This window comes from Nostoc sp. NMS8 (genome assembly GCF_017115045.1).
Classification (GTDB): domain Bacteria; phylum Cyanobacteriota; class Cyanobacteriia; order Cyanobacteriales; family Nostocaceae; genus Nostoc.
The window spans coordinates 1-44,113 of sequence record NZ_JABXKK010000018.1 but is presented as its reverse complement, the minus strand read 5'-3'; the positions used below and the strand labels follow the sequence as shown (position 1 = coordinate 44,113).

The 44,113-nt window shown below is 43.4% G+C and carries 29 protein-coding genes and 3 pseudogenes; 17 read left to right on the top strand and 15 right to left on the bottom strand.

The genetic code is table 11. The annotated features are described in order from the left end of the window. Positions 1-226: 226 nt before the first annotated feature. Positions 227-2,182 carry a DNA primase gene (dnaG, locus tag HWQ39_RS02140; protein ID WP_292840898.1) on the bottom strand — a complete coding sequence of 652 codons (1,956 nt, stop codon included), beginning with the start codon at positions 2,180-2,182 and terminating at the stop codon, positions 227-229. A gap of 165 nt (positions 2,183-2,347) precedes the next feature. On the opposite strand from dnaG, the gene HWQ39_RS02135 reads away from it, so the two are divergent. After that, the gene (locus HWQ39_RS02135) at positions 2,348-3,700 is read left to right on the top strand and encodes an N-acetylmuramoyl-L-alanine amidase (RefSeq protein WP_292840895.1); all 1,353 of its coding nucleotides are present in this window, start codon (positions 2,348-2,350) and stop codon (positions 3,698-3,700) included. A 284-nt stretch (positions 3,701-3,984) separates the two neighbouring features. Here the strand turns inward: HWQ39_RS02135 and HWQ39_RS02130 are convergent, their stop codons facing one another. From HWQ39_RS02130 to HWQ39_RS02120, 3 genes are all read right to left on the bottom strand, one after another. After that, positions 3,985-5,829 carry a tetratricopeptide repeat protein gene (locus HWQ39_RS02130; protein WP_292840892.1) on the bottom strand — a complete coding sequence of 615 codons (1,845 nt, stop codon included), beginning with the start codon at positions 5,827-5,829 and terminating at the stop codon, positions 3,985-3,987. Positions 5,830-6,419: 590 nt separating this feature from the next. Beyond that, positions 6,420-7,697 (bottom strand): APC family permease, encoded by a 1,278-nt coding sequence (locus tag HWQ39_RS02125; protein WP_292840889.1) that lies wholly within the window; start codon positions 7,695-7,697, stop codon positions 6,420-6,422. A gap of 124 nt (positions 7,698-7,821) precedes the next feature. After that, entirely contained in the window at positions 7,822-8,061 is a 240-nt protein-coding gene (locus tag HWQ39_RS02120; protein WP_292840886.1) for a hypothetical protein, read from the bottom strand. A gap of 208 nt (positions 8,062-8,269) precedes the next feature. On the opposite strand from HWQ39_RS02120, the gene HWQ39_RS02115 reads away from it, so the two are divergent. The 4 genes and pseudogenes from HWQ39_RS02115 to HWQ39_RS02100 all read left to right on the top strand — a co-directional run. Beyond that, positions 8,270-8,479, top strand: a complete 210-nt coding sequence (locus HWQ39_RS02115) for a hypothetical protein (protein ID WP_292840883.1) — start codon at positions 8,270-8,272, stop codon at positions 8,477-8,479. Positions 8,480-8,543: 64 nt separating this feature from the next. Beyond that, positions 8,544-10,208, top strand: a complete 1,665-nt coding sequence (locus tag HWQ39_RS02110; RefSeq protein ID WP_292840880.1) for an FAD-dependent oxidoreductase — start codon at positions 8,544-8,546, stop codon at positions 10,206-10,208. Positions 10,209-10,341: 133 nt separating this feature from the next. Then, the gene (locus tag HWQ39_RS02105) at positions 10,342-11,736 is read left to right on the top strand and encodes an ATP-binding protein (protein ID WP_292840877.1); all 1,395 of its coding nucleotides are present in this window, start codon (positions 10,342-10,344) and stop codon (positions 11,734-11,736) included. Positions 11,737-11,795: 59 nt separating this feature from the next. Continuing rightward, positions 11,796-12,023 (top strand): annotated as a pseudogene (locus HWQ39_RS02100) (ATP-binding cassette domain-containing protein); the annotation flags it as partial. 210 nt (positions 12,024-12,233) lie between these two features. Here the strand turns inward: HWQ39_RS02100 and HWQ39_RS02095 are convergent. Then, the gene (locus HWQ39_RS02095) at positions 12,234-12,770 is read right to left on the bottom strand and encodes a GNAT family protein (RefSeq protein WP_292840874.1); all 537 of its coding nucleotides are present in this window, start codon (positions 12,768-12,770) and stop codon (positions 12,234-12,236) included. Between the two features lie 28 nt (positions 12,771-12,798). On the opposite strand from HWQ39_RS02095, the gene HWQ39_RS02090 reads away from it, so the two are divergent. After that, the gene (locus tag HWQ39_RS02090; protein WP_292840871.1) at positions 12,799-13,011 is read left to right on the top strand and encodes a hypothetical protein; all 213 of its coding nucleotides are present in this window, start codon (positions 12,799-12,801) and stop codon (positions 13,009-13,011) included. An 89-nt stretch (positions 13,012-13,100) separates the two neighbouring features. Here HWQ39_RS02090 and HWQ39_RS02085 read toward each other — a convergent pair. Both HWQ39_RS02085 and HWQ39_RS02080 read right to left on the bottom strand, forming a co-directional pair. Further along, positions 13,101-13,957 (bottom strand): annotated as a pseudogene (locus HWQ39_RS02085) (transposase). A 330-nt stretch (positions 13,958-14,287) separates the two neighbouring features. After that, a complete protein-coding gene (locus HWQ39_RS02080) occupies positions 14,288-15,433 on the bottom strand; it encodes a BMP family ABC transporter substrate-binding protein (protein WP_292840868.1) in 1,146 nt (381 codons plus the stop codon). Between the two features lie 251 nt (positions 15,434-15,684). Between HWQ39_RS02080 and HWQ39_RS02075 the strand changes: the two genes are divergently transcribed. The 3 genes and pseudogenes from HWQ39_RS02075 to HWQ39_RS02065 all read left to right on the top strand — a co-directional run bounded on the left by HWQ39_RS02075 (position 15,685) and on the right by HWQ39_RS02065 (position 17,862). Then, positions 15,685-17,187, top strand: coding sequence for an acyl--CoA ligase (locus tag HWQ39_RS02075; RefSeq protein WP_292840866.1), 1,503 nt, complete (start codon positions 15,685-15,687; stop codon positions 17,185-17,187). Between the two features lie 181 nt (positions 17,188-17,368). Continuing rightward, positions 17,369-17,608 carry a hypothetical protein gene (locus tag HWQ39_RS02070; RefSeq protein WP_292840863.1) on the top strand — a complete coding sequence of 80 codons (240 nt, stop codon included), beginning with the start codon at positions 17,369-17,371 and terminating at the stop codon, positions 17,606-17,608. Further along, positions 17,605-17,862: pseudogene (locus HWQ39_RS02065) on the top strand (type II toxin-antitoxin system RelE/ParE family toxin). Before HWQ39_RS02070 ends, HWQ39_RS02065 begins: the two are co-directional and overlap by 4 nt. Before the next feature lie 73 nt (positions 17,863-17,935). On the opposite strand, the gene HWQ39_RS02060 reads toward HWQ39_RS02065, so the two are convergent. Then, positions 17,936-22,570, bottom strand: a complete 4,635-nt coding sequence (locus HWQ39_RS02060) for a GAF domain-containing protein (protein WP_292840860.1) — start codon at positions 22,568-22,570, stop codon at positions 17,936-17,938. Positions 22,571-22,873: 303 nt separating this feature from the next. Between HWQ39_RS02060 and HWQ39_RS02055 the strand changes: the two genes are divergently transcribed. From HWQ39_RS02055 to HWQ39_RS02040, 4 genes are all read left to right on the top strand, one after another. Continuing rightward, positions 22,874-23,128 carry a YnfA family protein gene (locus tag HWQ39_RS02055; RefSeq protein WP_292840856.1) on the top strand — a complete coding sequence of 85 codons (255 nt, stop codon included), beginning with the start codon at positions 22,874-22,876 and terminating at the stop codon, positions 23,126-23,128. Between the two features lie 499 nt (positions 23,129-23,627). Then, entirely contained in the window at positions 23,628-25,046 is a 1,419-nt protein-coding gene (locus tag HWQ39_RS02050; protein ID WP_292840853.1) for an ammonium transporter, read from the top strand. Positions 25,047-25,198: 152 nt separating this feature from the next. After that, positions 25,199-26,032, top strand: a complete 834-nt coding sequence (locus tag HWQ39_RS02045; protein WP_292840850.1) for an SGNH/GDSL hydrolase family protein — start codon at positions 25,199-25,201, stop codon at positions 26,030-26,032. Between the two features lie 296 nt (positions 26,033-26,328). Further along, a complete protein-coding gene (locus HWQ39_RS02040; RefSeq protein WP_292840847.1) occupies positions 26,329-27,555 on the top strand; it encodes a 4-hydroxy-3-methylbut-2-enyl diphosphate reductase in 1,227 nt (408 codons plus the stop codon). A 396-nt stretch (positions 27,556-27,951) separates the two neighbouring features. Here the strand turns inward: HWQ39_RS02040 and HWQ39_RS02035 are convergent, their stop codons facing one another. Together HWQ39_RS02035 and HWQ39_RS02030 are read right to left on the bottom strand one after the other, a co-directional pair. Then, positions 27,952-31,575 (bottom strand): DUF4912 domain-containing protein, encoded by a 3,624-nt coding sequence (locus tag HWQ39_RS02035; protein ID WP_292840845.1) that lies wholly within the window; start codon positions 31,573-31,575, stop codon positions 27,952-27,954. Positions 31,576-31,938: 363 nt separating this feature from the next. Then, entirely contained in the window at positions 31,939-33,045 is a 1,107-nt protein-coding gene (locus HWQ39_RS02030; protein ID WP_292840842.1) for a precorrin-8X methylmutase, read from the bottom strand. A gap of 198 nt (positions 33,046-33,243) precedes the next feature. Between HWQ39_RS02030 and HWQ39_RS02025 the strand changes: the two genes are divergently transcribed. Continuing rightward, positions 33,244-35,151, top strand: coding sequence for a heavy metal translocating P-type ATPase (locus HWQ39_RS02025; RefSeq protein WP_292840839.1), 1,908 nt, complete (start codon positions 33,244-33,246; stop codon positions 35,149-35,151). 62 nt (positions 35,152-35,213) lie between these two features. On the opposite strand, the gene HWQ39_RS02020 is transcribed toward HWQ39_RS02025, so the two are convergent. Next, positions 35,214-35,777: a PadR family transcriptional regulator gene (locus tag HWQ39_RS02020; protein WP_292840836.1), complete on the bottom strand. Its 564-nt coding sequence runs from the start codon at positions 35,775-35,777 to the stop codon at positions 35,214-35,216. 350 nt (positions 35,778-36,127) lie between these two features. Here HWQ39_RS02020 and HWQ39_RS02015 point away from each other — a divergent pair, with 350 nt between their 5' ends. The 3 genes from HWQ39_RS02015 (at position 36,128) to HWQ39_RS02005 (ending at position 39,000) form a co-directional block, all read left to right on the top strand. Next, a complete protein-coding gene (locus tag HWQ39_RS02015; RefSeq protein WP_292840904.1) occupies positions 36,128-36,451 on the top strand; it encodes a hypothetical protein in 324 nt (107 codons plus the stop codon). A gap of 172 nt (positions 36,452-36,623) precedes the next feature. Beyond that, on the top strand, positions 36,624-37,598 hold the full coding sequence (locus HWQ39_RS02010) for a DNA polymerase III subunit delta' (RefSeq protein WP_292840833.1): 975 nt from the start codon (positions 36,624-36,626) through the stop codon (positions 37,596-37,598). A 208-nt stretch (positions 37,599-37,806) separates the two neighbouring features. Next, a complete protein-coding gene (locus HWQ39_RS02005; RefSeq protein WP_292840830.1) occupies positions 37,807-39,000 on the top strand; it encodes a Coenzyme F420 hydrogenase/dehydrogenase, beta subunit C-terminal domain in 1,194 nt (397 codons plus the stop codon). Between the two features lie 52 nt (positions 39,001-39,052). On the opposite strand, the gene HWQ39_RS02000 is transcribed toward HWQ39_RS02005, so the two are convergent. The 4 genes from HWQ39_RS02000 to ldpA all read right to left on the bottom strand — a co-directional run bounded on the left by HWQ39_RS02000 (position 39,053) and on the right by ldpA (position 43,943). Then, entirely contained in the window at positions 39,053-40,033 is a 981-nt protein-coding gene (locus tag HWQ39_RS02000) for an ATP-binding cassette domain-containing protein (RefSeq protein ID WP_292840827.1), read from the bottom strand. A 113-nt stretch (positions 40,034-40,146) separates the two neighbouring features. After that, positions 40,147-40,467, bottom strand: coding sequence for a hypothetical protein (locus HWQ39_RS01995; protein WP_292840824.1), 321 nt, complete (start codon positions 40,465-40,467; stop codon positions 40,147-40,149). 498 nt (positions 40,468-40,965) lie between these two features. After that, complete coding sequence (locus tag HWQ39_RS01990; RefSeq protein WP_292840901.1) at positions 40,966-42,699, bottom strand: R3H domain-containing nucleic acid-binding protein; 1,734 nt, start codon at positions 42,697-42,699, stop codon at positions 40,966-40,968. A gap of 83 nt (positions 42,700-42,782) precedes the next feature. Continuing rightward, positions 42,783-43,943, bottom strand: a complete 1,161-nt coding sequence (gene ldpA, locus HWQ39_RS01985) for a circadian clock protein LdpA (RefSeq protein WP_292840821.1) — start codon at positions 43,941-43,943, stop codon at positions 42,783-42,785. Between the last annotated feature and the right edge of the window lie 170 nt (positions 43,944-44,113).

Here is a 44,113-nt window from a genome sequence, read left to right as displayed (position 1 = left end):
AAGCTGGCTCTCAAAGCTTTGCACAGACTGGCTTATAAATTTTCGGACAGGTCTAATTCATAACTCATCTCTGCAACGCCAAATTTTGCATCAAAACCAATCCTCAGATAGAAAATAGGCATCTCCAGAAATTAAATATGCGTTACCCATAACACTTGTAGAGACGGCAATTTATCGCGTCTCGAAAACCCAAGCGTATTGATTTATAGGCGATCGCTATCTTACGTCAAATTAACTCTGTAATGGAAAATAACCGTTGTCGGTCTATTTTTTGAAGCTTGATTTTTTCAGCGTAGAAAGCCTGATAATACGATTGATATCGCTCTGGTTCCGCTTCTGGATCGGTTTGTTGCCATAGTTCCAAAAAGTGACGATAACGTTTTTCAAGCATAACCAAATCCATGCAAGCGATCGCAGCTTGAACTACTTGCGGAGTCCGAAGTATTTCTTTCTGGTTTTTTTCATTAACATGAAATAAATGGGAAATTAACCCGATCTCACTGTCAAATTCTAAGAACTGATCTTGCAGGCGGGAAATTAAATTTGGTAGAGACGCAAAGTTTTTTGTCTCTCCATCACCGAATGAAATTTCTAAAATCTGTTGCCATAAAAATCGGTGATGGGAAAGGCTAAATTGCAAATCTCGCTCCTCTAGTTCGTCAATAATCGCTTGACGCTGTTCAGGACAATGCAAATAAATTCGCAATAATAGCGCCTCTGCGTGTTCTAAAAGGCTGCGTTCTGTGGGGAGTGGGGAGTTGGAAATGGGAAGTGGAGATTGGCTACCTCCCCATGCTTTCTTTGCTGATACGGGCTTAGAGTATATAGCCGCAGCCGGAGCAATTTGAGTTAGCAGATTTTCGACTCGTAGGGGTATAAGTCTGGTATCTCCCAAACTGAGTATTTCTGCACAATAAGAAACATAATAATTTCGTGTATCGCTGTTAGCTATATTTTTTAGTAATTTGACTAATTGCTGAGTTACTTGCTGAAAATCAGTAGCTTGTTTTAAGTCGCGATCTTTAATAATTTGCTGAATCTGCCAATCTAGCCAAAGTGGGGCATTTTTTAGCAGTTCTCCATAATCTTCTTGGGTATGGCTGTGCAAATATTCATCAGCATCTTTCCCATCGGGTAAATTGAGAATTTTTAGCTGAACTTCGCCTTTGTATGCTAATTCGGCAATTTCACCAATCGCCCGTTCGGTGGCATTAGTTCCGGCTTTATCAGCATCAAAGTTGAGTACTAATTGTTTCGATTCGGTGTAGCGTAATATTAACCGGACTTGTTCTAAACTTAAGGCTGTACCGAGTGAGGCGACAGCATTATTAATACCAGCAGCGTGGAGAGCGATCGCATCAAAATATCCCTCTACTACCACCGCTTGATCGAGTTGGGAAATTCCACCTTTGGCTTGATCCAGGGCAAATAATGTTTTACCTTTACTAAAAAGTTCGGTTTCTGGTGAATTTAGATATTTAGGCTGCTCATCAGTCAGAGTTCTACCACCAAAGGCAATGACGCGCCCTTGAACATCGCGGATGGGAATCATGAGGCGATCGCGAAATACATCATAATAACCGCCTCCTTCCTTGCGTGGCTTAATCAATCCCGCTTTTTCCAGTATTTGCACTGGGTAATGTTTATCTTCCACCAAGTACCGATAGAGAGTTTCCCAACCTGCGGGGGCAAAACCTAAACCAAATTGCTGTATAGTTTCTTCTTTAAATTTGCGGTTAGATTGTAAATATTGAAGTGCCTTTTGCCCTTGAGATTGTCTCAGGGCGTGTTGATAAAACTGTGCTGAGGAAGCGAGAACTTCATATAACTGCTCCCGCAAAGATAGTTGACGCTGTAATTCTTGGCGTTGTTCGGGTTCTAGGGTTTGTACAGGTACTTGGTAACGCCGTGCTAAATCCAGCACCACGTCAGCAAAAGAGCGTTTCCCCAATTCCATGACAAACTTAATGGCATTTCCCCCAGCTTGACAGCCGAAGCAATAGTACATTTGCTTGGTTTGACTGACAGTGAAACTGGGAGATTTCTCGTCATGGAAGGGGCACAAACCGACAAAATCCTTTCCACGTTTGCGTAAAACTACGTGTTCCGAGACGACATCGACAATATCAGCCCGTAATTTAACTTCCTCAATTGTGTCTGGGTGCAAGCGGGGGATTTGCATATCTTAGTCATTAGTCATTGGTCATGAGTCATTAGTCATTAACTTTGGAGAAATAACAAAGGATAAATGACTTTTGGCTTCTGATGGCTATTATATTCTTGTTGCTAGACCAAGAATGATGTATAGAATTGCTTAGACTTAATTTTATCAGAGGAAATACTGAAAATGGGGCGTATTTTTATATCAGCGGCTCATGGAGGCAAAGAAGCGGGAGGAATAGATCAAGGTGCGATCGCGGGTGGTACAAGTGAAGCAAAAGAAATGATTATGCTGCGGGATTTGATTGTCACGGAACTGAGGGCGCGGAGTTTGGAAATTTTAGCGGTTCCTGATGACTTGAGTGCCGCCCAAACTATCACCTGGATCAATTCTCGCGGCCGTCGGGGTGATGTCGCCTTAGAAATTGCAGCTAATGCGGCTAGTAGCCCTTCTGTACGGGGGGCTAGCGTCTTTTTCATTGCTAATAATAGCGATCGCAAGAGTAATGCTGAACAGTTGCTAGTGGGGTTATTGCGCCGCGTACCTCAATTACCAAATCGGGGAGTCAAGCCAGATACAGATAGTGGATTAGGTCGTTTAGCATTCTGTCGTCAGACAACGCTTGCAGCTTTGGTGATACAAGTAGGGTTTCTCAGCAATCCAGAAGATCGGGCTTTGCTGCAAACTCGCCGCCGTGATTTTGCTTTGGGAATTGCCGATGGACTAGTAACTTGGAGTCGCGTGATTGACCCCACTCCTGGAACTCCAACCGAAGCAAATTATCCACCTATTAATATTAATATTAATGGACAAAGTTACACAGAACAAGGAGTTTTAGTTAATGGCAATGCTTACATCCCCATTGATTTAGTAGACCTGCTACGAATTGACCTTTCCAAAGCAGCTAATGTCAATAAAATTACCTATCACAAAATAGTTTATGTCAAAGCGATCGAACTACGAGATTTTAATGTTGCAGTCAGTTGGGATGCGGCGACGCGTACTGTTAGCTTGCGATCGAATTTGGTAGTTTGCCCAGGTCAATTTTCGCGGGTGATGTCAAACGGTACTACTTCCGAAATACAGTTACAACTATTCTTGAGAAATAATAATCAAAATGCTTTAGCCAAGTTTCCTGATATCCCAAAACTTTATCGTGAAGAAGCAGCTATAGAAGGAGTAAACTATGATATTGCCTTTTGCCAAATGTGTGTAGAAACTGGATTTTTACAGTTTGGTGGTGATGTTAAACCTGAGCAAAATAACTTTGCCGGTTTGGGTGCGCTCGGTGGTGGTTCCGAGGCTGCATCTTTTCCAAGTGCCAGAATTGGAGTGAGGGCACACATCCAACATTTGAAAGCTTACGCCAGTTTAGAACCTTTAGTACAAGAAGTAGTAGATCCAAGATTTCGCTTTGTTACACGAGGGATTGCGCCATTAATTGATCAGCTAGCAGGGCGATGGTCAGCAGATTTAGATTATGGTACAAAGATTTCAGCAATGCTCAAACGATTATATGAATCAGCAGGACTTCTTTGAGTACTGTTAGCGGATAGCTAAGGTTTAGCCCGTGCTGAGTAACCCCGCATATAAATCTAGGGGATTGAAGTAAGGATACATTAAAATTGAAAGAAGTGCGACCGCATTTCTTGCTTCTCTCTTCAAATTCTGTGCATATTCATACAAAATTGGTATTAACTAAACCGTATTAGCCTATAAATGAGGTTCATTGGGCTGCTGCTAGTCAAGAAGCGGTAGCCTAAATGAGGAGCATTCCCAGTCTCCGACTGGGAACGAGGTTGGAAATGAATCAAATTACTTTCTTAGATATCTTGCTTATATTCTTCTAACAATTGTGGAATGTGATCGTACCCATCTACACCGATAACTGCAATCATTTTCGGGCGATGTTGTTGTAATAACTTTTGGAAAGCTTCTACCCCTATTTGTCCTTGTAAAATTGTCAGTAATCCTGCTGGTTGACGCCACTCACGAGAAGCAATTTGCTGTAAAAGATACATTCCCAAGCAGCCTGTGTAAACAGTTTTTTCGGAATTTTGTAAATGATAATAAGCTTCTGCTAAATAAGCTAAGTTCCGCCCTTGCAAATACAAATCACCGGAAACCTGTGCCGTTTTAAAGCCATCTTCAAGATATTTAATTGCCGTTTGATGTTCTCCGATTACTAAATAGGCAATTCCTAAGCTGCTCACACATAAGGCTTTACTTTGAATATCGCCTAATTTTTCTGATAATTTTAAACCTTGTTCCAAATAGTTAATTGCGGCTTCATAAGTTTCAGGTTCTAAATTTTCTAGTTCCTGAGCCTGCATAACTTCGCTGTAACCTAAATTTACGAGTGCGTTTGCTTCTCCTGTGCGATCGCCTGCTTGCCGACTCAGTATTAATGCTCGTTGACTACAGTTAATTGCCTCAGCATAATTTTGCTGTTGCACGTAGGTACGGCTGAGGTGGTTGAGATTGGCAATTTCACAGGTGCGATCGCCTGCATTCCTGGCGATCTCTAGTGCCTGCTGATGAAAATCAATTGAGCGCTGGTATTGTCCCAAAGCACGTTGAGAATAGCCTAAAAGTGTCAAAATACGTGCCTTTTCTTGGGTTCCCTCGCCTCGTCGCAGTGGTTCATCCAAATAATCTAGGGCATCTCGTAAATAAGTGCCAGTAAAAGAGGCAAAAATCCCGCCGTAAAAAGGAAAATATGGACGCTGGGCAAAGGTTCGCAATATCTGGAGCATGATTTGAGAACAGGCATCGCTATATACTGTCCCGATACTGCTAAAACCACTTGCTAACTGACTCCAAATCACTGCAAAGGTCAAAAAAGTGGAAATGGACAACTTTGGCCCGGCTTTCACATCGTAAGCTTGTTGGTCAAACCAGTTAATTAGTCCCCGTTGCAAGAACTGTAAAATCAATGCCATTTCCACCCAATCTCTCAGGGTGATACCCCGTTGTCGCTGGGCAAACTCAATTGCTGATTCTTCTCTAGCTAAGGTGCGAAGCAGTGTTTGGGGTAACTCACTACTGAGTTGTTTTGCCCAACTTGCCCAAGGGCCACGTTCTCCTGGTACGCCGCCAAATCCCAGAGATTCTTTTTGTTCGTACATCCAACTGAGCAAGTTGTCTTGCAATCGCTGCCAAGAAGCTAAACCACGGGTAATTCCTTCGGAAAATTGTTGTAAATCAGAATCAGCTTGAGCAAATTGCTGCAATGCTTTTGACAACTGCTGTAGCTGTTGCAAATTTAGTGGATACTTCTGATTGGGGTCAGTAACCCGAATAAATGTCGCCAGACGCTCGTTAGCCGTAGCTGTGGTAATTTCTGTAACTGCGGAGGCGATCGCAACTGTTGCTTTATTTTGCTCTTGCCAGCGTTGCCATTGGCTTTGAATCGTCTTAATGGCTCTCAAACTGCGAGTCGCCTTGGCTTTCTTGAGTTCGTCTTTTTCGCTATCGACTTGGCTTTGGAGGGCATTCAGGCGATCGCTCAAAGCTAGCTCAAAGACTTCCCCTGTCCCGGAAGTGATACCTTTTAACAGCATTTGATACACCTGTTCCACAGAGCTAATTTTGCCCTTGAGGGTGGTTTCGACAATTTCATCGATTAAGGCAAGATAGCGATCGCTTAATGGCAGAGAGTCTGGCACTTTGGCTACTAGGAGAATATCACATCAATTCTAATTCTAGTCTTGACAGCAAAAATGGGAAAAATAATTAGCGGCAAAAAATTTTTCGGTTATTGCAAATATCTACCCTAGTTCTCCCCCATTACTCTCTAAATTCAAATCGCTACAAAACTGATCTTTCATTGCATTGTGCGATCGCCGCGCAATCGCACCCTATTTAGGAACAAGCCAAGATTTATCTCGTTCCCAGTCTCCGACTGGGAATGTCTGTCGTTGAGGCTCCGCCTCTCGAACTCGCGGCAGAGCCGCTTTGAGTTGCATTTCCAGCCTCCGGCTGGAAACGAGGTTTTAAAGGAGTTTTAGCTTAAGTTGATACCAATGAGCAATGCTGTGCCCCGACAAATGGTCTGTATTCTATGCAATTAAGAACCGCTATAGAGTCAGTTTCATTTATTGCTAACTATTAAAAATAGCCCTTTAGGATCAGCTAAAGGGCTATTTTTAATATATGCTGTCATGAGTTTTTATCTATTGATTAGGAAACAACTGTTGTCCGAGCTTGCTTGCGATCTTCAGGCTTTCTTTTGTCCTAGAGTTGAGCTTTTTCTTGTTCAAAGATGTAGCGGTCGTTTGGTTGACAGATAGTAGATTACTTCGATACCGATGGCTACTCCCACCATGAATATTAAAACCCAGACAGTTTGTGGATCTGTTTGCAAAGCAAACCAAATTAACATTCCTAGTGCCACCAAACATATTCCAGCACCTAGAAGTGAAATCCACTGCTTGCTTTTCGTATAACCATGCATACGAGCATTAGCTAAATTAACCGCAGCAAATATCAAGAGAAACCCAGCACTACCCATCGTTGAGATCCGATTTATATCACAGAAGTTGGCGATAATCAGAGTAATACTACTAGTAATAAATAAGCCTATTGAAGATTGGTCATAGCCATTTATTTGGCTACCAGGGTCAAACCCTCTAGATTGAGCAATAACAGTGCTAAAACGAGATGAGCCGTACAGTGTTGCGTTACTAGCCGAGAGAGTTGATAGCAGAGCGGCAATAGTAATCAAAACAGATCCCAATTGCCCCATAATTGGTTTGGCAACTTCAGCCAAAGTATAGTCTTTTGCTGCCAAAATCTGTTCTATTGGTTCTGCTCCTAATGTCACCAGTGCGATTAAAACGTAAAGCAAAATAACGAACCCGATTACAGAGTAATAAACTCGTGGCAAAGTGTATTTGGGATTGACAAGATCCTCTGCTGTATTGGCGATTAGCTCAAAGCCTTCATAAGACAAGAAAATCACCATTGCTCCAGCAAAAATTGACTGTAGCGACGATACTGAAGCTGGTTCTAGATGGGAAATGTTGATGTGACTGCTCCCCATAATAATGAACAGTATTAAAATTCCCAGTTTGAAGCTGACAATCCAGATTTGAGATTTCCCAATATAATTGGCAGTTAGTAGATTTAGTCCAGTTGTCCCTAAAATTGCCAAGCTAATCAGTAAGTGCTTCCAAATAGGTTGAGTAGATGTTGCGAACAGGCTAACTCCATAACTACCAAAAGCTTGCAAGTAAAAGGAAAGCATAACTACATAGCTAAACCATAGTAGAAGATTCAGTGTCCCACTAAACAGCCCTAAACCAAAAGCCTGGTTTAAGAAGGTTACTGTCCCGCCTCGACATGGATGAGCTACCGAAAGTTGGGCATAAGCATAAGTAGTTATCAAAGCTATTGTCCCTGCGATCACAAATGCTAGTGGTGCGCCTACATCAGCTATTTGGATTGCAACTCCAATCGCTGGAAAAAGCCCACCAACAATGCCTCCTACACCCAATGCCCACACAGACCAAAAACCTATTTTTTTGTTTGACACCTGTAACCTCTTTAAGAATAGATAGTCTTATAGTCGTTGACTAGCACGCAGATAATCAAGCTGAACAATGTTATTAGGCATTGAGCCAAGATAGAGGTATTTATTAATTGATAACTCTTCGTAATCACTCTTGAGTAGCGTGACTATCAACGGAATTATAGGCATCGTGGCGTAGTAAACTGTCCATAGTATATCGCTTACACCGGACACTACTAGCGAGAATAAATGAGGCTCCCACTCCCAACTCGTCTACCGTAGCAAGCATTACAGGTCTAAAGAATACGTTACACCAAGTGAGGTGCGATCGCTCCTCAATGCCGCACCAGATCGCAAAGCTCGTCCATACGGCTCTCGTGTCGCCCACCCCACAAGAGTTAATTGAATATTTGTTTATTTTGAAGTCCCTAATTCAATTCACATTAACGCGACTGACCAAAATAGTTTTATGATTCTCTACGAAAGCATATTGTGAAATTACCAAAAAATTCTCAAGCTCATTCGGAAAGATGGTGAATGGTCAATCACCTAAACCTGATTCCAAGGTCAAATAAAGTGCAGGGAGATGAACAAGTATGGCTGAACATGTATTTCATGACCAACTGAGTCTAGAGGAACAAACTGAAAAACTTGGAAAGCAAGCATTAAGCTTGGGTTTGATTCCCAGCTTTGTGGTGCATTACTTTCCCGATACCTGGGTATTTTATATCCCTAATGAAAGTCAATCCGAACCGCTGACACCAGAAGAAGCATACTTTCGTTTAAAGCAACTGGTTAAACAGTAGATATTTTGACAACAGATTTTTGAAAATAACGGCTAGGCACTGCAATTATTGAGTCACAGTAATTATGGCGAAACCAGCAATTTTAACCGTCGATGATGATCCAGAGGTGCTGCAAGCAGTGTCACGAGACTTACGGCATCAGTATGGCGATCGCTTCCGTATTGTCCGGGCAGATTCCGGTATTACTGCTTTGGATGTGCTGCAACAACTCAAATTACGGAATGAAGCTGTTGCCCTATTCTTGGTAGATCAACGTATGCCTCAGATGGGAGGTGTGGAGTTCCTAGAACAGGCAAAAAGCATTTTTCCCGATGCGAAACGTGCCTTGTTGACAGCCTATGCAGATACGGATGCTGCTATTAAATCAATTAATAGTGCCAGACTTGATTATTACTTACTCAAGCCCTGGAATCCACCAGAAGAGAAGCTATATCCGGTTTTAGATGATTTGCTAGATGACTGGCTAGCTGGATTCCGCCCACCATTTGAAGGGATTCGAGTCATTGGTAATCGCTGGTCGCCTTTTTCACATCAGGCGAAAGATTTCCTAGCACGTAACCAGATTCCATTTAAGTGGTTAGATATTGAACTAGAACCAGAGGCGGCAAAACTGGTGGAATACGCCCAAGCTGATTGTAGACAACAATTGCCCTTGGTGCTGTTTCCCGATGGTTCCCGGTTAATTCAACCATCTAATTTAGAGATTGCTGCCAAAATTGGACTGCAAACTCAAGCAGAGCGTCCCTTTTATGATTTGGCGATCGTGGGTGCTGGCCCTGCCGGACTGGCTGCCGCCGTCTATGGCGCTTCTGAGGGATTGAGTACTGTCTTAATTGAGCGGGAAGCGCCAGGAGGACAAGCTGGCACGAGTTCGCGGATTGAGAACTATTTGGGGTTTCCTATTGGCTTGAGTGGCAATGATTTGGCAAGGCGGGGAGTCACCCAAGCGCGGCGATTTGGCGTAGAGATTCTCACACCTCAAGTAGTAACTGGAGTGAGGCTGGAAGATCCTTATCGGATTCTGCAATTGGCAGATGGTAGCGAGATTAGTTGCCATGCGCTTTTAGTCGCAACTGGGGTTTCCTATCGCTGGCTAAATGTACCAGGAGCCGAAAAGCTTACAGGGGCAGGAATTTACTACGGTGCTGCCATGACTGAAGCGATCGCCTGTAGCAATGAAGAGGTTTATCTGGTAGGCGGGGCAAACTCTGCTGGACAAGCAGCAATGCACTTTTGTAAGTATGCCAGCAAAGTGATTATGCTGGTGCGGGGTGAGTCACTAGCATCAACTATGTCCCAATACTTAATTGACCAAATTGCCGCGACTGAAAATATCCAAGTTTGCACAAGTTGTAGCGTTGTGGAAGTGAAGGGAGAGGAACATTTAGAAGCAATTGTGATTACCCACGCCAAGACAGGACAAACTGAAACCGTGTCAGCGCGATCGCTGTTTATTTTCATCGGTGCTAGCCCTAAAACAGATTGGCTCGATGGCATTATTCAACGCGATGCTCACGGGTTTGTCATCACAGGGCCAGACTTAATACATAATGGCAAATCTGCCCCAGGTTGGAATTTGGAACGCTCTCCTTTTTTGCTAGAAACCAACATTCCAGGCATCTTCGCAGCTGGAGATGTCCGTTATGGATCAGTTAAGCGCGTGGCATCCGGTGTGGGAGAAGGTTCGATCGCCATTCAATTCGTTCACCGCTATCTGGGTAATGTTTAGCTAGAGCGAGAAAAACCATATACTTGCAAACCTCTCCCCTGCCTCCCCTGCTCCCCTGCCCCCCTGCTCCCCTGCCCCCTGCCCCCTGCTCCCCTGCTCCCCCGCCCCCCTGCCCCCTCAAGGAGGTTCATTGATGTTATGTGTTGAAGAATTAATCAACTTAGACCCATTTCAACAGCTTCCTAAAGAGCGGTTGGAGTGGGTTTGCGATCGCGCTCAAACAGTTGAACTTTCGGCCGGAGCAGTGTTGTCCTATGAGGGAGACCCTGTATGTCGCTTATTTATCTTAGTCAAAGGTAAAATCAACATCACCCGTCGCAGTGAAGGAGTTGAAATTCCCATCGGGCAACACGAAGCCCCATCTTTTTTTGGTGAAATTCCCGTACTCACTGATGAACCCGCACCTGTGACAATGCGGGCATTGACAAATTGTCACATTTATGAGGTAAAGGGAGAAGACTTCCGTAAACTGCTGCATGAATGTCGTGATTTTGAGCGGATGGTTTTCCGAATTATGCAGCGTCGTGTCCGGGGGCTAGAGTCTTTTATTCGTGGGCGGGAAAAGATGGCAGCTTTAGGGACACTTGCCGCCGGTTTAGCTCATGAACTCAATAACCCAGCTGCCGCCCTGGTTCGGACTTTAGGAGAAATGCCAGCCGCCATCTTAGAGTTACAACGAATGAACTTAGTTTATGGGCAACGCAATGTTGACGAAGCCCATACTCAACACTGGTTGAGAGTACGCGATCAAGGCCATGATGCAATTTTCAATAATCGTGTAGATCCGGTGACATTAAGCGATCGCGAAACCATATTACTGGAATGGTTAGAAGACTATGGTGTAAAACAAGCCTGGAAAATAGCAGAACCTTTAGCGGAAGGTGGTGTTGAGATTGAAACCTTAGAGCAACTCATGGAACGTTGGCGCAACGACAACACGGAATTGCGAGAAATGGGATTGCACTGGCTAGCGCTTTCCTTTGAAGTCATGTCAATGATTAAACATGGTTTGCGAGGATCTGAGAGGATTTCTGAACTTGTGCAAGCAATGAAGTCTTATTCTTACCTCGATCAAGGCATTCAGCAAGAAGTAGATATACATCAAGGCTTGGAAGATACCTTGCGATTGTTTGCCCATAAACTCAAAAGCGGTGTGCAAGTGCAACGCAATTACGATCGAGGTCTGCCGAAAATTCTTGCCTACGGTAGTGAATTAAATCAAGTGTGGACGAACTTAATTGACAACGCCATTGATGCAATGGATGGTAAAGGATTGCTGGAAATTAAAACTTGGCATTGCGATCGCTATGCTCATATTGACATTATCGACTCTGGCAGTGGAATTCCACTGGAAATTAAAACGCGCATTTTTGAACCCTTCTTCACCACCAAATCAGTAGGACATGGATCGGGATTAGGTTTAGAAACTACTCGCCGGATTGTAGAAAATCGCCATCACGGTACACTCTCATTTGAATCGCAGCCGGGTAGAACTTGTTTTACCATCTGCTTACCTTTGACATCTTGAAGGAGGCAGGGAGCAGGGGAGGTAGGGGAGGAAATTACTTTCTCGTCTCTCTGGCAATTCTCTGGCAATTACTGGGCAATGTTGAGTTACGGAATGTTACGTTTGGGTACAGTCGTGTGGAAGCTCCGTTGATTGAGAATTTGAGCTTGATTGTCAAGCCTGGGCAAAGAATAGCGCTTGTGGAGGGAAGTGGTTCTGGTAAATCTACAGTTGCTAAATTAATTCGCGGGCTTTATCTACCTTGGCAGGGGGAAATCTGCTTTGATGGTGTAGAGCGATCACAAATCAAGCATAATATCAAGTTTGAGAACAAATCACAGTCAAATACTTTTCAAACATCCTCTTATAGCTCAATACGCTTGGGTTAAGGGTTATTGGTGTGGATAATTGGTCTTTCAAGACGCGATAAATCGCGTCTCTACATCAGGGTTTTGTTGCTAATTCTGAACTGTATTGTCTTAATTCTGACTCCTGAATTCTGACTCCTGAATTCTTCTTCAATGAAAGTATTGATTCTCAAGTATAGACATAATTACTAACGAATAATACTTATCTTTTTGCCTCAAAGCTTCTCGCAAAACTCCTTCATTCTGAAAGCCGACCGATTGATAAACATGTCTAGCACGTTGATTGTGTTCAAAGACATCTAACCAAAAACGATGAGCATTATACTCTTCAAAAACCTTTTTCAGGATAATTCTTAACGCACGCTTGCCGTATCCTCGTCCTGGTGCAGCAATGATAATTCGAGTTAATTCAATACTCTTGTTTGGTGATTGTAGCCCAGACAAAATAGCATAGCCTTGTGTCTCTCCTGAACTATTTTCAATCATTAAATAATGTTTGTCAGCAAAGTGCAAGTTTCTGCTGTGTTCTTCTCGGCTCCAGCAGATGATCAGGTCTTTGAATTCATCTCTATTTTCTTGAGTGAGGATAAAGTCTATATCGTTTAGGTTAGCAGAACGTAATTTTATCATCAAAAAAATTCTGTTATATTCAGCCGGGATACAATAGTTTTTTATATCTTTTTCCACTCGTCAAACTCACATCGATTTACCTTCAGTGAATCCTCTTCCCCAACCATACTCACTTCAAGCAAATGAACCATTACTGTTGGATAACTCACAAACTGTCTGGATAGTGCAGTCTGGAACATTGGCGGTGTTTGCCACTGGAGTTAAAAACAGTTTACCAAAGGAACATCGCCGCTATTTGTTTCATGTCAATACTGGTGAAGCCTTATTACCGTTAGCGGCCAAATGTTCTCAACGGTAGGTTTAGCCAGTTTACAGACTCATTTTTTTCACTACTTAGGGGTTGCTGAAAAAGTCATAAAAAAGCAATCTTAAGGGTTGAGTAATTATTTAAGCAAGGTTAAAGATAAGTTTTTGTTGCCTATAGCTTGCAAAATCATAACGCTCAATTATACCCATCTCTAAAAAAGGTCTATTTTTGAAAAATAGACATAAAAAGGCACAAAAAACCCCTGACAGGTGAGTAGAAAGATTCATTACTAAAAAAGTAATAGCAATTGCTGTTTGAGAAGTATGAGACAGTTTCGCCATCACTCTACCCAGGCTAAATCTTCTTTTAGCTTGTCCAAACTTTCCCTCAATAGAATTACGAATCCTTTCATCTGATAATGCTTGCTTCTTTTTTTCTTTACTCACATTGGCTGGAGGTCTACCTAAAGGGGAACCACTAATTCTAATACCTCGTTCTTTGCACCAAGCTCGGTTCTCTCTGGCGCTCGCACAGCGTTAGCGAGTCCGTAAGCGTCTTCGGTTTTTTTTTCAGACTCTTGAGAAGATGTTGCTTCTAGCATTTTCTTCACCATTTTTCGATTCACTTTGTTAACTAGGTCAGCACTAATTCTTTCCCGAAAATGTACTAACATTGATGAGTCAAATGGATTTTCATTACTATAAGAATACATCCCTATAAAATACTGGAGATCAGGGTTCTCCTTAATTTGTTCTACTGTTTCTCTATCGCTTATACCTAACTTTTCTTTAATTATTAATGCCCCTAATGCCATCCGAAATAGCTTTGGTGGCGCTCCCATCTCTATAGAGAATTCGTCAGAATATCCGTCTTCAAATTTTGCCCAGGGTATTAACGATGCCAGAAGTACCCAACGATTATCTGATGATAACTTGCCTGAAAACGGAAATTCAAAGTTCTCTGGTGAGATTGGATTTTGCCCCTGTTTTCGGTACATGGTTACAAACAGCACACTTCTGTACTGCTGGTCGCGGTTATGCAAGGATTTTGGGCTATTGTATCCTCAAGTCTTGCACCTGAATATACTTCTTTGGTCAGATAATCTATATACTGTGAGCTTCTCTTTCTTTTTCAGCAAGCCCTACTTAAATTTGCTGGCAAATAAATAAGTAGAAGCATAATTTCGGCAGTTTCAAGAACGCGAACAATTTAATCAGCAAGTCATAGAGACAGCACTTTCTGACTTAGCAACAGTCTTGCAGCCGCAACAAGAGACGGTTTTCTTTCAATATTGGGTTTCGTTCCTCAACCATATTATGTAGCAACGCTACGATTTCCCTTTCGGAATTGACCCTTCAATTCCCTCAACATACCAATCCATCGCTAGTTGTCTCCGATCATCCAACACCTTACCCTTTGGCACTCGCATTACCCCTTTTTGGTCTTTCACCGGGCCATTAAAAGGGTGTGCAGTACCCTGAATAAACTCATCGCGCTTCGCATACACTAGTTGTTGCACATCAGCCGGAATCGCCTCATTCATCGGGGAAATATCCACCATTCCTTGACCAATGCCATCCCAAACCTCTTGAGACTTCCAAGTATTACTCATTACAGCTAAAGCTTTATCTGTATAGAATTTGCCCCATTTATTAACAGCTGATGTCAGGTGGGCTTTTTGGCCAAACTTACTCATATCAGTGTTGTAGCCAAAAGCATAAATACCTTTTTCCTCAGCCAACTGGATAACAGCACTAGAGTCGGTATGTTGTGTTAATATATCTGCACCTAAATTGACCAAAGCTTGAGCCGCATCTCTTTCTTTAGCTGGATCGTACCAACTTTGCACCCAAAGTACCTTAACTTTTGCTTGGGGATTTGTTAGCCGTACACCTTGAGTAAATGCACTGATTCCTCGGATTACTTCTGGAATTGGGTATGCGCCAATAAAACCGACTACATTTGATTTTGTCATCTTGCCAGCAATCATGCCGGTTAAGTAACGCGGTTCTTCAAAGCGTCCCAGATAAGTGCCAACATTGGTAGCACGTTTGTATCCTGTACAGTGTTCAAAGACAACATCACTAAAGTCTTTGGCAACTTTAATTGTTGGGTTCATGTACCCAAAGGAAGTTGTAAAAATCAACTTGTTACCATCTAATGCTAATTGGCGAATCACCCTTTCAGCGTCAGCACCTTCTTTGACATTTTCAACAAAGGTAGTTTTTACCTTACCTTGAAGATTGGCTTCCATGTCTCTGCGACCTAAATCATGGGCATAAGTCCAGCCAAAATCACCCACAGAGTCCACATAAACAAATCCCACCTTGAGAGGTTCATTGACTGCCACTGACGACGCTAAGGAAGACGCCTCACCCTGCGATTTGGTGGAGTTTCTGCCTTGAATACAACTAGTTAAGGCAAAGCTAGATCCTGCTAAAGTGAGATACTTTAGAAAATTCCGACGATCCATATTTTATCTATGGGGTTTAGTTGGTGAAAAAGATTTTTCTGATTTCTAGTCATGACAGCCACACTCCACACTATTGACTTAATTTTAGCTCTTGTTTTTTGCCTTAAACTTACTAAACAATGGTTGAATTGGGCATTGGACATGGGACATGAGAAATGTGGACAAGTGAGACAATGAGGATAAGGAGGATAAAGAAAACAAGAAAAGAGTTTCTTTTCCAATTCCCAATTTTCTTAATCTGGAGGTTTTGAATGAATTTATTTGAGCTTTTAGTGGGGGAAGACAATCATCCAGCCCTAGTTACGGCTGAGGGGCGATCGCTAACTTATAAGCAATTGCGCGACAATGTTGTTGGACTAGTAACCCAACTCAACAGCTTTGGATTGAAACGGGGAGAACGTATTGCCATTGCAATGAGTAACGGTTCACCAATGGCGATTACCTTCTTGGCGGCTGCTTTATGTGGCACTGCTGCACCCTTAAATCCCAAATACAAGCAAGAAGAATTTGCCTTTTATTACCAGGATATCCAAGCAAAAGCACTGATTACGTTATCTGAGGGGCCAGAAACAGCCATTGCTGCTGTCACACCCGATATGATACTGATTAATGCCAAGGTAAACACTGACGGTACATTAAGCTTTGAATTAGTCAAAGAGAGACTTCCCCCCTGCTCCCCGCCCCCTGGTCCCTTGCCTCAGTCTGATGATATAGCGATGATTCTCCATACTAGCGGCACTACGAGTCGTCCCAAGCGTGTGCCAATTCGTCATCGCAACTTAATCGCTTCAGCCAACAACTTCATTGGTGCTTACTCACTCACAGCCGCAGATACGACACTTTGTCTAATGCCCCTGTTCCATATTCACGGGTTGGTGGGCTGTTTGCTGGCAACTCTGGCATCGGGCGGTACACTAGTTTGTCCCAATGGTTTCAATGCCCTAGAGTTTTGGAAACTGGTAGATACCTACAAACCCACCTGGTACTCCGCAGCGCCAACTATGCACCAGACAATTTTGGCACGCGCTAGCCGCAACACAGAAATTGTTAAAGCTAATCGCTTTCGTTTTATTCGCTCTAGTAGCGCTACTTTGCCCCCGATTATCATTGAACAGCTAGAGGCAACTCTGAATGCTCCGGTGGTAGAAGCTTATAGCATGACTGAAGCATCTCACTTAATGACCACTAATCCCCTACCGCCAAAAGTCAGGAAACCGGGTACTGTAGGTTATGGCTTCGGTGTCGAAGTAGGGATTATGGACTCTGAAGGCAACCTATTATCTCAGGGAAGCTTGGGTGAAGTAGTGGTAAAAGCACCCAATGTTATAGATGGCTACGAAAATAATCCAGAAGCTAACGCCACCGCTTTTGTAAACGGTTGGTTCCGCACAGGAGATCAGGGTACTGTGGACGAAGACGGCTATCTCCGCCTGACTGGACGCATTAAAGAATTGATTAACCGAGGTGGGGAAAAAATTTCTCCTTTAGAAGTGGATGATGTCTTGTTGCGTCATCCCGCAGTCGCCGAAGCCTTAGCTTTTGCTGTCCCCCACAAATCTTTAGGAGAAGATATCCACGCCGCTGTAGTTCTGAAAGCAGAAGTTAGCGAAAAAGAACTTTTAATTCACTGTTCAACCATGCTGGCAGACTTCAAAGTTCCTAAACAAGTTCATATTTTAGATCAACTACCTCGTGGTGCTACTGGGAAACTACAACGGTTGGCGATGGCGAAATTGTTGAATATCGGGGTGTAGGGAGTGGCGAGAAAGATGGCGCTGTTCAAAAATCTCGCAAGCTGAGATGTTCATAATGAATCATAAAAATTCAAGCTTTAAGAACTATTCTTAAAACTAATTCTGAGCTAGCGTCATTGTTGCTACCACTACTAGATGAAGAAATAAGTAAACTGTTGGAAAATTTGGAAGAAGTATAAAAATGAAAACCAAATACGAACGGGAACAGTTAATTAATACAATCAACGTACTGTTAAATCAAGCTTATGACAGTACCCTAGATGAGATTTACGCATCACTTATAAAAATCGAAAAGGAAGAGGAAGAAGAAGATTTAAGAGCCTATTATGCTGCCAAAAGTGATGTAGAAAATAATAGTCTTATTGCATGGGGCGACATTAAAAAGGAAATCGCTAACGAAGGAAAAAAGGACGTAGCGTGATTTACACAGTTAAATTTACCAAAGGTGCTAGAAAAATGTTTAGACAACTATCTCAAGAATTACAAGACCGCATACAACCCAAAATAGATGAATTGGCTATAGAACCACGCCCCAATGGAGTTAAAAAGTTATAAGGTGAAGAAAATTCATATCGAATTAGAGTAGGCGATTATCGAGTTATATACGAGATTTTCGATGATGTTTTATTGGTAAAAATTGTAGATGTTGGACATCGTAGCAAGGTTTATAAATGACCAACCCCCTACCGCGCCAATCTGCTCACCATCAAAGCAACCATTAATCAACGCCTAAAACAACACCTTTATTCTATTTTGTTAAAAAGTCTTGAATTCGGTTGACAAATTCTTCTAGTTCTGAGATTAAGTTGGTAGTACCTCTCAGGTCTTGATCGTTAGCTAGTTGTTCTAATTTGTCAGCAGCTAGATACATAGCTGTGGCTGCAATGTTGGCACTAGCGCCTTTAAGGTGATGAGCTTCTCGTGCTATTTGCTCAAAGTCATTATGTGCGATCGCTATTTTAATGATCTCTAAACGTGGTTTAATATCTTCAATGCTTAATTGCAATAGATTTCGTTCAAATTCTTCATCATTTCCCGATATCTGATGCAAGTGTTCCCAATCAATTGCTAGGTCAACTATATTGTTGGTGGTGGAAACTGTCTGTTCATAAACAACTGCCTCTTGTTGGGAAGAAATCACGCCTGTCCAATGCTCTAAGGTGGCAGCCAATTTTTCTTTAAAGACTGGCTTACTCAGATAGTCGTCCATTCCGGCATTGAGACACGTTTGTTCGTCTTCTTTCATCACATTCGCCGTCATCGCAATCACCACAGGACGATGACCCAGGGCAAAAGCGTCCTCTTGCCAACGATGAATTTCTTTTGTGGTTTCCAAACCATCGAGAATTGGCATTTGGCAATCCATAAGAATCAAATCGTAAGGAATTTTTTCTAATAGCTGCAAAACCTCCTTGCCATTGGCAACGACATCAGCTTTATAGCCCAAACTCTGGAGTTGCTTCAAGGCTACTTTCTGATTCACCAAATTATCTTCTGCTAGGAGAATTCTTAACTTGGATTTCGTAGAAGGGTTAGGGAAAGAGGAAGTAAGAATGTCTAAAGTTTCTGTACTCTGGATTTCTTTAGTAGCCTCTTGTTCTGATTCCGACTGCACTCCTAAAATAGTGATGATGGTATCGAGAAGTCGTGATGACCTAATGGGTTTGACTAAATAAGCTGCAAATCCGATTTTGAGTGCCTGCTGCACTTCATCCCGTTGATTAGTAGAGGCAAGCATAATCAAAGGGATCTCAGCAAGTGCAGAATTAGCTTGAATTTGTTCTTTGATTGTCATGCCATAAGTTTGGGTTTTTTGCATATCAATCAAGGCGATATGATATGGTTTCCCTTGCCCATCAGCTTGCTGAATAACTTTCAGGGCCGCAGCAATATTGTCAACACGATCTACTTCCATTCCCCAATGAGTAGCTTGATGGGAGATAACTTTGCAATTAGTAGCGTTGTTATCTACTATTAACAAGCGGCGATTGTGTAAAAGTGGGCGATCGCATTTTGGCAAAACAGGCTCAACAAGCTTTGTAAAAAGTACCTCAAACCAAAAATTAGATCCTTTCCCTACCTGACTTTCTACCCCAATCATTCCTCCCATCAAGGTTACAAGTTGTTTACAGATGGCTAATCCCAAACCAGTACCACCATATTTACGAGTGGTAGAAGCATCCACTTGAGTAAATGGCATAAAGAGTTTGCGTTGGTCTTCAGGGCTAATGCCAAGACCTGTATCTGTGATGTCAAAATGGATGGTGGCTGTAGTCGCGGAAACGGAACGCAATTCGGCTTGCACTAATACTTCGCCAGCGCTGGTAAATTTGATCGCATTGCTGATTAAGTTCATCAGAATTTGCCGCAGCCTACCCGTATCTCCTTTGAGGTGGGTGGGGACGTTATGCTCAATCAGTGCGGCAATTTCTAATCCCTTGTTATGGGCTGAGGGAGCCAATAATTCCACCACTTCTTCTACACAAGTGGATAGGTCAAAATCTAGAGTTTCGAGAGCCATCTCTCCAGCCTCAAGTTTGGAAAGATCCAAAATTTCGTTGATTAAACTTAAAAGGGCATCTCCACTACTGCGAATTGTTTCAATAAAATCTCGCTGTTCTGCGTCTAAGGGAGTATCTAATACCAAGCTGGTCATCCCCAATACAGCGTTCATCGGAGTCCGAATTTCATGACTGATATTTGCCAAAAAAGCACTTTTCATCTGAGAAGCTAATTCCGCTTGGCGACGGGCAATTTCCAGTTCTTTTCGCTGACGAGTTTCTGCTGCTAATAGTTGGGCTTGGACTAAGGCAATACCTACTTGGTCGGCTATTTGCCGCAAGAGATGAGTTTCAAAGCTAGACCAGTGGTGGGAATCGTCACACTGATGAACTATGAGCAAACCGCGCAGTTCTTCTTTGACAAGAATGGGCACAACTAAATTAACTTTGACCCCAAACTGTTGTATCAATTCCAGATGGCTTTGTTCAACTTCTGGTAGATCCAAGTTATTTAGCTCTAAAGTCTGTCCTTGACGGTACTGCTGTAGATAATACTGTTGTAGATATTCCGCTTGTAAATAAAGGGGAGTAATGTTTTGCTCTTTGATTGTTGGTAAGCCAGAAACTACTGCTTCAGTAACGGTGGTTGCAGACTCATCTGGCAAAAACTGATAGATCAAAACTCGGTCAGTCTGAAGAATCTTTTGTACCTCCTCGACAGTGATTTGGAGAATTTCTTCGATTTCCAAAGACTGACGAATTTTGAGGGTAATTTCGGTAAATAGTTGCGATCGCAAATTTTGGCGTTGTATTTCTTCTTCAGCCTGTTTACGCTGGATAAATTGCCCGACTTGTTCACCGATATAATTCATCGTTTTGACCAAATCTTGGTCAGGCGGATGGATTTCACGGTTGAAGCAGGTAATGACGCCGAGGATTTTATGGTCGCTGCGGATTGGAAAACCAAAAGCGGCGTGTAGTCCCACCTGAGCAGCAATTTTGAAGTTAGGGAAATTAATATCTTTAGCGATATCAGCAATCCAAACAGGTTCAGAACTAGCCCAAACCCGTCCAGGTAGCCCAATTCCTGGCGCAAAGGTGGTTTGTTGCTTTACTGATTCAAACTCTTGCATTTCCAGGGATGGTTTATGCCAGATATCGAGAAAACGCAGCACGTTTGCTTGCTCATCGACCATCCAAATTTCACCCAAATCCCATGCCAAACTCTCACAGATTCCTTGCAAGATTTGGCGAGTAGCTTCGCTGATTGTGGCGGACTCTGCTAAGACGCGGGTTGTAGCATATTGGGCAGTTAGATGCTGTTGTGCGCGTTTGTGATTGGTAATGTCAATGCCAGTACTAACGATGTATTCTACTGATCCTTCATAGTCTTTTAAGAAGGTATTCGACCAGACAATTAGTCGCCGACTGCCATCCTTCATTACCCAATGGTTTTCGTACTCCAAGAAGCCTTTACCAGTTAGCAATTGCTCAAAAACTGCTTTGACTGGCTCCAATTCTTCAGGAAGTAGGAATAAGTTCCAGAAATACCTACCCCTCACCTCATCGAATGAGTAACCTGTTATTTGCTCACAAGCTTGATTGAAACGAACGATTTTTCCTTGAGTGTCGAGAACTATTACCAACATGCCGACTGTATCAAGGATTGCTGAGATAAAATTGCGTTCTTGATTTAAGGTTTCTTCTGCCTTTTTCCGCTCTGTAACCTCACGATATATGAAGTAGTAGACTACAGCAAGAACAATAAAACTTAGGCAGATTGCGATCGCAATTATCAAAATTGTGTTGCGAATTCGAGCCTTTGCTGTTTGTAATTGCTGCTGAAGTTGTCCCCTTTGCTCATCCACCATCTCATCGATCGCCTTGCGGATATCGTCCAGGAGATTTTGCTGATTATTTTTCTGTAGTACTAGCAACGCCGTCTCTAATCCCTGACTCTGGCGCAAGTCGATAGTCTGTTTTAGTTCAGCAAGTTTAGCCGTGATGAGAAATTCAAGGGTTGCAATCTGCTTTTGTTGGTTCAGTTGATCTGCTGTTAAATCCTTCAGGTTGGCAATTTCTTGATCGACGTTAGCGAGTGCTGTTTGATAAGGTTTTAGATAAATTTGTTCTCCAGTGAAGAGGTAACTACTTTGTCCCGTCTCGGCCTCTCTTATTTGGGACAGTAGTTTTTCTAAGCTGTTGATTTTTTTATAAGTCTTTTTTATTACACTGCGATTATTAGTAGATACTCTTGTATTTTGATAAGAAACCACGCCAATCATAACTACCATTGCCGAGGCCAAAGCCAAACCTGCTGCAATCTTTTTGAAAAATGCCTTGCCTACCCTCTGCGCCTGTTTGCCTTTCTTGGTAACAAGTTCCAAACTTGCTAAATTTCGGCGCAGTTCCAGTTGCTTAATGACATGACGACCTAAAGTTCGTAATGCCTCCAGTTGTTCTGGATTAAGTTCTCGTGGTACGTAGTCAATTACACACAGGGTTCCTAGCGCGTATCCCTCAGGGTTAGTCAAAGGTACACCAGCATAAAACCGAATATTTGGGTCAGATATTACCAGTGGGTTTGTAGCGAATCGTTCGTCATCTGTTGCATCAGGCACAACCAAAATGTCAGGCTGGAGTATAGCATGGGCACAAAATGCCAATTCTCGGTGTGTTTCTAGGGCTTCCATTCCGACTTTTGATTTGAACCACTGGCGATTTGTATCAATTAAGCTAATTAAGGCAATAGGAGTCTGACAAATATACGAAGCTAAACGGGTAAGGTCGTCAAAGGCGGCTTCAGATGGCGTATCCAGAATCTTATATTGTAAAAGCGTCTCAATTCTCTGTGCTTCGTTATCAGGTAATGGTGCTTTCATCCGTGAGCCTTATCTACATTCTGGGGAGTGGGGACTAGGGATTGGGGACTGGGGATTGGGGACTAGGGAAATTATTAAAAAAGAACCCTTATCTTGTTTCTTCCAATCTTTAGTACCCAGTACCTAGTACCCAATCCCCATTTGGTCAACAAACTTACTTTAATTAATGACAATAGTTTGGTTAAAAGCGTTAGCGTAATTTTACTGAGTTCGACTTATTAAATAATCGGTCAAATGATTAAGTCACTACTGTATTTTTTGTGGGCTGGTTTCTTTGAAATTGGGGGTGGCTACCTGATCTAGTTGTGGTTGCGCGAGGGGAAGCCTTTCTGGTGGGGTCTATTGGGAGGAATTGCTTTAGCTTTCTACGGGGTTCTTGCAACTCTCCAACCAGCAAATTTTGGCAGAGTGTATGCAGCTTATGGCGGCGTGTTTATTGCAATGGCAACGCTTTGGGGCTGGAAGGTAGACGGGGTAACTCCAGACCGTTACTACTTAATCGGAGTATGTTTAGCTTTAGCGAGTGTATTAATTATCATGTTTGCTCCGAGAAGTTAAGTAAATTTTCTATATTATTTTTGACCAATAGCTTTTATATTATTCCCTTTAAAACAGATGATCGTCTCACGCAAAATTGCAAAAGTTTTTTTAGCAACTAAGCGATGAGAATCAGGCAAGTAGATATCTACGCGTTTATACGGGAGATAGGAAGAGAACTTATGAGATATTTTTTGGGCAAATTTTCGGAGAATACTGGCGATAATTTACAATATTTGTCAATTCTCAGAATTATTTTGGTTTGTAACAGTAAGTAACTGTAAGTAACTAAAAATTTGGAATTTTGTAGCGCTTGAATAAAGTGCTATTCTTCAAAAAAAGATGCAATCATTGCATCAATACACCCTTATTTTGATCTTGGCAACTACAATCAGGATTATATTTTTGTTAACATTTCCAGAAAATTCAGGTTAAGTAACTTTAAAGACAAAAATGTCTAACTAAAAGTAATCAAATGTAGTTAAGTATACAAATCATTGGTGCTTAGGAAGAGAAAGAAGTGTTGAAGAAATTTGTGATGATTGGGGCTATGACCCTACTGTTTTTGGCAGGGCCGTTGATGGGCGATGCTTTCGCCCAAGCCCCTGCTGCTGCTGCTCCACCTACTGCTGATACTGGAGATACGGCATTTATACTGATTTCAGCAGCGCTCGTACTACTAATGACACCAGGATTGGCATTTTTCTATGGTGGATTTGTGCGATCGCGCAACGTCTTAAACACATTGATGATGAGCTTTGTGTTAATGGCAATTGTGGGAGTTACCTGGATTCTCTGGGGCTATAGTCTTTCTTTTGCGCCAGGTTTACCGTTTATCGGTGGATTACAGTGGTTTGGGTTGAATGGCGTCGGGTTAGAAGTCACCGATTATCTTAAAGGGTCAAATCCGCCGGAAGTCGTCTCTTATGCCGGAACGATACCCCACCAGGCATTCATGATCTATCAAGCCATGTTTGCGATTATCACCCCAGCCTTAATTTCTGGAGCGATCGCAGAACGGATGAGTTTCCGCGCTTATTCACTGTTTGTCCTACTGTGGTCAACCTTTGTTTACGCCCCTCTAGCTCACATGGTATGGGCGAAAGGTGGATTTTTAGGTTTGTATGGTGGATTGGGTGCCCTCGACTTTGCAGGTGGCACAGTAGTTCATATTAGTTCCGGTGTTTCAGCCCTAGTAGCAGCGATCGTCCTTGGCCCCCGGAAAACCCATCCCGATCGCCTTAGCCCACCACACAACGTTCCATTTATTTTGTTAGGTGCTGGCTTACTGTGGTTTGGTTGGTTCGGCTTCAACGCTGGTAGTGCCCTATCAGTTGCTAGTGGAACTTCTGGCACTGTAGTCACAAATTTGGCAACCACAGCCTTTGTCGCCACAAATGCAGCGGCGGCGGCGGCGGCTTTAATGTGGTTAATTTTGGAAGCAGCTTTGCGGGGTAAACCAACCGCCGTGGGAGCAGCGACAGGAGCCGTTGCTGGTTTGGTAGGCATTACTCCCGCCGCCGGATTTGTCACACCGCTATCAGCGATTTTAATTGGTTTCATCACCGCCTTTGTTTGCTTCTATGCCATTAGTTTCAAGCACAAGCTACAAATTGACGATGCTTTAGATACCTATCCCGTGCATGGGGTTGGTGGTACAGTAGGGGCAATTTTAACCGCAATCTTTGCCACGACTCAAGTTAACGGTGGAGGTAAAGATGGAGTGCTGCGTGGTAATCTTGGTGAATTGGGAGTTGAACTAGTAGCAATTGCCGTTGCTTATGTGATCGCAGGTGTTGGTACGTGGATTATTCTCAAGGTTATCGATGCTACAGTCGGGCTGCGAGTTAAAGAGGAAGCAGAACTGCAAGGTTTAGATATCAACGAACACGGCGAAGAAGGTTACAACTCCGAGTTTGGCGATCGTCCGACTCAGTAGGGAGCAGGGGGAGCAGGGGAAGCAGAGGGGAAATAACTAATGCTCTATGCCCAATCCCCAATCCCCAGTCCCCAATCCCCAATTTAAAGTTGTGCCATTTGCGATCGCTGGCGCTAAAATTTGATTCAAATAATTGGTAAATTTCGCTAGTCGTGTCTACTTCTTTTAAAAGCTTTCCTCTCTGGGCATTTTTCTCGCTGTTAACCAACGGCATCCTGATGTTGGCGGTCATTCTGCTAATTTGGCAACAGCAGAGATTGGCCGCTTTTTTTGGGATAGTAACATCCCCACAGGCAATCAACCTAAATAGCGATCGCCCAATTGCTACACCTGATTTAGGTCGCCGTCACCAACTCACTTACCAGGAGTGGGTAGATATTCTCAAGCAAGAAGCCAAGGTTGCTGCTGAACAACGTCCTCCGCATTTAAGCATCCTGGCGGGAGATTCTCTGAGTTTGTGGTTTCCTCCTGAGTTATTACCTGAGGGTAAAAGTTGGCTCAATCAAGGAATTTCTGGTGAAACCAGCAATGGTCTCTTGAAAAGATTAACAATATTTAACCGCACCCAGCCAGAGGTGATTTTTGTGATGATTGGCATTAATGACCTCATTCGGGGGATGAGTGATGGAGAAATTTTAGATAATCAACGGCAAATTATTAGTTACCTACGAAAGACGCATCCCACAGCACAAATTGTTGTTCAGTCGATTTTGCCACATGGGGCAGAGGACGCAACCTGGAAAGGACGAGGAAACCTGTTGGCTGTTGCCAATAGTCGCATTCGTGATTTGAATCAGCAACTACAAAGCATCTCTACCAAAAAAGGTGTCAAATATCTCGATTTACATCCCTTGTTTACCAACAAACAAGGAAATCTCCGCCGCGAATTTACTACTGATGGCTTGCACTTAAGTCCTGAAGGTTATATAGTTTGGCGTTCTGCATTGCAGATTTATAGCGAGATCGAATTAAAACCCCAGCAATAAAAAGAGGGTAAAAGGTTAAATAATTCGTAATTCGTAATGACGCTCGTTCGCCCTTGGCGTCTCCCCTTGGGAAAAGACTCGCTACCGCTACGCTAACGTAATTCGTAATTAAGTTTTGTGACGAGGATTTAGACCCCGACCCAAAACTTGCCGATTATTGAAACGGGGGATTTAAACCCTTAGCCCCTTGCCATTATGCCTTTCCCGCTCTTTGATAATATCTTTGAATACAACTGTGTATAAATCGCGTCTGGGCACGAGAAAATAAGAAATAGTGGTTTAAGTAAACAAATCTCATGGATACAAAAGCTTTTAAGCGCAGCCTCCAACATTCAGAAAATTATAATCGCAAGGGCTTTGGTCATCAAGCAGAAGTTGCTACTCAGTTGCAGTCAGAGTATCAGAGTAACTTGATTCAAGAAATTCGCGATCGCAATTACACTCTACAACGGGGCAATGTGACAATCCGACTAGCAAAAGCCTTTGGTTTTTGCTGGGGTGTAGAACGGGCTGTAGCAATGGCTTACGAAACCCGTCAGCACTTCCTTACAGAAAAAATTTGGATTACTAACGAGATTATCCACAACCCTTCTGTAAATCAGCGAATGCAGGAAATGGAAGTAGAATTCATCCCCGTTGAAGGAAAGAATAAAGACTTTTCTGTTGTTGGAAGGGGTGATGTCGTCATATTACCCGCCTTTGGGGCTAGCGTTCAAGAAATGCAGATACTTCATGATAAAGGCTGCAAAATTGTTGATACTACTTGCCCTTGGGTATCTAAAGTTTGGAATACAGTAGAAAAGCACAAAAAAATTGATTATACTTCCATTATTCACGGTAAATATAAACATGAAGAAACAGTTGCAACTAGTTCCTTTGCTGGCAAGTATTTAATAGTGTTAAATTTGCCAGAAGCAGAATATGTTGCTAGCTATATTATCAATGGCGGGAACCGTGAAGAATTTTTGACCAAATTTGCCAAAGCTTGTTCCGCAGGATTTGACCCCGATCGAGATTTAGCAAGAGTTGGCATTGCCAACCAAACTACCATGCTTAAAGGTGAAACTGAGGAAATAGGTAAGCTTTTTGAGCGGACTATGTTGCATAAATATGGGCCTATTGAGTTAAATCAGCATTTCCAAAGCTTCAACACCATTTGTGACGCTACCCAAGAACGTCAAGATGCCATGTTGGAGTTAGTAGAAGATAATTTAGATTTAATGGTAGTAATTGGTGGGTTTAATTCATCGAATACTACTCAGTTGCAACAAATTGCTTTTGAGCGGAAAATTCCTTCTTATCACATTGATACTGTTGAACGCTTGAAATCAGGAAATTCCATTGAACATCGACAATTAAATGGGCAGTTAATAACTACAGAAAACTGGTTGCCAAAGGGAGAAATTTCTGTGGGAGTTACTTCTGGTGCTTCCACGCCAGATAAGGTGGTAGAAGATGTGATTGAGAAGATTTTTGCAGTCAAAAAATATTTGCAGGAGGCAGGAGTTCCCGTCAGTTCTTAGCAAGAACTACCCTCCTCAATAAAATTCCCTCTCTCTATTTGCTCTTAAAATGACGTTATGGCGGTTTGCAATTGTGTGGAATACAGACATTGCGAGTAGAGGCGCACATCTGTCATTGCTGCCAACTTAACGTGAAACGGGCGGTTAGAAACCGCGTCTATACAAACAAAACCCACCTCCGTGGGTTTCAAACCCTTAGATATTAAGCTAAAACACATCTAATTTGCATATTAAAATTTTCTCAATATCTTGTGGGGTGGGCATCTTGCCCGCCCTAATTATGCAACTTAAATGCTGATTAGCTTATCTCGTTTCCAGCCTCCGGCTGGAAACGAGGTTTTAAAAGGGTTTGGGCTTAAGTTGACACCAATGCACAGATATGTAAACCACGAATTTTTAGCTTTCGGAAGTTTCTTGAGAGAACTTCTTATGAATAGTTCTTGTGGATTCTCCATCAGCAGCTACTGTGATGAGATAGTCTATTAAACCATCTGAAAAGGGGAGACGTAAGTGGAAAGTACCATCGGGTTTGATTTTGATGGTATGACCACCAATGTTTACGGTTGTATTTGGTTGGGTTGCTCCGTGAATAATCAACTCAGCATCGGCCACAAACCAGAAATCTCCGTGGGGACGACTGAAGACCCGAACGTTAGCTGAACGGGCGATGAGTAACCAACTATCGCTATCAGCAATATAGCCAATTTCAACCATATAATCGCGATCGCTCACGGGAATAGCGACAAAGCGATCGTGTGCTACCTCTTCAGATTCATACTGCTGTATCAACTGGGGACTTTGATAACTCAAATCAATGCCAGTTACATCATAGAGTCGCACTACCAGTTGTGAAGCACCCTGTTGTTGCAGCGCTTCGGACTGAGTTTTGGAAATGTACCAAGATACATAAGCCCATTTGGGAGTGCGGGGTGTGAGGACAATACTGCTCTCTTCTTCAGGGATTTCTGCTTCTACATTTGCCCAGTCAATAGCTGTTTCACTTGTTAAGGCGACATTTTCAACTGGAGAAACTGGAGAATCTGTTGTGGGATCTGGATGGACAGGATTGAAAACACGAACGATCGCAGAACGAGCAATGAATAACCAGCAATCGCCATCAGCGACATAGCCAATTTCAGCTATGTAATCGCGATCGCTGATGGGAATTTCCACAAAGCGATCCTGTGCTGTCTCTTCACATTCATACTGCTGGACAAACTGAGGATTTTGATAACTCAGGTCTATTCCAGTTACATCATAAAGCCGCACTACCAATTGAGAGCCGCCCTGTTGTTGCAGTGCTGCTTTTTTGGTTTCGGATATTTCCCAAGAGACATCAGCCCATTGGTGAGTGCGGGGTGTGAGGACAATACTGCTCTCTTCATCTATGTCTACATCTACCAAGCCAATATCTGTTTCATCAGCAATCGGCACATCAGCAACGATGGGATCTGGATGGATCGGATTGAAGACACGAACAACTGCGGAACGGGCAATGAATAACCAGTACTCGCCATAAGCGATATAGCCAATTTCAGCTATGTAATCGCGATCGGTGACAGGAATATCCACCAGTCCTTCGTGTACTGTCTCTTCAGATTCGTACTGCTTTACAAGGTTGGGACTTTGATAACTCAAGTCAATGCCAGTCACATCGTAAAGCCGCACTACCAATTGAGAGCCTCCCTGTTGTTGCAGCGAGGCTTTCTTGGCTTCGGAAATCTCCCAAGAGACGTGAGCCAATGTATAAGTATGTGGGGTCAGCACAATATTGCTCTCGTCATCTGCATCTACCAAACCAATAGCTGTTTCGGCGGCAATTGGCTCATTATCAACCGGAGTATCAATTTCGGCTTGGCCATCTGATGCCAAAGTACTAGCCCAGGTTCCAACCCCTACGCCTGCTGCTAAAGCCGCAGCAGTAGCAAAATCTGTGGAGTTCGTTTCTGCAACATTTTCCGCAGCAGTCGGTTCGGCTGGAGATGTTTCTTCTGGTAAATCGAGAGTGGGTTCGGCCGCGTCCGCCACCACATTAAAGGCATCCTCTTCTGGTATTTCTGGTAAATTTAACAGTGAAGATGTTTGTGTTGCTGATGGTTCTACATCGGCTGTCGCTTCGCTAGACTCTGGTAAGGGCAATTCATCTATTGGGGCTGTATCTTCAGTTGAGGTGATACTCTCTAGCCAGTTCAACTCTGCTTGAAGTTCCTCATCTGCTCGATCTTCAATTGCTGTGTCCCAATATCCAAAATCAGATGTGATTGCTGGCAGATTTGGTAATTCTGGGAGTGGGGCTGTCACCTCCGATGAAGGCAGTTCCACATCAGAAGTATCTTCTGGAATATTAGCCAGGTGAGGATATGGAGTATTTACTACAGCTGCTGGGGCTTCTATATCCCATTCAATCTCATCAGACTCATGATGATTTGTCTCCGTATAATTATTTAGTTCAATTGTCTCACTGATAGCGTCTGTTTCTGTGTCTTTGTTGTTAAAGGTAGACCAGGTAGCTGTCCCGATACCTGTTGCTAGAGCCGCACCACCACCTAAAGCTGCGGCTCCCAAGTTGTTATTTTCTGAGCCATTACCATTAGTTTTACCGGATGTGCCTTCGTACAGGTTTGAGGTACCATTAGTTGCCTCTTGGACTAAATTTGATGTCCCCTGAGTAGCATTCTGGGTCAGATCAGATTGTGTTTGAGCATAGATGTTGAAAGGAGTGCGATCGGGGGTTTCTTGCTCTTGAAAGTGCGACACTGGCTGTTCCTCAAGTATCGCTCCATTCAGGGAGGAAGTTGTGCTGCCATTTAGCACCGCCGCTTCTGCATTTTCTGTGTTCGGTAAATGAGGATTCGATTCTGGCGAGTTGTCTGTTTTCTCTGTAGGGGATGGGCGTTTCCCCAAAATCCACCAGAATAATCCTCCAGCTGCGGTTATAAAAAACAAAGGTAGCAGCAACCACAAGGGTGTTTCTTTGTTTACAATTGGGGTATTTTGTGCCGGAGCCGCTACAAAGGGCTTTTGGGCAAATACAGAAGTAGTGGCAGTAGGGGAAGGCGTAGCAGCTGGTGTCGTCTGGGCACTGGGTAAAGCTGTGAAAGCAGTAGGTTGTAATACCCTGGCTGCGATCGCCTCTGCTTCAGAAGCTCTAGCTTGTTCTATAGCCTGCTGTCCTGGGGGAGCCAGAGTATAGCCGATAAAATCAACTATAGTTAAGCTGGGATTTTTTTTGTAAACGTAGACTAAAGGTTGGGAGAAGGGATATTTTGCATCTTCTGGTAAGGCTTGATGTAATTGCAGAACTCGCACATCTTTCAACTTCGATACCTGATTAGCTAACACATAGCTGATACCGCCTTTGCCCAGTTGTTTGATGATTTCTGCGGTATTATCCTCAGTTAGTTGGGTAGCATTAGCCCCTGTCGTAAATTCACCAGTTTTGAAGGCTGGATAAGTACGAAAAGTATTGCGAGTTTCACTTGTGTTCGGGTGATCGATTAACCGAATCTTCTCTGAAGTCCCTCCCAGTTGCGACCAATTGGTAATTTGTCCCCGAAAAATCCGGGCGAATTGCCTACTAGTCAAGCTTCCTTTGAAAGGATTATCTGTGCTAACCACGATCGCGATTTTCTCACGGCGCAAGCGAACTTGTTCTAGTCCTTGGGCTTTTTCGGCTGGTGTCAAGCCGCGCCCCATTGCTACTATGTCGATTTTGCCATCTAGCAAATTTTTCAGTGCCGTACTAGTACCATTAGCAGCAACTTCAACCTTTGTGCCGACAAACTGTTTTTCAAAACTTTTTTTCAGACTTTGGTTGATTGCACTCAAGCTACTAGAACCGTCAATCTTTACTTTTGAGCCATTCTGCACTGTTGTTGGCAGTGGAAAAGAGGTTGCCGGTGTAGATTGTGCCAGCATTGGCGCTGATAACATCAGGGTTGCTGCCATCGGGGTTGTAGCTAAGGCAACCCATAATACCAACCTGACTATCGAAGTATCTTTTTTTTCTTGTTGCCACATAAGCCCTTAATTAAAGTAAAAAATAGAAAGCCTGCCATTCCTAAATCGCGATCTTGTTAGGAATGATGGAGGAGACGCGCTAATTATACATCTGAGTTATCTTTAGTTCTAATCACTTCAAAGCACTCGTGCTGATTTATACTTCGCTGTAGCTTGTATAGCATGATAATTTATACTCTAATTGCCAAAGTCTGTTTACTATAAATTTTTCTAAGTTATATTGCAACTTATACCAAGTTGGTAGCTTATGGCCACAGTTATGAATTATTGAATTACTAAAATTGGTAAAGTGTAACAAATTCAATATTATTTAACAATATTATTTTCAGTAGTGCTGAGTCTGAGTGCTGAGTGAATACTTATTTATTGCAGATAACAATGACAATCTGGCTTATCAATTAGTGACTCAACCAAGGCATTTAGGGCCGTTGCAGCTAATGCGCCACCTCCTAAAGTCCCTGCAACTGTAATATAAGGTATCCCTTGTTGCATCAGTTGTCGCTTGGCTGCGGGAGCATGGCTAAAGCCAATGGGCATTCCAATTACTAATGCAGGCTGAATTTTTTGGTTAGACATCGCTTCACAAGCTTCGAGAAGTACTGAGGGAGCATAACCAACTACCAACACACAACCATTACTTACTTGCTGCAATTTTTCTCGCCATTCTTGATGTTGCCAAAAGGCGAGTTCTGCCTCTGTGGCGGTGGTAATATGGGGGTTATCAATTAAGGTTTCGGTGCGGCATCCCAAGTGAAGTAATCGGGTTTGATCTAAAGCAGCAGCAACCGTTTGGGTATCGACAACAATTTCACAGTTTGAAGATAAAGCTTCTCGACTAGCTGCGATCGCATCTCGACTCAATTTAATAAAAGATACTAAACTGACATCGCCACAAGCCAAAACCAGCTGAGAAATTAAATGTTGTTCAATTTCCGAACGCTGAGACAAATCAGGTAGTAAACGTTGTAGCGATTCGGTAAAAGCTTCTGAATGGGTATGAATTTCAGCATCCAAGCCACTCCAGAGATTTTCCAATCCTCCCAATCCAGCTTGAGTTTCGACATCGAGTAACTTGAGTTGTGCTAAAACTTCTGCTTGGATAATTTGACAATGGCGATCGCGCCCTAATAATCCTTCTAATGCTGACGCAGTTTGTCGCAGCTGAGAAATTTGTTGCATCACCGCCCGATATTGCTGCTGGAGTTGTCCCATGAGGTTAACCGTTGTATCGGCTTCTGGTTCCACTTCCAAAATATTGCGGATATGGTTTAGCTGAAACCCTTGCTGCTTCAGTGCGACAATCCGTTGCAACCGGAGGACATCTTTTTGAGTATAGAGACGGTAATTGCTGCGCGATCGCACTGGTTGCGGTAGCAGCCCCAATTGATGGTAATGTCGCACCATGCGCGGAGTCAAACTGCCGCCTACCGCATCAGTGAGTTCTTTAATAGTTAAGCAACCAGCATTCATGATTTACTCCAAAACAACACAGATAAAGATTTAACTCTGCGTACCTCTGCGCTTCCCTCAGCGCGACGGCAGTCGCTACAACGGGGGGAACCCCCGCAACGCGCTGCCTCCCCTCTGCGTTTCAAATTCATTATAAACCTTGACATTAACACTAATGTTAAGGTTTAGCGTGAGAGAGTCCCTGTTAATTCACCTCTCATGCTCTACCCCCAACGTTTGGGCCAATTCACCAAAGAACACGCAGATACCGTAGCCGCCATTTTGTGCGGGCTGCTGTTATTTTTCGGATGGTTCGCCTTGCATCTCGGATGGTTAGGATTCGCATTCTTGCTGCTACCTGCTGCTTATGTAATTGGTGGTTACGAAAGTGCGCGGGAAGGATTAACCACCCTCTTTAAAGAAAAGGAACTCGATGTAGATTTGCTGATGATTGTCGCCGCCATTGGTGCTGCTAGCCTCGGCTTATGGCGAAGAGAATATCATCTAATTATTGATGGGGCAATTTTGATTCTGATCTTTGCCATCAGTGGCGCATTAGAAGGCTATGCAATGGCGCGAACTGAGCGGAGTATCCGCAGTTTGATGAGCCTGACACCAGATACAGCAAGGGTTTTACTTCAGGGAAGGGAAGAGGAAATTCCGATCAGTCAGCTAAAAGTGGGTGATGAGATTGTTGTCAAACCCGGAGAGCTAATTCCTACTGATGGGATAATTTTATCTGGTTACAGCACTCTCAATCAAGCTGCAATCACAGGCGAGTCTTTACCTGTAGAAAAAACAGTCGGTGCAGAAGTATTTGCCGGTACACTCAACGGCTATGGTGCATTGCAGATTAAAGTACACAAACCAGCCCAAAGCAGCTTGATTCAGCGTGTGATTCGTTTGGTAGAACAGGCGCAGACAGAAGCACCTCCTTCCCAAGAGTTTATTGATCGCTTTGAAAAGGGATATGCAAAAATCATTGTAGTAGCCGGAATATTGCTAGCAACTTTACCGCCATTTCTCTGGGGTTGCGATTGGGAAACAACAATTTATCGCGCTCTTACTTTTCTGGTGGTAGCTTCTCCCTGTGCGCTGATGGCTGCAATTATGCCTACTCTGCTTTCGGGAATCGCCAATGGTGCAAGACAGGGGATTTTGTTTAAAAATGGGGCGCAGTTGGAGAAGATTGGCAAAGTCCGTGCGATCGCATTTGATAAAACTGGTACTCTCACAACAGGGCAGTTGCAGGTATTTCAAGTAGTTTCAGCTAGTGAATACACTAAAGATGATGTATTAAAAACTGCTGCTAGTGTAGAATCATCTTCCGAACATCCCATCGGTAAGGCAATCGTACAGGCGGCTAGTGATTTAAATTTGGTTGGTGCTATTCAAGTACAAGCTATACCTGGACAAGGAATTGTCGGAATTGCTCAAGAACAACAGATAATTGTCGGGAATGCTGTTTTTGTGCAACAGTATGTCACAAATTTACCTGAAGAATTGCGAGAAATCGCTCAATCTTGGGAGCAACAGGGTAAAACTGTCGTTTGGGTTGCACGGGGAGTAGAGGTGATGGGTGTAATTGCGATCGCAGATCAAGTCAGATCGCAAGCAGCTGCAACTATTACCCGGTTAAAGAAACTGGGAGTTGAGCAAATTGTCATGTTAACCGGGGATAATCAGGAAACTGCTCACAGTGTCGCCAAAGCCGTCGGAATCGATCAAGTATATGCCCAACTTCTGCCAGAAGATAAGCTCGATGTGATCCGCCGTCTACAGCAACAATATCAAACTGTGGCAATGGTGGGCGATGGAATCAATGATGCACCAGCTTTAGCCCAAGCATCTGTAGGTATAGCGATGGGAATATCTGGTAGTGATGTGGCGTTGGAAACCGCAGATATAGTACTGATGGCAGACAGGTTAGAAAAAATTGCTGTAGCGATACATTTGGGTACGCGATCGCAACTCATAGTCAAACAAAATATAGTAGTGGCGTTGGGTTTCATTCTGTTGCTTTTAGTCGGCAACTTTCTAGGAAATATCAACCTACCCATCGGCGTTATTGGCCATGAAGGTTCCACAGTCTTAGTTACCCTTAGCGGACTAAGATTGCTTAAATAAGATAGAACAAAGTAGTACTTTGTCAAGCTAATTTTGAGAGTTTGTAATAAACACTTTAGTTCTCAACTTTGCGAAGCGGTTTGATACGGCTTTTGCTGACTGATAAGTGCGATCGCTGTTTTCAACCAATCAATATAAGTCTCTTCTCTTCGGATCACCAACTCTAGCACCAGCCTTTGCATCACCTGTTCGCGGTTGGTAGATGCATCATCAAGTGATGGCAAATCGATGGTTTCACATTCAGCCAGCTTTTTGCTTCGAGCCGCCAATTGCTGCTCAAGTAGATGAATGATGGTTTCATTCGATAACTGATCTGCAAAATGCAACTGGACTAGCATTGGTTCTCGTACAGTCGGTAAGGGTTGATGAATCCCCAGCCATCGGCTAAATTCGGCTTTCCCTGGCTCCGTTACACTGTAGACTTTGCGGTTGGGGCGATCGTGCTGAATCTCAATGATACAGGTAATCCAGCCTTGCTCAACTAACTTATCGAGAGTTCTGTAAATTTGTGCCTGATCTGCTGGCCACAAATGGGCAATGCATTGATCAAAGCAGCTCGTTTTGAGGTCGTAGCCCGTCATTTCTTGCTGCTGAAGAAGACCTAGAATTACATTTGCTAGCGACATGAAGACGGTTTTCCCATAATTGATATTTTCTCGCTCAGTTCTACACTATGTATTTCTTATAAGTTTATGCTAATATATGATTAATCTAATATAAGATATAACGGCTATAAAAAGATATGTTGACTATAATGCTTCTTAGCAAGGAAACCTAATAGGTAAAAAACTCCACTCACAAGGGCATGGCGTATGGAGAAGAGTTAGCAATGCCCAATGCTTAGAAATTATTTAAGCCATTGAAGACTATTGTAACGAGAGGATGGGTAAAATTGACTTCTAACACACTTCTACAAAGAATACATCAACATCAATATCTGCGTGATTTACGAAACAAACTACTCCACCTTCACAAGATGTTGCTGGAGACAGAACGCATCGCCTACGAACAGGTTAGTGGACGAGTATCAAGCGGAGAACTCCTTCAGCTAGTTATCGCTCATGAACAATTTGCTTGGCTACATCGAATTTCTGAGATAGTTGTGCAAGTTGATGAAATGCTTCAAGCAGATGAACCAATATTGCTAGACGATTTTCAAAAATTGATTGCTGATGTCCGCACATTGATTGTGCCGTTAGAAACGGGCAATACCTTCGAGAGAAAGTATTACAACGCTCTCCAGCGCGAACCTGGTGCGGTGTTGGCACATGCGGAGATATCCAGATTTCTCACAGATTAGGGACTGGGGATTAGGACTCCAGCCCTTTCAAGGTGACTCGTAAAATCTCTGTTTTTCTCTGTTGCGCTGCGCCAGTTGCTTCTCCCTTGGTGCTGGCTTCTCTCAAAGGGAGGGGGAGAGCTGCGCGCAGCGTCTCGTAGAGAGCGTCATTTTGAATTCGGAGCGAAGCAACGTGACTATTAACCCATTTGCGCCAGTTGTAGCACAACAGCAAGCTATAGAATTACTCACTCAAGCTGTCAAACAAAATCGGGTTCCTCCAGCTTACTTATTTGTGGGGCCAGATGGTGTCGGCAGAAGTTTAGCAGCCAGATGCTTTGTGGAATTGCTATTTTCTAGTGGGATGGAAGTTACTGCGTCTTTACAAAACCGTTTGCGTCAAGGCAATCACCCAGCTTTGTTGTGGGTGCAACCAACCTACCAACACCAAGGACAACGATTAACAGCAGCAGAAGCAGCCGAAAAAGGACTCAAGCGTAAAGCACCACCTGTAATTCGACTAGAGCAAATTCGGGGAATTACTGAGTTTTTAGGTCGTCCGCCCTTAGAAGCGCCGAGGAATGTGGTAGTGCTAGAAGAAGCCCAAACAATGGCAGAAGCCGCAGCCAATGCCTTACTTAAAACCTTGGAAGAACCAGGACAGGCGACGTTAATTTTAATTGCACCTACACCTGAGTCTGTATTACCGACTTTAGTATCACGCTGTCAACGGATTCCTTTTTATCGCTTAGATGCACAGTCTTTGGCTGTTGTACTCACACAAACAGGTCATCAGGAAATTTTGCAAAATCAGGCAGTATTGAGCATAGCAGCTGGTAGTGCCGGAGGTGCGATCGCATCTTATGAGCAATTACAGGCTATTCCCCCTGAGTTACTCGAAGACTTGAAAAAAGCGCCTAAATCTTACCGTAACGCCTTGGAGTTAGCCAAAAAAATTGATAAGGATTTAGATACAGAAGCACAACTGTGGTTAGTTGATTATCTTCAGCAATTTTACTGGCAGCAGTGGCATCAACCTAGTATAATTAACCAGCTAGAAGAAGCTCGTAAACACTTGCTTTCTTACGCTCAACCACGGCTAGTTTGGGAATGCCTGCTTTTATCTGTGTATCAAAAATCAAATTCTATTTCTCCTGCTCATCGCTGAATGCGATTGTATTTCTATAGTTCCTTATAAAAGTCTCAGTATAATATTTAATTAATTCGTAGCTAAATAAATTAAGCAAAACTCTGCGTTACTTTGCGTCCCTCTGCGTTTCAAAATATTACATGTCTTGTTCATCCTCTATCGTCAAGTTCATAGCCAGTGAAGGTATTGTAATAAAAGCGATTCCTGGATAAAACAAAAAGTTTATATGACCTCAGTTTCTCCTCACAAAAAAGCCAGAGCCTTAAAATCTACCAGCCGCCGCCCTGCGAAAGAACTGTGTAGCGAGTGCGGACTATGCGATACATACTATATTCATTATGTCAAGGAAGCCTGTGCTTTTATTAATCAGCAAATAGGCGAACTTGAAGAAGAAACGCACACGCGATCGCGCCATCTTGAAAATCCTGATGAACTCTACTTTGGTGTTCACCAAGACATGATAGCGGCACGGAAACAACAACCTATCGAAGGCGCACAATGGACGGGAATTGTTAGCAGTATTGCCATTGAAATGCTCAATCGCGGCTTAGTTGAAGGTGTCGTCTGTGTGCAAAACACCAAAGAAGACCGCTTTCAACCCATGCCCATCATCGCCCGAACTCCAGAAGAAATACTAGCAGCGCGGGTAAATAAACCAACACTTTCACCTAACCTTTCGGTGTTGGAACAGATAGAAAAATCGGGGATGAAACGACTGTTGGTAATTGGCGTTGGTTGCCAAATTCAGGCATTACGAGCCGTAGAAAAACAACTTGGTTTAGAAAAGCTGTATGTTTTGGGTACGCCCTGCGTAGATAATGTTAACCGCGCCGGACTGCAAAAATTTTTAGAAACCACCAGCCGATCGCCTGATACAGTTGTGCATTACGAATTCATGCAAGACTTCCGAGTTCACTTCAAACATGAGGATGGCTCATCAGAAACCGTGCCTTTCTTTGGCTTGAAGACAAACAAACTCAAAGATGTCTTTGCCCCCTCTTGTATGAGTTGCTTTGATTACGTCAACTCCCTAGCCGATTTAGTCGTTGGCTACATGGGCGCACCCTTCGGCTGGCAGTGGATTGTAGTGAGAAATGATACTGGTAAGGAAATGCTGGATTTGGTAAAAGACCAGTTAGATACTCAACCAGTAACATCTAAAGGCAACCGGAAAGAAGCCGTACAGCAAAGTATTCCCGCTTACGATAAAGGCGTTACCCTGCCAATGTGGGCAGCAAAACTGATGGGTGTGGTGATTGAAAAAATCGGCCCCAAGGGTTTAGAATATGCGCGGTTTTCCATTGATTCTCACTTTACTCGGAATTATTTGTATGTGAAGCGAAATCATCCAGAAAAATTAGAAGCGCATGTTCCAGAGTTTGCCAAGCGTATTGTTGAGCAATATAAGTTACCAGATTGAAGGAGGCAGGAGGTAGAAGGAAAACTCTTCTCCCTTGGGGACTTCCAACAAATCAATTATCCAATATTGTGGGGTGGGCGTCTCGCCCGCCCATAGCCAAGGGCGGACGACATAATAGCTTTGCTAATGTGGTCTTACCAGCACCATTCTCACCCACTAGTACAATCATCTCGTTGGGGTAAATCGTCAGGTTGATGTTTTTCAAGGTTGCGCGGTTGCTATTGGGATAGGTAAAAGATAAATTTTTGATGTTAATACCTGTCTGCAATGCTTCCGACTTAGTTGTATTCAAACGCGATAAAACTTGCCGACGATCAGATGAATTATTGCCATTTATTTCAAAGTTCCGATTGTTAGCAGCCGATTTCTTGACTTTTCCCAATGCTTTTTCTGATTGCAACTCTACATGAGAATGGGATAACTGCGGCTCTAACTCCAAAAGCTGGAAAATGGGCGTGGTTGCCAGTGCAATATTGTATAACTCTGACCCGCCAGACATCAAATTTTCCAAACTTCGACGCACTTCTAAAATTACCCCAGTGTAAAGCGCCAAATCTCCCAAAGTATGGGTTCTACCTAACACTCCCTGGACTATGTATATATATGGTAATGCCAAGCCTAAGCCACTCAATAAAGACCAGCCAATAACTGCTGTTGTCCCCCGGCGGCGGATCTGTTCCATTGCTCTAAAAATGGTACGGTAAAGTCCATGCCAACGTTCTAGCAGTAAAGGTTGCAAGCTAAATAAGCGTATTTCTTTGGCGTATGTCTCTCCAGTTAAAACCGTCTTGTATAAGTTCATTTCCCGAAGAACACTCGCTTGGGTTCTTTCTACTCCCCAAGCTTGCTTACGGTATTTCATCTGCACATACATTACAGGGGTAACGCAGCTAAACAAAATTATTGGTACCCACCAAGCAAGGGAGGCTGAAAGCAGTATGGCTGGAATGAAGATGAAAATTCCCTCTAACAGCGTTACAAGCCTGAGACAAAGTTCTGGAAGTCGTTGTACTCCCTTTTCAGTCAACTGCACCAAATTCAGCAAATCGGGTGTTTCAAACAGGGCAATATCTTCAAAAGTGGCAACCTTCTCAATTACTTGTCCTTGGACAAAACCGGAAATGCGATGCCTGCGGCGGGCTACGCCTACGCGCAGGGAAGTATATACAAAAGCATTAATGTTAGCGATCCATCACTCACCAAATTCACCAGCAGTGAACCTGCAATACTGGAGAGTAGCAGAGGTTGGGCAAGTATCAAGGCGATCGCATTCTGCGTTGTCCCCACGCTCAATAAGCGGGTTATTTCATCAATAATTATCTTGTTGAGCCAAATGGCGATCGCTGGGCCTGCACCACCCACTAATGCCAGGATTGTTACATAGCGTAGCTCCTTTGGAACTACCTGGATCACCGTTGCCACGCTCCGGCGAAATGCTTGGAATGGAGAAATTTCAATTATTTGCATATATTTTAAAGTAGCAAATAATAGCAAAATTCCCAGACAGACGTTGTGATCTAAATTTCACTGAGTAGGCATCACACGGGTAATACTATTTTGGATTTTAGATTTTAGATTTTAGATTGGAAACCGCTTAGTGTATCTGGGTTTTCTCTGTCCATCTGCCGCAATCATTTTTAAAATTGGTATGAGCAAGAAAAAATTTTAAGAATTGGGCGGCAGTTTTCCGAAATTGATAACCTAAGTTTGGTAGTTATTACCAGAACACTAATTTATAAATAACTTCTATAACTGGCCTTGGGGAAATATAACCTCACAAAAACCTGGTCTTCGCGATCAGGTTTTTTGGCATGTGTAAATTAATAGCAATCAGAAGCGAAACCCAACCTTAAGTTGATTGTGACCGAATCATCCACACTAAAATATCTAAGACTTGCTCTACAGGAATTAAGCGTCCTTTGCGGTTCCCCCTCTTTGCAATGCAAAGAGGGGTAAAGGGTGAGGTTACGCTGGATAAATCCGTAAGCGGCGATTTGGTTCTTCGCCAAAACTATGCGACTTGAGGCGATAATGTTCTACTAACTCATGTTGCATTTTGCGGACTTGGGGAGAACGCGGCAATAACTCCACTGGCTGTCCTTTTGGAATCACAATTTGCTCAACAGCAAGTCTAGCTTCTTCCAAGGCATCCATCTCATCATCGCTACCATTGTGCAAAAATAATTGCAGTTCTAGGTCATCGGCCATTTCTGGGTCATCGATGTTCAGCAACCGCCGCAAACCACGGGTAATTTGGGGAATGGTGCTGGACTTAATCACGTGGATGGGTACATGCCGCGCTTTGGCCATTTGGCGTAATTTGGCGTGGTTTTTGACATGCGATCGCAGTGCTAAAATTGCATCAGCACTATCTATGTCTTTTGTCAATAGCACAGGCAAAGTTAGCACGCTAATCACCTGTTCCAATTGGTGGCGGCTAACGCCATAAGGGTAAACGTGCAATGGTAAATCTTCACCATTCGGCCCTGGCACTCTTGTAGCAGCATCCAAATCAATGCTTTCAGAATAATTGAAGGATTCATCCAGCAAACGGTCAAACTCACTGCGCCCAGTTACCCGCTCTACAGGCAATTGTGGCAGTGCTACCATTTGTCCAGATGAACGCCAGCCATTAGACGGCCGTGCCGTTGGGAAAGATTCTTCCACTGTTCCTAGCTGTCCACCACGACCATTGACAACAGCTAACTGGCGGGTAACACCAATTTTGCCCTGGTCATCAACGGTTCTCGTTTGTGGGGTAGGTTGACGACCCCGCAACAGAATATCTACGGTGTCAGCAACACTTTCGTGTACTGTCCAGCGTTGGCGTTCCAACATTTCCACAGCAATTTCAAAGGTAGGCGGGGCTTTCCGCTCCAAAACAGTCTTTTGAGAGCCTCGCCGTCTAGCTTCATCGTCTCCCAGCGTCACAGCTTGGATACCCCCAACTAAATCAGCTAGGGTGGGGTTTTTAATCAGATTTTCGATCTGATTCCCGTGGGCAGTACCTACCAACTGTACACCCCGTTCCGCAATGGTACGAGCCGCTAAAGCTTCCAGTTCCGTGCCAATTTCATCAATGACAATGACTTCTGGCATGTGGTTTTCTACTGCCTCAATCATCACCTGATGCTGTTGATTTGGATGAGCTACCTGCATCCGCCGAGCGCGACCAATGGCGGGGTGAGCAACATCCCCATCCCCAGCGATTTCGTTGGAGGTGTCAATAATTACCACTCGCTTATTTAGATCATCTGCCAAAACACGGGCGATTTCCCGTAAGGCGGTAGTTTTGCCCACGCCTGGACGCCCCAGCATGAGAATCGATTTACCAGTTTCTACCAAATCGCGGATCATGCCAATGGTTCCGAATATCGCTCGACCAACGCGACAGGTCAAGCCAATAATCTTACCAGTGCGGTTGCGGATGGCACTGATCCGATGCAAAGTTTGCTCAATTCCTGCCCGATTATCTCCGCCAAAGGTTCCGACTCGTTGAATGCAATCATCTATCTGTTCTTGAGTAACGGGTACTTCGCTCAAATACTCAGCTTGATTAGGAAAGCGAGCCTCTGGGCGACGACCCAAATCCAAGACAACTTCTACTAAAATATCTCGTTTGGGATGACTCTCTAGTGCTTGTCGCAGGTCTTGGGGCAAAATGTCTAATAACTTTTGGAGATCGTCTGTAATCGTCATGCTTTCTATGGTGACGTTTTTAGAGATAGCGAGGACGTTTGCGTGCAGGAGAACCCGCTCTGGGTATTTTTCCGAACGAGCAATTAATGCTCTTGCTGTGACTTGATCTGGGAAACGAGAGAATGGGCAAGTTCTACAGCTTGCCAAAGTAATACGTCATCTTCTTCTAGGCAAAGATTCGCCTTCACATTAGTGTTACTTACCTCCTTATTCTCTAACTTTTCGAGAATTGGTGACAGCAGTACACGGGCGTAGCTACCGTAGGCGACTCCAGAAATGGAGGAGGGGGGGCAGGGAGCAGGGAGCAGGGGGAAAAATTCTTCTCCTCTGCCCCCTGCCCCCTGCCCCTCTGCCTCTTTTAGCAGTCCCATTGCCTTTAACTTAGCAACGGTATAGCTATTTGTGCCGCCTGCTAACTGCACATATCCCGGTAACTTAGCTGCCAAAACTTTTTGCCCTAATTTCACCGCGGCTATTGTGGTGCCATCGCCAATATCACCACTCATAGAACGACCATCGGTTTGCCAAATTAAAGCACTCTTGAGTGGGGCAATCAGGTCATAGATAGCTCTTAGGTAGTCAGTCATCCCCTCGCCATCGGGACAACTGATGGCTAGTAACTTTAGTTTATCGGCCCACGGTGAAATTGCTTGCCATAATTGTTCAAATTCTGCCAATCGCCCGACTTTTGTATGGATTTCTACGGCATCTACTCCCGTTGACATTACCAATGGCGCGATCGCTCCCGGCGTTGACATGTATGAACTTGTATAAATTATATCATAAGGACAAATTGGTATACAACGACCACAGCCGTAACATTTTTCGGATACTACTCCAGAAAAGTCTTCTTTTATACTATTAAACACAATTGCTTGTGCTGGACAAATCCGTTCACAGGGTCTAGAGCAGTTTGTAGGACACTCAGTAGGATTAAATTCTGCTTTCCGAAAATGGGGGTCTTCTCCATCATTGAGGCTGACCATCAAAAAGGGTGAGTTGCCTTTGTAGTCAAACCCTCGTTTTTGGGCATCTTTAGCCAAAGATTTGGCTACAAGTAGCCCTGCTTGCGCTGCTGCAATCACTGCTGGATCAGCTGCAACATCTATGCAGTCAGCGCCCGCCAAAGTATAGGCTAACGTTAGACTTCTGACTGCCGGCAAATGCTGGAAGCTGGCTCCGCAGATCAGCTTGAACCAGTCACCTTGTTTGAGAGATTGTAAAGGGGCGAACAGATCAGTCACTATTCTATTATGCGTTTATACGACTAAAAATAGCAGTCTGTGATCAAGAAAAAGTCTGGATTTTCTGATTTTGGGGATTGGGGACTGGGGACTGGGGATTGGGCATTTTAGTTATTACAGCAGATTGCAGGTAAATGAGGTACAGTAATAATTAGTGCGTTGATTACGAC

What these genes read in the sequence shown, in the direction of transcription:
- dnaG (WP_292840898.1), bottom strand. Translation starts at nt 2,182, where the DNA reads ATGCAAATCCCCCGCTTGCACCCAGACACAATTGAGGAAGTTAAATTA.
- HWQ39_RS02135 (WP_292840895.1), top strand. Translation starts at nt 2,348, where the DNA reads ATGGGGCGTATTTTTATATCAGCGGCTCATGGAGGCAAAGAAGCGGGA.
- HWQ39_RS02115 (WP_292840883.1), top strand. Translation starts at nt 8,270, where the DNA reads ATGGCTGAACATGTATTTCATGACCAACTGAGTCTAGAGGAACAAACT.
- HWQ39_RS02110 (WP_292840880.1), top strand. Translation starts at nt 8,544, where the DNA reads ATGGCGAAACCAGCAATTTTAACCGTCGATGATGATCCAGAGGTGCTG.
- HWQ39_RS02105 (WP_292840877.1), top strand. Translation starts at nt 10,342, where the DNA reads ATGTTATGTGTTGAAGAATTAATCAACTTAGACCCATTTCAACAGCTT.
- HWQ39_RS02080 (WP_292840868.1), bottom strand. Translation starts at nt 15,433, where the DNA reads ATGGATCGTCGGAATTTTCTAAAGTATCTCACTTTAGCAGGATCTAGC.
- HWQ39_RS02075 (WP_292840866.1), top strand. Translation starts at nt 15,685, where the DNA reads ATGAATTTATTTGAGCTTTTAGTGGGGGAAGACAATCATCCAGCCCTA.
- HWQ39_RS02070 (WP_292840863.1), top strand. Translation starts at nt 17,369, where the DNA reads ATGAAAACCAAATACGAACGGGAACAGTTAATTAATACAATCAACGTA.
- HWQ39_RS02060 (WP_292840860.1), bottom strand. Translation starts at nt 22,570, where the DNA reads ATGAAAGCACCATTACCTGATAACGAAGCACAGAGAATTGAGACGCTT.
- HWQ39_RS02040 (WP_292840847.1), top strand. Translation starts at nt 26,329, where the DNA reads ATGGATACAAAAGCTTTTAAGCGCAGCCTCCAACATTCAGAAAATTAT.
- HWQ39_RS02035 (WP_292840845.1), bottom strand. Translation starts at nt 31,575, where the DNA reads ATGTGGCAACAAGAAAAAAAAGATACTTCGATAGTCAGGTTGGTATTA.
- HWQ39_RS02030 (WP_292840842.1), bottom strand. Translation starts at nt 33,045, where the DNA reads ATGAATGCTGGTTGCTTAACTATTAAAGAACTCACTGATGCGGTAGGC.
- HWQ39_RS02025 (WP_292840839.1), top strand. Translation starts at nt 33,244, where the DNA reads ATGCTCTACCCCCAACGTTTGGGCCAATTCACCAAAGAACACGCAGAT.
- HWQ39_RS02020 (WP_292840836.1), bottom strand. Translation starts at nt 35,777, where the DNA reads ATGTCGCTAGCAAATGTAATTCTAGGTCTTCTTCAGCAGCAAGAAATG.
- HWQ39_RS02015 (WP_292840904.1), top strand. Translation starts at nt 36,128, where the DNA reads ATGTTGCTGGAGACAGAACGCATCGCCTACGAACAGGTTAGTGGACGA.
- HWQ39_RS02005 (WP_292840830.1), top strand. Translation starts at nt 37,807, where the DNA reads ATGACCTCAGTTTCTCCTCACAAAAAAGCCAGAGCCTTAAAATCTACC.
- HWQ39_RS01995 (WP_292840824.1), bottom strand. Translation starts at nt 40,467, where the DNA reads ATGCAAATAATTGAAATTTCTCCATTCCAAGCATTTCGCCGGAGCGTG.
- HWQ39_RS01990 (WP_292840901.1), bottom strand. Translation starts at nt 42,699, where the DNA reads ATGACGATTACAGACGATCTCCAAAAGTTATTAGACATTTTGCCCCAA.